This window comes from Fimbriimonas sp. LA-C6 (genome assembly GCF_055398105.1).
Genome location: NZ_AP038796.1, coordinates 2,349,714 through 2,407,384, shown reverse-complemented (window position 1 = coordinate 2,407,384; position 57,671 = coordinate 2,349,714). Strand labels below are relative to the sequence as shown.

Genomic DNA, 57,671 nt, shown 5'->3' with positions numbered 1-57,671 from the left:
GCAATGAAAGTGAGGAAGTCTTTGAGACCTTCTGCCGTGATGGTGTTGGCAGCCTTTTTGGCGTCGGAAACCTTAAGAAACTGAGGCCCAGCAACCGCTGACCCCATGAGCGAAAGAGCCGCAAGCGATGTGAGGGCGATCCTTTTCATGTTGATTGGCACACGTTACCACTCCTCCGGCTTTGTGGCTAGGAGTTTGAGGTCATATTGAGTCTTACTCTTTCCGAGCGACCGAAACAGGGAAGAGTTCTGGTCTAATTTGATCGGCAGCTTTTACGAGAAGCTTGTTACTATGTACGTTGGAGACGGAGCTGTCCCTTTATGGGCATTCCACCGAAGCAATGCAGAGCAATATCACACTCGGTGTCATCATCGGAAACAGGGGATTCTTCCCCGACCACCTTTGCGGTGAAGGTAGAAAAACGATCCTTGAGGTTCTCAAAAGCCAAGGAATCGAAGCAGTTATTCTGGACGACGACACGACGAAGATCGGGGGAGCCATTGAGACCCTGATCGACGCTCGCAAGTGTGCGGACCTATTTAAGAAGCATGCCGATAAGATCGACGGCATCCTCATCACTTTGCCTAACTTCGGCGACGAGCGAGCAATTGCCAACGCGATTCGCTGGAGCGGACTCAACGTACCGGTTTTGGTTCACGCTTTCCCAGATGTAAGCGCCAAGATGGACATCGCATTCCGACGCGACAGTTTTTGCGGAAAGATGTCGGCTTGCAACAATCTACGACAGTACGGCATTCCGTTCTCCCTGACTTCGCTTCACACCATGGATCCGACCACGGATGCATTCAAGTCAGATCTCCAGAAGTTTGCAGCCACTTGCCGAGCTGTGCGAAGTTTGACTAATTTGCGAGTTGGTATGATCGGCGCTCGCCCTGCAGCGTTCAATACCGTTCGATTCAGCGAGAAGCTACTTGAGCAGAGCGGCATTTCGGTCGAGACTCTTGACCTTTCCGAGCTCACTGGCTGGGCGAACAAGATGAAGGACACCGATGCGGCTGTGAAAGAGAAGCTCGCATTAATCCAGGGATATACCGAAACGAAGGGCATCCCTGAAGAAAGCCTGTACCGCATGGTCAAGCTTGGTGTCGGTATCGACCAGTGGGTTGAGGACAAGCAGTTGAACGCGACCGCGATTCAGTGCTGGACCTCGCTTGAAGAGTTCTACGGCGTTGTGCCTTGTACGCTGATGAGCATGATGTCGAACAACCTGATGTCGAGCGCTTGCGAGACAGACATCATGGGTGTTCTCGGTATGCACGTGCTCGCAGCGGCCACTGGTACACCCTCCGCTCTACTCGACTGGAACAATAACTACGGCGACGATCCAGACAAGGGCGTTGTGTTCCACTGCTCCAACCTTCCCAAGGAATTCTTTGTGGAGCACCGAATGGACTTCCAAGAGATCATTGCCGGCTCGGTTGGAAAGGAAAACACTTACGGCACGATTGTCGGACGCATTAAGCCAGGTCCGTTCACCTACTGCCGACTCTCCACGGATGACTTCACCGGTGAGATCATGGGTTATGTGGGAGAGGGTGAGGTCTGCGACCAGAACCTTCGCACGTTCGGTGGATTTGGCGTTGTGAAGATCAACGAGTTCCAGAAGCTGCTGAAGTTCATCTGTGAGAACGGATTTGAGCACCACGTTGCCATGAACCTAAACGCTGCTGGCGATGCGGTGTATGAAGCCCTTACGAAGTACAAGGGTTGGGCTGTTTATCAGCACGAGTCGTAAGAGAACTTAATGAGGCGCGTAGCAATTCTCATCGAAACATCGCTGGGCTCTGGCCGAGACATGTTGGTGGGTATCGGAGACCATCTGCGGCAACAGGGGATCGAGTGGAACCTGTTTTCGCAGCCTGGCAATGCATGGAAAACGGTACCGAGCTGGTTTGAAAACTGGCACGGCGATGGGGTTATTGCGCGCATTTATACGCCGGAAGTTGCTCAGGCCATTGCGAGCAAGTCGGTCCCAGTTGTAGATGTACTCGGGGCCTTCAAGGGGCAACTTCCGTTTCCAATAGTCCATGTGGACAATCAGGCCATCGGTAAGATGGCGGCGAAGCATTTGCAGGAGTTGAGCTTCCGACACTTCGGTTTCTGTGGTCCAACCAACGAAAACTGGTCGTCGGAGCGCGCCGCTGCTTTCCAGCGCGAAGTCGAAGCGGCTGGCGGAACATTTTCTGCGTTTGGGATTACCACACGCATGTTGGAAGACACGGCATGGGAGACCATTGTGGACTCCGCCGCAGAGTGGATCAGTCGGATTCCGAAGCCACTTGCGATCTTCCTGGCATATGATGGCGTGGCGCTGCCGGTTCGTGAGGCCTGCCGAAAGTTGGGTCTTAAGGTAGGGGAAGAGGTGGCCTTACTGGGAGTCGATAACGATCGACCGCTGTGTAAGATCATGCATCCAGAGCTGTCCAGCATTGATGCGGCCCACTTTGAAGTCGGTTGGCGTGCTGCGGAAACGCTTCACTATTTGATGGAGAACCGGATGACGGTGATTCCACCTCGGCTGGTGCCTCCCAAGCGGGTTGTGGTGCGTGCTTCGACTAACTTTGTCGCTTCTCAAGACCCAGTCGTTGCGAAGGCGGTTGCGTTTATTCGCAACCGAGCACATCACGGAATCAACGTCGACGATGTTTTGAAGCAAGTGAACGTGTCTCGTAGCGTACTGCAGCGACGCGTGAAGACTGTACTCGGCAAGACTGTTCATGACGAGATCATTGACTCGCGTCTACGCCTTGCGATGGCTCTTATTCAAGACACCTCTTTGCCGCTCGAAACGATCGCCATTCGCAGTGGATTCAAGTATTTGCAGAGCATGAACAAGGCGTTTCAAGCTCGTTTTTCAAAGCCACCGAGTTACTTCAGAACAGAGAACTCGGGCGTAAAGGATGTTTATCGGTATGCAACCAAGTAGTTATTCGATCGGTCTCGATTTCGGAACGAACTCCGTTCGAGCTCTCATTGTAGATGTCACAAACGGCAACGAAATCGCCGAGAAGGTAGTCGATTATCCATCTGGAACCAGCGGCGTTGTGCTGGATGAGAACGACCCGCATCTGGCCAGACAGAAGCCGTCTGACTACATTTCAAGCATGAGGGCGGCGGTTAAAGGAGCATTGGAGATTGCTGCTAAGACAGACGGTTTCACGGTGGACCTGGTTGTTGCGATGGGCGTGGACACCACGGGTAGCACTCCAATCCCTGTGGATGCAGAAGGTGTCGCACTTGAGCTTAAGTCTGAGTTCGCAAACAACGTCCATGCCTACGCTTGGCTGTGGAAGGACCACACAAGCAGTGCGGAAGCGATCGAAATAACTGAAAAGGCTCAGAATGCTCGACCAGACTACGTTGCGAAGTATGGCGGCGTTTACTCGTCTGAATGGTATTGGGCGAAGCTCCTACGTTGTAGCCGCGTGGCTCCAGACGTGTTTGCTGCAGCGTACACATGGGTTGAGCTCGCTGACTGGGTTCCTGCGGTCCTAACGGGCACCACTCACCCTTCCGTGTTGAAGCGTGGTATCTGTGCTTCGGGTCATAAGGCTTTCTTCTCGAAATCATGGGGTGGATACCCTGATGCAGAGTTCCTAGGGCTCATCTCACCAGACATGCCTCGCATTGGCGAGTCTTTGCCGAAGGAGCTGTACACAGTCGGTCAGGCTGCTGGACATCTCTCAGAGGAGTGGGCAAGCGATCTCGGACTCAAAGCTGGCATTCCCGTTTCGATTGGTGCTTTTGACTGCCACTTGGGTGCAGTTGGATCAGGCATCACTCCTGGCGTGCTGGTGAAGACCATGGGTACCTCTACCTGTGACATCGCCATCCAGCCGCTCTCCAAGCCTCTCGCCGATATCCCAGGAGTTTGTGGCACTGTTCCAGAATCGGTGTTGCCTGGATTCTATGGAATCGAGGCGGGGCAAAGCGCTGTTGGCGACCTGTTCAACTGGTTTGTCAACGTGATCCAGCCGGGTGGCGATAAGGGCACGCATGAGCAGCTCACAAGCGATGCAGCTAAGTTGAAGCCAGGTCAGAGTGGATTGGTCGCTCTTGATTGGCACAACGGCAATCGGACGATCTTGGTCGATCAACAGCTCACGGGCTTAATGGTGGGTATGACCCTTCAGACCCGACCTGCTGAGATCTACCGTGCACTTGTTGAAGCGACCGCATTTGGAGCGCGAATCATTGTGGAGCAGATGGCTCGCAATGGGGTTCAGATTGACCGTGTCGTGATCTGCGGTGGCATCTCTGCCAAGAATGCGATGGCGATGCAGATCTATGCGGATGTTTTGAACCGTACGTTGGAAGTGTCGCGTAGCACGCAGGCTTGTGCTTTGGGTTCCGCGATTGCAGGCTCCGTGGCGGCTGGAAAGCATCCAGGATTTGCTGAGGCGATGGAAGCCATGGCAGGTGTTCAAGAGCACAAGTTCGTACCGATCAAGGAGAATGCTGTCGTTTACGAGAGACTGTTCAAGATCTACGAGAGCCTTCATGATTCGTTCGGAATCGTGGACAATGCTGCCAATCTTTACCCAGTGATGAAAGATCTGCTTGCCATCCGCAAATCTGTGTGTGTTCAGGACTGATATGGAGTTTCAGGAGCTTTGTAGCGAAGTTTGTGAGGCCAACAAGCAGATTGTAGCGGCAGGATTGGTGGTGCTCACATGGGGCAACGCCAGCGCTGTGGATCGCGAGAAGGGTGTCATGGCGATCAAGCCCAGTGGTGTGTCCTATGACAGCCTGACGCCAGCAGATATTGTCGTCCTCAGCTTGGAGAGCGGCAAGGTCGTACAAGGTTCATTGAAGCCGTCGTCCGACACGCCTACTCACTTGCATCTGTATCGAGAGTTTGAGGCGATTGGTGGAGTCGTCCACACTCACTCCAGCTACGCGACCGCATGGGCGCAGGCGAAGCAGCCGATTCCGTGCTTTGGGACCACTCATGGTGATCATTTCTACGGGATGATTCCAGTGGCTCGCGAGTTAACACACGAAGAGATCGATAGTGCTTATGAGCACTTCTCGGGGGTTGCGATCACCGACCAATTCAAGGCTCTTGGGTTAGATCCTGTCGAGATGTCGGCGGCTCTTTTGCCGGGACATGCCCCCTTTGTGTGGGGCAAATCGGTGGCATATGCATTGGAGAATGCCATTGCTCTGGAAGAGGTCGCCAAGACGGCCATATTGACTCAACAGATTCTTCCCAGTGCAGCTCCTTTGTCTCAGAAGGTGTTGGATAAGCACTTCCTGCGCAAGCATGGGGCTTCTGCCTATTACGGTCAGAGCTAATCACAACGTTGTAGAATGACCTCGTGATCTATTGGAGCACAGGCTTGATTGGTGGTATTGCGGGTATGGGTTTGGCTTCCATCAGCGGTCTTTGGATCGTAACAAGGAAGCTGCGCCGGCATCAAGTTCCGTGGTGGTCGATTATAGGTGCCTGCTTGCTCTTTGCTGTTTCTTTGGTGGTCACGCTTTGTAGTCCCTCGCAAGAGATCGTCACCAAAGTCAGCTCAAGTGGCATGGACAGCGACTAAAAAAGGCCCGAGGAGTTACTCCTCGGGCCTTTAACGTGTTGTTTACCTACCGCCACCGCGTCGGCCTTTGTTGAGGCCGCCATCGCCGCCTCGGCTGTTGTTGTCGCCACCCTTCGATCTGCCCGAATCGGAATTCGAGCGTGATGGAGGTGAATTTCGCGATGGGCTAGGAGGTGTGTTCTCATGCTGTCGGTAGCCACCCCTTGGCTGTCCATCGTTTCCTGACCGAACCGGTCGATCCGATGTACCTCGAGGTCGATCCGTTCGATCTGGGCCAGTGGTGTTGCCTCTACTACGGTCCGTCCTCTCCGTCCGTGGCGGGTTACCGTTTGATCGGTCTCCGTTTGTACGGTTGTTGGGATTGAACCGGTCGTAGCGATCACTTGAAGGTGCTCGGGTGGTATGCGTTGGCGGATTCACCGCGTGGGGCATCGGCGAACTTGCTCGCGACACTGCGGGTGGCAAGGTGGGTCGGAAGACCGACCGCTGGATCACGGACTCAGGGGCTCTCTTGTTGAGAAGCGTGTGAGTTGGTGAGAACGATGCCTGCGTTGGAGCGACATGAGCAGGTCCGGCGATTGGGGACGCTGATCCAGTTGGGGCAGCATAGCTCCTTCCCTTGTGGAAAGCAGCAACATCGGCTGATCCCATCCGCTGGAACGAGGTTCCAGTTCCGAAATTCTGTGCGGAGGTCTGCACTCCGTAGCGAGCGTTTCGGCTGATGAAGTTGTTGTTGACCACCACAGTCTTATTGATGGTCGTATTGTAAACGTTGTTGATGTGCGTGATATCCGTCACACGGTTCACCACACGGTTGTCCCAGCGACGTGGAGTGCAGTAACCGCCATAGGATGGGTAGTAGCAACCTGTGCTTCCAATGGAGAAGGAGAGTGCCCAGTTACCTGAGCGGAAACCAACCGCAAAACTTGAGTAGCGGACTTCGTGTGGTGAGAGCGGGCACCAGCCTACTCGACCGTCGTAGTTGCTGAACTGTACAACGGCAGGCGACCAACACTGTTGGACTGGCCCTGGGCACCATGCCCAGCCGTAGGATTGGTGGACCCACGTTCCGTAGTGGTAAGGTGCCCAGCCCCAAGCTTCATCGGAGCACCATGTCCAGCCAAAAGGCTGAACCCAAACCCAACGACCATGGTGATAAGGGCGCCAATCAGACTCAATGACGCGTGGGCACCAGACATGGCCGTAAGTGGGGTCGCTTCGCCACGTGCCGTAGGAGTCTAGATCACCAGCAACGAGCGCAATGTTGGATGGAAGATAGCTGCTTGGGTGGGCCAGTGCGTAGTCGCGATCGTCGTTATACTTATCCCAACTGTCTCGTCCGGGAATCCTCTCGATGTTATATTGGGAAGACTCATTCGCGAGGTCAAGGTAGTCGGAGTTGTAGAGCGTAACCTTGTCGTTTGCACCTTCGACTTGAGCCTCGCCTTGCTGAACGGCGACTTCCATGCCTTGGGCAGCACCGACCCTAATCTTGGCGGGTCCGTATGCCTTCACCGCCGCAATCGGTGTATCGACTTGATACATGGATAGCTTCGTTTTAAGTCGGAGGCTGGCTAAACCGGAGTTCAGTTTGATCTCGGTGAATTCACCTTTGTCATCGCTATAGAGTGTCTGGAGAGTTGCGATCGCTCCGGCTCCGAGTCGGAGGTAGCTACCGTCGTCAAATTGAATTTCGGCCCTGCTGCCAGTGTTGACCCAAATCTCTGATCCTTGCCGGATCGGAAGGTTAGTAGTTGCAGTCGACCAAGACTCATCTCTACTTGGTCGCCAAGTGACGCTTCCCTGAATCATTGAGAAACGTGCCATGCGAACCGGGCCTGAGTTGGATATAGTCGGGTTTGAATCTTCACCGATATGATAGCTACCCTGAGTCGGACTGGCAGGATCTTCGGTGACCTGGTAGCCAGATTGTGCTGCCGCCTGGCAAGCGATGGCCAGAGCGATGAGCGCAATGCCACCTCTAAAGGCGGATTTTGAGGTGTCTCTCGTTGTCTTCATTGTAAAGGTGCTGACGTGTTAAGATCAGCGCGGGTTCGCCAAGTTGGGCCAGAACCGGCTTTTGAACCTATAATCGTCCCTGAATAGACCTAGCGAGCTGCTGCATAAGAGGCCTATGCTCCTCTAACGAGAACTGTTTTGCGGGGTCGGAACGAAGGTCACTTGGGATGTTAAATGGGGGCAGGGTAGCGTAGCTTGGGTCCTCCCAAGTGTAGCGAGGCCAAATATGCGCATGAAGGAACGGATCGAGATTGCCGTAGATGCTGTAGTTGATTCTCTTGCATCCGGTAACTTCTTTCACTGAGTCTCCAAGGATGCTCATGTCGATGAGGAAACGTGATCGGCTCTCAAGATCCAGGTCTGTCAAGTGGTCCACTTGTGGATAGGCCAATAGCAGGCAGTAGCCGGGGAAGAACTGGGAGTCGCCCATCACGGCAAAGCCCGAGGGCATTTTGAGAATGAGGGCCGGATTATCGCCAGCATCTAGTTGGGCTAGGCGTTCGGAGGGCGTCATCGGTATGTCCCCGACAGGTCTGATACAGGCATCTCTCTCACTTTTTTCATATGGGTTGAGTTCGCGACGAGTTCTTTAAGTTTGGTTTCATACACCTCACCGCTCATGGGAAGCTGTACTGCGGCACCCGTCAGTCCGGAGTAGATCATGGCATTGGCAAGCTCCACGGAGTGGATTCCTTCGGGTCCTGGAGCGAGAAGAGGTGCCCCATCAAGGATTGCTGCGATAAAGTTCTCAATGATCTCTGAGTGTTGGCCACCAAATCCGTGTGTGGGAATCTCGCAGTTCCAGACCGGCATGCTGGGAAATGCCATTGGCGTGGTGTCGGAAAACTCTTGGACAGACTCCGTGGTGCGCTCAAAAAGGATTTTGCCGTTCTCGTAGACCAACCTCCCTCGATCGCCCGCGACTTCCAGACGGTTGGTGCCGGGTGCCTCACCCGTGGTCGTGATGAAAACACCTGTTGCTCCATTGGGATGTTCCAGATAGGCCGTGACTGCGTCTTCTACCTCGATATCGTGATACTTCCCGAAACCGCAGAACGCTTGCACTTTGGTTGGCATCCCGAACAACCATTGATAGAGATCGAGATTGTGAGGGCATTGATTGAGTAGGACGCCTCCACCTTCACCGCCCCAAGTGGCACGCCATCCGCCACTCGCATAGTAGGTGGCGCTTCGGAACCAGTTTGTGATGATCCAGTTGATACGTCTGACTTCACCTAACTCCCCTGTTTGGATCATTTGGCGAATTACCTGGTAGTGGGAGTCAGTTCTTTGGTTGAACATTGCTCCAAAGACCTGCCCTCGTTGGGCAGCGATTAGGCGTTCGCAATCCGCTTTATGCACCGAAATGGGTTTCTCGACCAAGACATGGAGCCCTGCATGGAGCGCCTCTATTCCGATGGTGGTGTGGCTGTAGTGGGGTGTGGCGATAAGAACTGCGTCGACAAGCCCTGAATGGATGAGATCTGAACTATCCGTAAAGTGTTCATAGCCCGGAAAGTCGGCAAGTCTTTCGGAGTTGGTATCACAGACTGCAGTAACTTCGGCCCGAGCTATTTTGGGGAAGTGGTCTCGAACATGTACGGACCCCATGTTTCCCAATCCAATCACGCCAAACCGCACTTGATCCATGCCTTGATCTTAGCCTCAACAAGGGGTGAGTGGTAAACGTGTCCCCATTTATCACCACAGGAAAACTGTCGTTGGACCCGATGATAACGTGTAGGATATTTGAAGATGCATTTAATATGCATCTTCTAGGTGAATTGGATCATGCTAACTCAAGAACAGCTGTCTATAATCAAAGCTACCGTGCCCGTGCTCCAGGAGCATGGTGAGGCAATCACACGGGTGTTTTATCAAACCATGTTTGCCTCACACCCGGAACTACTGGATGTATTTAATGAGAACAACCAGCGTACTGGCGAACAGCCCAAATCTCTAGCCGGTGCAGTGTTGGCCTACGCGTCCAATATCGATAATCTCGGTGCTCTTGGAGAGGCGGTGGGACGCATCGGGCACAAGCATGCAAGCCTAGAGATAAAGGCGGAGCACTATCCGATTGTTGGTGAGTACCTGTTGAAGGCAATAAAAAGCGTTCTTGGGGAGGCAGCTTCTCCCGAGATCATTGACGCATGGGGCGCAGCATATGGCCAACTTGCAGACATTCTGATCGGATTCGAAGGACAGTTATACAAAGACGCGAGTTGGGTCGGATTCAAGCCGTTTCTTGTGCAGGAAAAAGTTCCGGAGAGCGATTCAGTTACTTCGTTCTATCTTGTTCCGAAGGACGGCGCACCGTTGCCAATATTCGAGCCGGGGCAGTATACATCTGTGCAGATCAAGCTACCGAATGCGGAGCATTTGCAATTGCGACAGTACAGCCTTTCTGATGCACCTGGAAAACCAAGTTTTCGTCTAACCATCAAGCGACAGACAGGTGTGGTTAACGGTTTGGTTTCAACCCACATGCACGACGATGTCCAAGAGGGGGATGAGATACTTCTGCATGCACCAATGGGAACCTTCACCTTGGACGCGAGTTCCGATTCTCCTGTTGTCTTCATCAGCGGAGGCGTAGGAATCACACCCTTGATGAGCATGTTGGAGCACTTGGTAGGTACTCAAAGCAAACGAGAAATCCTATTCATTCATGCCTGTCCGAATCGAGCTTCACACGTCTTCCGAGATCGAATCGCTTCCTTGTGTAAGCAGAATCCCAATGTACGACGCTGCGTCTTTTACGAGGATGTTTCGGGAGCTATAGAAGGAGTTGACTACGACTTTGAGGGGCTCATTTCCTTGAAGAAACTTGGAGAGTTGGTTCCGGCTAAGGAATCGGACTACTACATCTGTGGTCCTGTACCTTTTATGAGCATGATCGACGGCAACTTAGAATCTCTCGGTGTGCCACCTAGACTCAGACACTATGAAGTGTTCGGCCCTACCGTATCGCTTGAGTCACAGACCGTCACTGCATAGCAACAATCCACCTGATAGTGTGCCTGAACCTCCAACTCGGATCTCAGGCACACTTTAACTCGCCGCAGCGTAGCGTAGGGCATCACTATATCACTAGCCATCAAGCTGCAAGGACCTGCGCGAAGCAAGTACCTAACGAACATTTTTCAGTTTCTTTCAATCTAACTCATACAAAAATCGATAACAAGGTCCTAGCAAGCTGCAGTTTTGACTAGCAACTTCCGCGAATACCTAGATGTAAAGCCTATTTGAAACCGATGTATCTCTGAAGACAGAAGATATATCCAGCCCATGTATTCGTGTTTGGATGACGCTCTGTAGTGAGATTGGAAAAGTACGCATGAAGTTTTCAAACTTAAAAACCGCACACAAGCTAGCCTTAGGCTTTGGCAGCATTGTCGTCTTGCAACTACTCGTTTTCGTGTTTGGATTTGGGGCGCTTGCCAAGACATCAACAATGTCTGAATCGCTTGTATCCCACAGAATGCCCCAGTTGGAATCCGCGCTTTCGATCCCAGAGTGTATTCGGACGATTCAGCGCGACCTTCGAGATTCCGTACTACGCAGGGACCCTGCTGGAATTGAGAAGTGGAGCAAGAGCTATGCGGATGCGGATAAGAAACTCGATGCAGAGATCGCAAAGTATCGAGCAGCAGCGAAGTCGGCAACTTCTAAAGCCACCGTGGCAAAGATGGATGAAGGCTCAAAAGGCTGGAAGCCCGTACGAGACAAGATCATTACGCTTGCGCTTGCAAAGCAGTATGACGAAGCTCAAGAACTCATTTACAGCAAGGCAAACACTACATCGCGTGGCGTACTCGAATCTGCTGCGAGCGATGCACGGAAGTATCAGGAAGAACATTCAGCATCTGAAGGCAAGGAGATTGTTGCATCCTCAAAATCTGCCGAGACCTTAATGCTTGCTCTTACTGCAGTAGCGGTTTTCTCGGCAGTCCTCACCGGAACATTTCTGACAAGATTCTTCGTTAAGAATATCAACGTCCTGGGAGATGCAGCCAAGAAGCTGGCAACAGGAGATGTTGAGCAGGAGATTCCACTGCGCTCGACTGATGAACTTGGCCAGCTCGCTCACGAATTTAGAAAGCTCATTCGATACCAAACAGAAATGAGTGTCGCTGCCACAGCCATCTCCAAGGGAGATTTGACCACGTGTGTGGTGCCTCAGTCCGAAAAGGACCGCTTAGGGTGCGCATTTGAAAGTATGGTGAACAACCTGCGGGGCCTCATCGCAGGCATCCAGGAGAACGCCAGCGTTGTCACCTCATCGGTTCGGACACTGGAAAACGCAAGTCTGAAGGTTGAGGAGGGGACCTCTCGCATCAGCTCAATGATGGGAGACGTTTTAAGCGCCAGCGAGCAAACTGCGGAGAGCGCGATGTACGTTGCTAAAGGAACTACAGAGCAGTCGGCGTCCCTCGCAATCGGAACTGAGATGGTCAATCAGCTCGGGGAGTCAGTTCACCGCGTTGCTGAGGAAGCCAGTGCTACCGCTGATGCGACTAAACAAGCAACTCAGATCGCATCTGCAGGCCGGGACGCTGTAGACCGAACGATCGCAGGCATGAGTGCGATCCGAACAAAGGTGTCCGATGGCGCCGAAGTCATTCACTCGCTGGGCGACCTTTCGAACAAGATCGGTGTGATCGTACAGACCATCGATGAGATTGCTGCTCAGACAAACCTCCTCGCCTTGAACGCTGCCATTGAGGCGGCTCGGGCAGGAGAGGCGGGCCGTGGCTTTGCCGTTGTAGCGGATGAAGTTCGAAAGCTTGCCGAGCGATCCGGCTCGGCAACCCAGGAGATCGGCGGGCTTATTTCAGAAATCCAGGCTCACACACAGAAAGCCGTCTCTGCCATGGAATCAGGAACCCATGAGGTGGAGAGCGGCGCATTGCTTGCTCAGGAAGCCGGAAATGCTCTTCTGGAAATCCAGAAGGTGGTTGCGTCGGTGGCTAAGGACATGGACAGCATGGGAGCGGCCGCCCATGACATGAGTCGTGCAGCAGACCAAGTCTCCAAGAGCATTGCAGATGTCGCTGCGGTTGTTGAAGAAAGTAGTGCTTCTGCCCAGCAAATGAGTGCGAGCACCGAGGAAGTGTCCGCGGCCGTTCAAAATGTAGCCAACACGACGCGTGAACAGTCGATGGTTGCACAAGAGTTGGTAGCAACTACTGAGGAACTCTCTAAGACGGCGGAGGACTTGGCAGATGCCGTGTCGAAGTTCCAGCTACCAGAGCAGGTTTCAAACTCGCGACAGCTACTAAGAGCAGCCTAGGGACCCCTCATGATATGTGCCTCCTGACTATTGTCCGGAGGCACTGTTTATTGGTTCACTTCTGGACCAAATCCCATAAATGGATCTATTTAGCGTCGCAGCGCGCCCGGTGAGATCCACCATGAACATTATTCCATATACAATAGATACCTATCTATATACGGTAAATGGGCAAACATCACTCGAATTATCACTTTGTCAAAAGTAGATATCGCCCTCTCGCACCGATGTCACACAGATACGTTTCAACAATTTGGACTCATTCTTCTTCATAGATATTGGAAAACCAAGTGTGCTTTGATATGATCCAGCATCACTTGAATATCGCACCTCAAACGTGAACTTTCACTTAATTTGAAGCTTTGTTCGAATGAACTATTTGTTAGATCCAAATGTTTCATTTGGGTCAAACAACTAGAGTTAGTTAACAAGTGCAGGCGGAACGAATTTGCAGAAGCAAGGAACTAGATAGTTGATTGAAACGTATCAGACACAGTCAGGTTCTACCTGTAGAGTATTGACACTCAATACTCTACATAGGCTTTTGCAACGCCTACATAAGCGCCTCACTCTCATAGTAGTGGCGAAACACGTACCGTTGTTGTTGAATTCTCTAGCCTCGTCAGAAGCTTGCTCAGGAGATTAATATGCGTACCTTATCACGTGCATTTACACTAATTGAACTACTTGTTGTCATCGCAATTATCGCGATCCTCGCAGCTATCCTATTCCCTGTGTTTGCGCAGGCAAAGCAGGCTGCAAAAGGTGCTGCTAGCATCAGCAATACCAAGCAGATTCTGCTTGCCTCACAAATGTATTCAGGCGACGCCGATGATACTGCCATCGTTGACGGCACCTGGAACGGCGGAAACGGGATGGTCAGCTACGGAGCTGGCGGTGAACTCGCCCCATGGACTTGGCTTGCGCTTCCTTATATTAAAAGCGCTGCTATCTTCAACGACCCGTTGAGTTCCCCTCACCCAACATTCCTAAACAGCCAAACGATCACCTATTGCTACTTCTCGGAGTACGGCTACAACTACTCCTACCTCAGCCCATGGGATGGAACTACGCGACACCCTGTCTCTTTGACAAGCATTGCCAAGGCGTCGCAAACAGTCATGTTTACGGCTAAGTTCAACTTCGTCAATGAGGGTGGCTTTGGTTGGTACGGATTCGGATCCTATATCCCAGTTCTGTACAATGTCGAGCCTCCTTCATGCGACGATGCTCCAGGCTACTGCTACTTCAACTGGGGTGACAGTGGCGACGCAAGAAACGGAATGAGGGGAATGAGAGAGGAAGGAGCCTTCACGGGTGGAACAGCTCTCCGAAAGTCTGGACTTGCAGTTGTCGGCTGGACAGACGGTCACGCATCCATGATGAACCCTGGCGCTCTTGCGGCGGGCACCAACTGGACGCCAACCATTAAAGCTTCCGACCTTCAACTTAACGACAAGAGCAAATATCTATGGTCTCCAACATATCAATAAGCAAATCACTATTCATCAGCACACTGGTGCTCCTCGCTGCATTCCTTGGCGGTTGTTCCAAAGAGGATAAGCCAGAAGAAACAAAGGGATCTACACCTCTTCCAGGCACGAGTGGAAAGAAGGGAGCTCCAGGGCTTTCTGCCGCTCCGACACCAGGTGGCCTCGTCTCTCCGGCTGATGCGGAGGCGCGGGCTGGCTCTTCACTGAAGGGCAAATAAGTCAAATTGGGAGCATGAGTTGAACTGCACATGCTCCCAAATTGCGTTTACTATCTTACTTCGAGCTTATTCACAAGCTTGAGTTTTGATTTGTTCTGAGCGAGAACAGCGACCGCCATCTCTTCGGCATCTGCCTTCATCTTATTTGTTTTGACATGGCCCGACAGGACGAGTTCAGTCTCAGTCGCATCGACGTTCAGCTCGTTTTCGTCCTGGTTAAGAACCGGGTGAGCCACAAACGCTGCTTTGATGCGCGTGCTCAAATACGTGGCGTTGGCTTTTTCTTGCGCTGATGACACCAAGGCTTTTCCTGCATCCTGAACTTTCTTAGCAGCCTCGTCAGCGATGGCATCCTTCGCTTCTTGGGTTTTCTTAGCGGCTTCTTTGCTAAGGGTATCTCCGGCTTCTGCCGCCTTCTTTGAGGCAGCTTCACTTAGCTTAGCGCCGTCTTCCTTCGCTCCGTCAATCGTGCTTTGGCACCCTATGACCGCAAATATGGCCATGCCGCTCAGTAGAAATTGCTTTATTCTCATTACAGTTTCGAGGGAATCTATCGTAGGGTACTTCGATTTCCGAAAAAGGTTGCATGGGTTAAGTCGAAAGCCCTCTGCATCTCTAGTCCGCGTAAAACTATTTAATCACTATGAAAATGGGGTGAAGTTTAGGGTCGGCGAACCTATCTTCATTTTGTCTTCATGAAGGAATTCAATCATTGAGTCATGAAAATCTTACTCGTGGAGGATGAGCGCCCATTGGCGCTTGCTGTCATTAGAATCCTGACTCAGTCTGGTTGGGACGCAACTTGGAGTTCGGACGGCGAAAAGGGTTATGAAGCCGCTAGGAACGAGAGCTATGATCTCATCATCCTGGACGTCTTGCTTCCACACAAGAGCGGTTGGGATATCTTGAAGGGGCTACGCGCGGCGAAGATAAACGTTCCCATCCTGATGCTCACCGCCATGGATGAGCTGGACGACAAAGTTAAGGGACTGGACCTCGGGGCCGATGACTACTTGGCCAAGCCTTTTGAAGCACCCGAACTGGTTGCCCGCGTGAATGCCCTTTTGAGACGCGACAAGGCGCACAAAGGAAATCTCATTCAGATCGCTGATCTAGTGATTGACCGTAAGTCTCGGCAAGTAACACGGGCTGGGCAGCCGATCAACCTGACCCGGCGGGAATATGATCTGCTAGAAGCACTTGCTCTCAACGAAGGCAGAACTTTGAGTCGTGACACGATCCAGGAGCGCGTTTGGAATGACGACGAATGCTATTCCAACACCGTGGACGTCTTTATCGGCACGCTCCGGAAGAAGCTAGATGCGCCGTTCAACAGCAAGCTCATTCACACGGAAGTCGGATTCGGTTACGTGCTGAGAGTGAGTGCCTGAAAAATATGAAGATGTTTGGCCCGCGTACCATTCGCGCGAAGCTCACCCTCACGACCATGGTGGTGATGGCGGCGCTGCTTGGTGCGTTGGCCCTGATTGTTGATGTTGGGGCGCAACGTACCATCAACAACTCGATCAACGAGGATCTTCGGCAACGCGGCGAAGACTTTAGAAGCAACATCGTTCGACGCATGGAGCATCGACCAGATGCGGGCATGGGCCCCATGGGGCCACCGCCCAATGCTATGCGCTTTCAGATGCCTAAGCAGAGTGAGAACAATTCCGGTATACGGCCAAGGTTCATCTCCCTGGAAAACCAGGAACACTTCGGACCCAAGGAGTCCCCTTACGACAGTATTGGATTTCAGGCAGCGAAGAACGGCAACAAGACCTTCACAAGTGTGATCAAAGACAACGAGCCGGTGAGAATCTACAGTGCGCCGGTCATCCGTGAGGGTCGTGTGATAGGGGTAGTCCAAGTGTGCTATCCAGTAGCCGAGAGCATTCGCTCGCTCGGCAGCTTAAGGCGTTTGCTCTTGACCTTTGTCATCCCGTTAGGAGTTCTCCTATCCGGAGTCGCAAGTCTTTTCCTGGTTGAGCGGCTGATGCGTCCCCTCAGACTGATCACTCAGAATGCTGAGGCTATTGAGGCGAGCAAACTCTCAGATCGATTGCCAATCGTTGGGCAGGACGAGTTTGCACTCTTAGGAGTAACCCTTAACAACATGCTGAGTCGCGTCGAGACCGCTTTTCGTATTGAGCAAGAAACTGCGCGTCAGCTTGAGGAGACTGTGAAGCAACAGCGGCGTTTTACAGCAGATGCATCCCATGAGCTGAAAACACCACTTGCGGTCATCAAAGCGAATACCGGATTAATGCTGCATCTTTCAGGAAGCGCAGAGGAGAATCGCGAGTCGGTACAGGCCATTGACCATGCTGCTGATCGGATGAACCGATTGGTTCGAGATCTTCTCGTATTGGCTCGTACAGACGGCGGCCAGATGGCCAATCACTTTGAGCCTAACGACATTCGAGACGTCGTATCCGAAGCCCTTCAGCAAATTGCAGGTTCGTCTGAACGCGTGAGCTTAAGTTTGCCTGAGAAGCCCGTCATGTTGAATTGTTCTAAAGATGAGCTGGTACGGGTCTTCATCAATTTGGTGGACAACGCCATGAAGCACTCTGGGTCAACCGAGCCAGTAGAAGTACGCATCTCAGAAAACGGTCCAAGCATCGAAGTCTCTGTTGCTGACAAGGGTGCTGGAATCGAAGAAAAGCATCTGCCACACCTCTTCGAAAGGTTCTACAGAACCGATGGTAGTAGAACGTCTTCCACAGGTGGAACGGGATTGGGTCTGGCCATATGTAAAGGCATTGTGGAAGCCCATGGCGGTCGCATTGATGTGACGAGTGAGCCAAACGTTGCGACTGTATTCACAGTCAGCCTGCCGTTGCATCAGGTTCAAACCAAAGCCTAATGCAACTTCATCTCATCTTCATTTGATCTTCATGACACCCCTTTGGCGCATGCCAACAATTTCTTTGAGCATTCAAGGAGGTGCCTCAATTGACTATATCAAGTGCAACTAGTAGTTACAGCTACAGCCCAACGATCTCGTCCAGCACGAGTAGCTCCACACAAGCTACGAACGATCAGGATATGCAGATGCAGCCGCCAGAAGGTGCGCGTACACGCGGACCCCATGGGAAGCCCCCTAGCCAGGAGGATATGAAGGCAGCGATCGACAAGCTGAAGACGACTAATCCTGAACTAGCCGATAAGATGCAAAAGATCGGTGACAAGATGGAGGAGCTCAAGAAGAGTGGCGTGTCCCCTAAGGACGCCATGAAGCAGATCGAGAGCGAATTTGGCAAACCTACGGACAGCGAGATGAAGCAGGTGTCGGCAGCGCTCAAGAGCGTTTCGTCATCCAGCACTTCAAGCGAGTCTTCCTCTGTAGACGTCAGCAAGTTTCTGAGTAACCAGACTGAGAACAACGACATCTTGAAGATGCTGGATTCACGGCAGAAGGAGCTTCAAGCGGCCTAGAAACTACTCTCCTGTTCCACCTCAAACGCAAAGAAGCCCGGATTCATTTTGAACCCGGGCTTCTTTGTTCTGTACTCAGTTGTTTTCTTCAGAGTCGTTCGCTTTAAACGGCTTTCCAGCAAGCTCTTTCAGCTTTGCCTTCTGCTCATCGGTGAGGATCTTTCCAATCTCCTCGTTGAGTGCCTTCGTGTTCTTTTTCATCGTCGCCATGAGTTCGTCACGATCAATTTCTCCGTTTCGCATTTTCTCAAAGGCGCTGCGGTTGGCTTTCCCCTGGAGTTCTTGGAGTGACTTCAGCTTAGTTTTCTGCGCGTCGGTCAGTGCAAGGTCCTTTTGGATCTCGGGGTTCATGACCACTGAGTTTCCGTTCAGTTGGATGGAGATACCTTTGAGCCGTGTGATTTGCTCTGGAGTAAGGATCTTTTTAAGAGCCTCGCTCATCTTCTTGCGCATTGCATCCATCTGTTTTCGGAAGCCATCTGGGTTACCACCTCCGGGGCCGCCCTGTCCTCCTGGTCCACCACCGGGAGGGCCTCCTGGCTCACCGCCTGGAGGAGGACCACCCTGACCACCATCGGGCGGCGGTCCGCCCTGACCACCTCCGCCAGGACCGCCCTCTCCTCTTTGTGGCCTAAGGCTCTCGAAGAGATCGGCGATCTTCGTCTTCTGGTCGTCCGTCAATGCCAGGTCTTCTTGGACATCCGCTCTGCGGAGAAGCATCTCGGGACTTGCATTCCCCCCTGGTCCACGACCAAAGCCAGGGCCGCCCTGGCCACCAGGTCCACCACCTGGAGGCCCTCCTTGGCCGAGTGAGAATGCTGCCAGTATTGCGCAGCCAGCGACGATCAGAATCTTCTTGCTATTCATTTTCATAATCCTTGGGCGCTAAGCCTTGTTTGCTGATTTAGGTTGTCAAACCCAAATGAAGATCGAGTGAAAGAGTGTTATTCGGCCTCACCGACATACATTCGGTAGATCACGGCGGTGCTGCCCGCGTATCGCGTTTCGTAGATCTTGCCGCGGAGATCTGCCCGTTTCGCAGAACCGTCCGTAGCGGTATAGGTCACTGAACCGCGCTGCCCAGATTCGTAATAACAGCTCTTGCCACCTTGGTAAGAACCGCTCAGTTGCCGTCTTGCCCACGGACCTGCGTACACGCTCTTGGACAGGGTGTCGCTGTAAGGATTGGGCGTCACCGATGCCACGCATGCTGGGCTTGAAGCGCTACCTGTGGGAGCGGAGAGGCTTGTAAGGAAGCCCATGTCGAAGGCACCCGCATCGGAGACCATGATCATGTCTGAGATGTGTTCAATTCCAGATTGAGTGATGGACGGCACCGTGTAGACGGTCACATTCGCCGCGTCGGAAGAGGACGCTGCTCCAAATGGGCCATCGATATATGCTCCGGCTCCGTTGTTTGAGAGAGGCGTTTGAAACGCGAAGTTGCCACTCGTATCCCGGTACGCCAGGGCTGCAGCACGTGGAACCACACCAAAGTAGTTGGCTTGTTTGAATTGCTTGATAGGGCCTGCTCCGCTGACGGAAGCTTCTAGCGGGGACGTGTAGATATCTCGATTCTTGGTATACGGATAGATCGTCTCTTGCCAGGGAATAATGCCGGCTGGGTTTGTGGACAACGAGTATCCGTTACTATCTGGGTACACGCTGAGCTGCGATGCAAGTGACTCTTCGCGCACTGCCAGCGGGAACGCATCGTCGCTGTCGTTGCAGTACTGGATCGCAGCCAGCGAGATCTGCTTGAGGTTACTCAAATTTGCGGCTGCTTTAGCCGCTTCTTTAGCCTGTGCGAACACTGGAAAGAGAATCGCCGCTAGGATCGCAATGATCGCGATGACGACGAGAAGCTCAATGAGCGTGAATGCTTTCTTCATAGTTCCGTTCCTGGACCTCTTGGGTCTCTGCTATTGCCTAACAGTTCTATTCAGGAGCAGTTGAGTGAATAACTTATGAAGAAAGTAAAATCAAATATTTTTAAGCACGGTTAAACCTAGATCGCAAGTAGTATTTAGTAAGAATACGGTAGTGACCTACATAGACTAGAGTAAGTCGATGAGTCGCGCCAGCTCAAAATCAAGTGGGGAGAGTCCACCTACGTCGTGCGTGTTTACCGAGACACTCACCTTACCGTAGGTGAGCAAGAGGTCCGGGTGGTGATCGAGTTTGTCCGCAACGAAGGCCACTGCGGAAGTAAACACCACACCATCTTTGTATGAGGGGAAGGCGAATGTCTTCTGCAGCTTGTTCGCTTCGACCTTCCACCCATCCAACTTCGCGAGTTCTGATTCGATCTCATTGAGATCAAGACGTCTGTTTGTTTGAGCGGACATACCGCTAGTCTACGATGAATCACACAAAGTAGGTTAAGTGTATGATGAAATTCGTTTAATGTTGAATGAATTCAGATGAGGGCATGTTAAGCGGGGGTACCCTTTATAGCCTGCGAGCAAGTCTGAAAGGTTGCTCAAGCGAGTCCGAAAAGATGAGCAATTCCAGCGCAAAGCCAAGCAAATCGATTCTCATGGAAGCCAAAGAAGTCTTTCGAAACCCGAGTATCGACACGTTGATTCAACTCTGTGTCGAAACCGACAACTGCAAAAAAATCGCGAACGGTGCCGTCGTTGCCTATACAGGCAAGTACACAGGAAGAACGCCCAAGGACAAACACACAGTGCGCGACGCCAACTCAGAAGCGAACGTGTGGTGGGACAACAACCACGAAATGACACCTGAAGCGTTCGAGAAAATTCGCGAGAAAATCGAAGCGTATATGAAGGAGCGGAAGCTCTACGTCATTGACACGTTTGGCGGGGCCGACCCGAACCACCGAATTGCAGCACGCTTCATCGTTGAACGGCCCTATCACGCTCTCTTCATTAAGCAGCTCCTCATTCGCCCTACCGAGGAAGAGCTCGCTAGCTATGAACCCGATTGGACGATTGTGGATGCTGGGCTCTTGAGCATGGATCCTGCTGTCGATCCGGTCAGTGGAGATGCGGTGATCGCACTCAACATGACCACCCAGGAAGTTCTTATCGCTGGCACTCAGTACGCGGGCGAGATGAAGAAGTCGGTGTTCACCATCATGAACTACTTGCTTCCGCTGAAGGGTGTGCTGAGCATGCACTGCTCCGCGAATATTGGTGATGACGGACACACAGCTCTTTTCTTCGGTTTGAGCGGAACAGGCAAGACGACACTTTCGGCCGACCATGACCGCCACCTTATCGGCGACGACGAGCACGGCTGGACAGACCAAGGCGTATTCAACATTGAGGGCGGCTGCTACGCGAAGTGCATTAAGCTAAGCCCCGAAGGTGAGCCAGAGATCTACGCGGCGATTAGAGACGGCGCCGTGCTTGAAAACGTGGTGCTCAAGGACGACGGCACGCCAGACTACGACGATGCAAGTCTTACTGAAAATACGCGTGCAGCGTATCCGATTGAGTACATCGCCAACGCGGTGCACCCAAGTGTGGGCGGGCACCCCAGCGACATCGTTTTCCTAACTTGCGACGCTCTCGGCGTGCTCCCGCCAATTTCGAGGCTCACTCCCGAGCAGGCAATGTACCACTTCCTGAACGGATACACCGCAAAGGTCGCTGGAACTGAAGCAGGTGTTACCGAGCCAACCGTAGTGTTCTCCACCTGCTTCGGCGCACCATTCCTTCCGCTACCACCAAAGGTATATGCAGAGCTTCTTCGAAAGAAGATCAATCAGCACGGAAGCAAAGTGTGGCTCGTCAATACAGGCTGGACCGGTGGCCCCGCAGGCACGGGGCATCGTATGGCGCTTAAGCACACACGAGCGATGCTCCGTGCTGCATTCTCAGGAAAGCTTGACCAGGTCCAGTTCGATACTGAAGAAGTATTTGGACTCCACGTACCAACCGAGTGCCCAGATGTTCCGTCGGAGATTTTAAATCCGCGTGGAACATGGGCGGACCCAGCCGCCTACGATGCAAAAGCGCACGAGCTGAAGGCGATGTTCGATAAGAACGCCAAGCAATACGCCTAGCGGTTGCTGGTTTTTAAAACGAAGGCGGGTGAACTTAATGTTCACCCGCTATACTTTTGGGCTAATGCGATACTACGTGCTTGGTGACGGTGGCCAAAAGTATGGACCAGTCGACGAAATCACACTTCAGCAATGGGTTGACGAGAACCGGATTACTCCTTCTACGATGCTCCAGTCAGAAATGAGCTCGGCCACGATTGCCGCAAGCGCGCTTCCATCCCTTAGATTTGCCAACGCTACAGTGGCTCCTCCGATGCAGTCGAACTACCCTCGACAGCCATTCGCACCGACATCTCACCAGACAGGATATGTGGCTCAGGGCAACGTGGACAACGGCACTAAGGATCTCATCCTGGCGTTCGTGATGGTGGTTATCGCCTTTGCAAGCACGTTCGTAGGGCTTCTTGGACTCTTGTTTGGCGGAATCGGAATACGTGCTGGACTGCGTGCAACCGAGAAGGGACAGCCTATTGGATACGTACCAGTGGTGCTTTGTGTCTTAGTTATCTGCTTTGGCCTTTATCTACGATTTGCCACTCATGTCCCTGTCGATCCAACAACTCGCTGAGGCGAAGGGCTGACCATCACTTGAAGTAGGGCTATCCTTAAGTTGAGACCAAGATGCGCTACTACGTGCTGGCTGATGATGGAAACCGGTATGGACCGGCTGATGTGCCGACTCTGAATCAATGGATTCTTGAGGGCCGGCTCTTGCCGAGCCACTTCGTCGTAGCGGAGTTGTCGCAGGATAAAATTCTTGCGACAGCGATTCCTGGGCTGATGTTTCCGGTACGCGCCCCGTCTGGTCCTGGTTATCAGCAAATGCCTTACGGGGGGCCTCAGCAACCTTATCAGGCATACCATCCTCAATCTCACCTCCCTGCTGTGCAACCAGGTTTGAAAGAGTTGAATGCCGCGTGGGTGCTTGGAGCGCTGAGCATTCTGTTTGGACTCGGATGCGGACTAGGGTTTCTCCTTGGCATCATTGGCCTACTCTTCGCGAGTCAGGCAAACGCCGCAGGAAACCGTCAAGCTAAGACAGCTATGTTGCTGTGCCTGATCGGTATTTGTCTACCGCTTCTTCCATTTGTGCGGGGCTTCCTCCCGTTCTAAAGGCTTTAGCCGGTCTTTTTGAACACCAGTTTGATAGAGCCGATCGGCGTTTCCTGTTCTACCAGCCCGGTGCCGTCGCCCCTGAGTTCGATGGATAGAGGGATGCCTTTACCTTCTGGCTTCAACTGAAGTTTGTTTTGTTCCAGTGTCCAGGTTCCCTTCTGAGCAGCAGTAACGATCAACTGATATGTGTGATCTGCCCGCACCTTCAAAACTGCTGAACTCAGAAATTTTTGAGCAGCCTCTGGGAGCTCACCCAACTTCTCGTTTGCCTTGTTCGTAGCGCCTGGTTCTACGGACCAAACACCGACAACTTGATCTTCCACACTCGTTGCGCAGCCAGAAACAAGAATTCCCGCAAATAGAGTGAAAAGGCTCAGGCGAATAACGTTCACGATATCATTCAACTCCCCGGTTTGATGTCGGGTTCCTCAGATAGTCCAATGTCCTTGTTACATTCTGGCAAGTAAAGGGGCAATATAGAGGTTGTATGCGTACGATGAGATTGGCCTATTTGGCTCTGGTTTGCTGCTCTAGTGTTGTCGCCCAAGCACAAGGTGATCCCGAAACAATCAATAGGATCATCAACGAGGGCAAACACCACAACCAGGTGATGAAGCGATTGGATCACCTCACTCATGAAATTGGACCTCGCGTCACAAGTTCGCCTCAGCTGGCTAAGGCTCAACAATGGGCCATGAGCGAGTTTAGGAAGTACGGCTGCACGAATGTTCACTTAGAAAAGTGGGGCGATGCGCCGGTCGGTTTTGAGCGAGGTCCTCGTCAAATCGGTCGTATGGTGGAGCCATTCGAGTCCCCCATCGGATTTACAACGATGAACTGGACCAACGGCACCAACGGGTTAGTGCGCGGTGAGGCAATCGCTTGCCCGACAACACTGGCCGAAGTCGAAAAAATGCAGTCGAAGTTGAAGGGCGCCTGGGTGATTATGCCAAGCGGCGCGACCATGCGCGGACCGGGGCTAGTCCAAGAAGACGATCTGAAAAGGGCCATCGACCGGGCTGGAATTGCTGGACGGATTTTTGGCTTTAGGGACGAGCGTCTCTACTCCCACGGGAACTGGCGAGACAAGACTTACGAGAAGCACTCGAAAGACGTGTCCGTATGCGTTCGCAAGTCGGACTTCGATCGCATCAGTAGGAATCTCTCTTTTGGACGCAAGACGGTCTTGGAATTCGATATCGAGAATCGTTGGATCAAAGGCCCTGTGCCCCTGTACAATGTCGTCGCCGACATCAAGGGTTCTGAGAAACCCGATGAAATGGTGATCGTCTGTGGGCACTTGGATTCTTGGAACTCGCCCGGTTCGCAAGGGGCATGTGATAACGGCACGGGTTCAGTAGTCACCATCGAAGCCGCACGGATTTTGGCAGCAGCCAAGGCAAAACCGAAACGCACGATACGGTTTATTCTTTGGTCCGGCGAAGAGCAGGGGTTGCTTGGCTCCCAAGGCTATGTCAAGCAGCACACTGAGGACTACAAAGGCATCAGCGCCGTTCTGAACGATGACGGCGGAACCAACTATCAGGGCGGTTACGAAGGCATTGCCTCGCAGAAAGCCATGATGGAAGCTGCGTTCGCCCCGACTGTCAAGGCATTTCCCGATATGCCTCAGGTGTTCCGAACCACCTCGCGCATGCCAGCCGGCGGTTCCAGCGACCACGCTCCCTTCAACATGGTGGGTGTGCCTGGCTTCTTCACCATTGAGACAGGTCGCGCTGACTACGGGTTTGTTTGGCACACTCAAAACGATCGCTACGAGTATGCGATCCCTGAGTATCTTGTGCAGTCCAGCACGAACCATGCTGTTGTTTCGTACAACCTGGCATGTGCAGACACTTTGCTTCCTCGTGAAGTTAAAGGGGAAGTGAAGGCCGCCTCAGTTCAGTCGAAGCCTGTTGGAGCTGATCGTGTTTACCAGAACCCTGAAGACGCGGACTCCCATGATCATGACGACGATTACGTTCTGTTCCGGTTGGATGCAGCCAAGCGAGCACTTAGCTTCCTGCTCAGCGCAGGACTGTAATATCCGAAAACACTCCCTCAACGTCTCCTTAGAGGACGTTGAGGGAGAACAAGAACTAGATCGCTAGCTTCTTCTTTCGGTGTATCCACATCAGTAATCCCGTGACCCAAAGGCATGTAGGGATTAGACCAGCGATCGTGTAAAGGATTCGCGAGAGAGATCCGCCGTATTGCCCCAAGTGCAACTCCGTCCAGACCGCTCTTGCGAGGTGTCCTGGCGATTCCTCGCTCTTGAGGGTGTTCTCTATCAACTTTCCGTTAGTCGGATCGATGACAACTGCGCCAGAACGTAGTAGTCCGAGTCCCGGACGCTCGAACGTCACGGTCAATGGAGTACCTGCTTTTTTAGGCAAGCTCACAAACAGAATGTTGCCATCGCCCACATACTGTTTGGACCGCTCGTACAGTTCATCTAGCGCGAGAGGTTTACCAACCGTCGCTTTCACTGGCTGCTCCTCTTTAGCGTGGGCAATCTTATTGATGGAGTTCTCAATACTCGACTTTGTGATGGAATTGAGACTCATCAAGAACCCTGTAAATGCCAACAGCAACATCGGTGTCAAAGCATAAAACCCAAACACGTTGTGAAGATCGCGAGCTAATCGATGTGGAGGACTTTTCAACTTTGCTCTGATTCGATTGCGAAACTGCCCAACCGTTTTGGGCCACCACAGCCACAAGCCAGATAGAACCGCACCCAATGCAAAGAACGTGAGGGCACAAGTAGCAATGAGTCCAAGAGGCCCACGCAACAGGTTCGCATGCGCAGCTTGGATCCAGCCCATTGCTGTTTGAGGGCGATAGACCTCGGCCAAGAGCTTTCCATTTCGCGGATCGACCACCGCAAATTTCGGATCGAAGGCATTTGACTTATTCGGGACGATCCAGATGTAATACGGATAGATCGAAGAAGGAGCAATGAACCTTGTCAGCTGTCCCCGGGGAATCTCTGGGTGGAGCGCCTGGACGGTTGCCAGGCTGACCGAAGGCGGCACCATTGCCTCCGTCGATTGAGCTCCAACGCCCACTCTCATTTCCAGTTCTTTGGGAATCAGCACCGGATTCCAAGCTAGAACCGCACCCGTCAACCCGACAAACGCGAACCAAACTCCAAAGATGAGACCCGACCACAGGTGTACGAAATAGACCAGCTTTCGAAAACGCACTCTCAACAGTTCGCTCTCTCAGTTCCCAGGTTTGGTCAAGAGGAAATAGGAGTCCTCGGCACAATCGCCATTTGCTGTCTTGGCTGCACAGTTGTCGTAGGGGTATTTCGGATCGATCAGATCTCCGACCTGGTTTTTCGTTTCGTTGGCTACGTTCTTTACGAAGCTCACCTTGAGCGATTTAGCGTGTCCGTCGAGCCAAGAAACATTGCTGCTACCTCCATGTCGACCGTGAATGGATGTGTATCGAGTCACCCCTAAAGAGGGAGATACGGCGTATACAACACGATTCAAAGTGGCGTCTCTATACCGCGCGGTATCTGTCACGAAGATCGTGTCCGCAACTCGCTCCACCGAGGACCCACTCACACCGAGCCAGTTCACATTGTCCGAGGTTATGGCCAAGTTGAAATTGATGCCGTAAGCAAATAGACCGAATGGAGCTGGAATGCCCGCGGCGACTGGGCAGTCCGAGATTCCAAAATTCTTCGTGTATGGGTAGAGCGGTCCGCCACTCGGGATCGAAGTGGTCCCTCCATTTTTTGTCTCAAGCAGACCCACCCAGTACTGATATTGATAGTTCGAAGCGCTTGTGTAGGACACCCTCAGTGCTGGTGGAACAATGTAGTCGTCATTGTCAGACTGGTACATCGTGTTGGCAATTCCGAGCTGCTTCACATTGCTGAGGCACTGCGATTTCTTTGCTGCAGCCTTTGCCTGTGCAAATACGGGGAATAGAATCGCTCCGAGAATAGCGATGATCGCAATGACGACGAGAAGTTCAATGAGCGTGAAAGCAGACCGTCTTTTCATGGGTGAAACGATACTGGACAGTTTCGTCTAGATTAATCAATCTTAAGCTTTTAGTCTCATCAAAAATCCACACAAATAAGTCAAGTTTGACAAGCAGACAAATAATTTATGCTTTGCTGATGTTCCTAGGCGCTCGGGTTCCTTTAACTTAATCCGAGCTGCTTCTAGTACAATCTCCTCACCTGCAACGGAGCCGGTCTCGAAGCCTCGTTGTGCCTGGTGAAACATCGTGCAACCAACCCGAGAAGAGTATCTATATTTCTCCCTTCCTGAGAAGTTGCTTTTTTACGTGCTCGTCTTTGCCAGCCTTGGCTACATGTTCTGGCAGATCGCGCAGCGTGTGAAGCTGTGGCAGCAGGGGCGCCCTATCAGTTGGGAAACGCTCCGCGGAGGGAAACAGTACTGGCTACCAACTGCATCGGGTGTCAAGAAGTGGCTGCATAACATTCTAGTGTTTGTGATCGGCCAGAAGAAGGTTCGATCCAGCCGTAAAACCAGCGGCGCACCGATGCACCTTGCGATCTTTTATGGTTTCCTGACTCTCTTCATTGCCACAACCCTTCTCGGCATCAATACCTACTCACCCATCAAGTTTCACAAGGGCACCTACTACCTTGTCTATGAGATGACTGCCGATATCATGGGGGCAGTGTTCTTGGTTGGCTTGCTGTGGGCGATGGTTCGCCGCTACTCGATGACCAAGCGAGAGTTGGGCAAAGCGACGATTGCTGAAGAGACTCACACCGCAGAAGGGGCAGCACTTGCTCAGCGGCAAACTGACCTCGGGCGGCGTAAGCCGATCACGACCTGGGCGTCGGACTATTGGGCTCTCGGCTTACTCTTTCTGCTTGGTGTAACGGGATACGAGTTGGAAGCTGCTCGAATGTCGGTCAATCCGCACGACTTCGACTGGTCGGCCCCAGTTGGTCATTGGATTTCGCAACTTCAGGGTGATTGGAGCGGCCTCGGCAACAAAGAGCTTCTATACAAATCGATCTGGTGGTTCCACGCATTCTGGGTGTTCGTGTTCTTTGCGGTCCTACCCAAGATGCGGATCCGACACATTATCCTTGCGATCTTCACTATCGCTGGCAAGCCCGAACAACCCATGGGCGAGCTGAAGATGATCACCATGGAGGAGGTCGAGCAGACAGAACAGATTGGCGCTAAGCTCACCAAAGACTTCTCCAGATGGCACTTACTTTCGGTGGATGCCTGCATGGAGTGCGGTCGCTGCACAGAAGTCTGCCCGGCTTGGAACGTAGGCAAGGTCCTCAACCCTAAACAAGTGGTCCAGGACGTGCGCTCGGCTATGGAGAGTGGAGAAGAGCTTGCTCCTAGAATCAGTGAGGAAGCACTTTGGGGCTGCACCACTTGCAATGCATGTGTGGAAGCTTGTCCAGTTCACATACGGCACGTGGATATCATTGTAGATGTACGTCGCAACCTCGTCAGCGAGGGCAAACTGTCTGGTTCGGCAGCGACGATGCTACGTCAGACAGCTTCTACTTCCAACGCATGGGGAGCTTCTGCTTCAAATCGCGAAGACTGGATGAAAGACATGGACATCCCTCTCTGTCGAGATGGAGTCGAGTTCGATATCTTGTTCTGGGTGGGCTGCGCTGGTGCCACCGACCCTGGCGCGATGAAGACGACCAAAGCAGTTGCGGAACTATTGAAAAAGGCGGGCGTCAAATTTGCATGTCTCGGCAAGGAAGAGGCCTGTACCGGCGACCCTGCTCGAAGAGTGGGCGAAGAGTTCCTGTTCCAGGAAAAGGCTGGCCACAATGTGAGCGTTTTCCAGAAGTACGGCGTGAAGAAAGTGGTCACGGCATGCCCCCACTGCATGAACACTTTCAAGAACGAGTACCAACAATTTGATGCCGAGTTGGAGGTGTACCACCACTCACAACTTCTGCAGCAGTTAGTTTCGAAGGGCGCTTTGCTGGCAGCAAAGCCCAACAAGGGTTCGACAGTCTTCCATGATCCTTGTTACCTAGGACGCGTAAATGACGAGTCCGAGGCTCCTCGCGAAATCCTCGGAGGTGATCTCGTTGAGCCCGAGAACAGAGGCAAAAAGACGCTTTGCTGCGGCGCTGGAGGCGGACGTATGTGGATGGAAGAAGCAGCGACTCAGCGCCCCAGCAATAGACGCGCAGAAGAATTGGTCGCGACAGGGGCAGACACTGTGGCTGTTGGATGCCCGTTCTGCCGCATTATGCTCGGCGACAGTTTGAAGCAAGTCAAACCCAATGATGAGATTCGATTATTGGACCTCGCTGAGATGTTGCAGGAAGCGAACTCAAAGTGACGTCGAAATCGTCTAGGATGGCAGAGTGATTGTTGGGCTAGGCATGGATCTGGTGGAGATACCGCGGATTGCGAAGGCGATGGAGCGGAAGGGTTTCGTTGATCGGATTCTTACCCCGAGAGAACGTGAGTTCTGTCTTACGGTTCAGCAAGTTGCTGGGCGTTGGGCGGCCAAAGAGGCGATAGCTAAAGCTGTCGGTCTGCACTTAACCTGGCAGCAAGTGGAGATTCTTCCCGATGAACTGGGGGTTCCAACAGCTCGCATCGACTCTGAGAGATACGATCCAGGCCGATTGAGAATTCACGTGACGATTACGCATGAGCGAAACATGGCTGCCGCGGTCGCTATCTTGGAAAGGAAAGTCTTTCAGGCACCCGCAGTTTAGTTACCCGCAAGAGCCTTCTCGGTAAAAGCACCTCGGTTGACTCCATTTTCGCGTACGATCCAGTCGACAATATCTTCTTTCTTGAAGGTCACTGTTTCGCCAATGTGGTGCTCTCGCATCGCTATTGGCTCTTGGTCTAACTTGCCACTGAACTCTTTTCCGCTGATGACGGGGCTCTTCACCCACAGGTACTCCGGCCCTTCTTTGGTGGTGAACCTCACCTTTAATGCAAATCGCTTGCCTGGAGAGGCTGCTTGAAGATCTTTCAGAACGGGTTCCAATGAATCTTGGGCCTCTTTGATTGCCGCTTGGAGCCTCGGATTTTCCCCATTCACGCGAATCACTTCTTTAGGTTTTGCCGATGCCAGGAAGGAAATCCCAACCCACGCGAGCATGAGGGCGATAAACGCCAACAGAAGGCGAGGAATCCACTTCTTCATACCTTTAATCTTAGACGACTATTGGCAACAACACCCAGTGGGGCAACCCATAATTCTTGGGACTTGCTTTCTAGAAACATGCACAGTAGCTCATGTCTTTGCTGCGCAATTTCATCTCGTAGACTCCCGAACCGAACGATTGTCCAAGCAGGTGGCAGTGTGGCCAGTTCGCGCAACCAAGACTCGAACTGGGGTTCGGTGAAAGTAGTGACATCTACGGAGTACAGTCCGTTCATGTCAGTAATGGAACCGTTTTCCCTTTTGCGAGCGACGGGAAACATCTTGCTGACAATTGTTCCGTAGTCCCCGCCTGCACACATGGATTCATCTCCAGGATACGCGAAAGAGTCAGCCGGTTCATCGAACTGGTCGATTAAGAACTCCTGCGTCATGTGCAAGTCTTGTTCGACCATTTTGAGTGTCCAGTTGAGAAGGTTGCCTTCGTCGGTGACTCCAAAGAGAGAGCCATTACCGATTTCATGTCCACGGGATGGCATCGTCTTCCATTCCGCAATATTCCGAAGGACGGCAGGCGCATTAACGTAAAACGTCCCTTGCAATTGATACCTTTCCAGCGCGAAGACTGCTACCGAAAGATGGTCAGGCAGCGCTCCATCGTAGGTCAAGCTCACAGCAGGCCTCAGAGAGCTGTCGGTACCTCGCGAGGAATCTAATACTCGCAGGTCGGATACTGGATCATTCGCCATATTCTGCCCAAGACGAGGGTGTTTCCCAAACCCGAATACGTTCTAGCTTAACCGAGTCTGGAGAAATTGCGTACGGACCTTCCGAAAACCCACTCAGAAACACATTTTTTACGTGGTCATAAATGTCTTTCGCAATCACTTCTGTACTAGGTTCGGTGTTCTGAAACACGATAAGTGCTTCTTCAGGATAGATCTCCTGCAAATACTTTAGCGAAGGATCTTCAGAATTGATTGCCATCGAGTGATCGTATCGATCTATATAACTCTTAAGTGCTAATTTTAGAGCTTTGAAATCGACAAGCATCCCATGGCTGTCGAGTTGATCCCCGGACACAACTACCTCAATCGTTCGGGTATGTCCGTGTGGAAAGCGACATCGTTCTGGATGCTTGCTGAGCATATGTCCACTCTCAACGGTAAACGTCTTACATACTCGGAATTTGGGCACTTCACCAAGTGTACTGAGTTCAATGCTTGAGAAGCCCTATGGAGTTATGCAGGTTTCTAAACTAGGCGTAACGCCTCGGTCATTTGAGCGTCGGTCTTTGTGAAGACCGCAGTGCCTTGATGTGGTCGCCCCAAAGGTCCCTTTTTCTTGGTTTCATCTACTATGATGAAACCAAGTTGTTTTATTGTCTCTGTTAACACTCACATACCCATTCGATTGTTAAATCCGCCATCCCAATTTTCTCTGGTCTTTTCAGCGTTGACCACCTCTTTCGTTTACTGTGCTCCTGCAACAGTGGGCCAGTCGTCAACTGCTAAGCAAAAGTGAAAAAGAAAGCGGCCCCCTGAAATTCGTCCCAGTACATCGCTAGGATTGGAACGGTTTCGCACGCAACGCCAAAACCCACTAGAGAAACGGCGTCTTTCCCCTCTAAAGCCTAGATCTCTGTGGGAAGCGACCGCTCTGTCCATGCGGTCCACCCGCCGGCCATGCTGCGCACTTGATTGAAACCCATCTCCTGAAGAACCCTTGCAGCGAGCGCGCTTCGGTGCCCGCCGCCGCAGTAGCAGAGGATTTGCTGGGTGCGATCTTGCATCCGCTCGTCGCGTTTGTAGTGCTCAAGATCCGCTTTGACTTCTAGGAAACCGCGAGGGATATTGATCGCACCGGGAATGTGCCCTGCCTCGTACTCCTCGGGCTCTCTAACATCCAGCACTACCCATTGCCCCGTCTCGCGCATCTCGTTAGTTTGCTCAGGAGTCACCTCTTGTACATGCTCCAAGGCTGCATCCACGAAATCCTTCAAGCTCTTCATGTTCTAAGTGTATTCGCTATACCTTTGCAGTGGTAAACCGCATCTTCAGCAAGCTACGGATCTGGATCAAGGTGAAGCCCACCAAGATCGAACCCATCACCCACGCGGCTGCCGTCGCATATCCAAATTTGAGGAACATGAACGCGTTCTGCCAGACCTCGAGACCAATGGTGCGGGTGGCATTCAGTGGCCCTCCTTGAGTCAATACAAAAACGTTTTCCATTGCTTTGAATCCACCAATAAAGACACCCAACAGATTGATGAGGATCAGCGGCTTTAATCCTGGAAGCGTAATGGAACGGATCTTCTGGATCCAGGATGCGCCATCGATATCGGCAGCTTCATAGCGTTCATCCGGAATGTTCTTAAGGGCTGCTAGGTACAAAATGGATCCAGGCCCGGCGCCTGCCCAGATGGCTGGCAGCACTACGGCAAACATCGCCAGAGAAGGGTTCCCCAACCAGTCGTTCGCTGTGGGCAAAGGTGAGTGACCGACCCAACCAAGAATTGGGTTTACAACATGAATGAGTATCGGTGCCACCAACGTGTTCAGCAATCCGGTTTCACTCTTCTCATAGAACTGCCTCCACAGAAATGCAATGACAATCGATGAGGTCATAGCCGGAAGATAGAAGAGCGTTCGAAAGAGGACCTTAAAGCGAGGAATCTCATTGAGCGCCAGCGCTAAGAAAATCGGTAGGAAGAATCCGATCACCAACGATAGGCCTACATACAGGAAGCTATTCCATAGGGACTTATAGAAAAGAGGCTGGGTGAAAACGCTGATGAAGTTGTCCAACCCAACCCAACGGGTTCCTCCAATGATGCGGTAATCCTGAAAAGCGATGGTGAGCCCCTTTCCTAAGGGGTAGTACGACCAAACACCTATGCTGAGGGCTGCGGGGCAAAGGCAGATTGCCAGAAAGGTCCAAACCTTGCGTCTCGACATTCCGGCCGGAAGTCTCTCAACCGCCATCTCCGATGCGGGTCGCCTCTTCCACCAAGTAAACAACCCGATGGAACCGAACAATGATATGGAAAGCAGAATTCCTAATGCCCAGGCTCGTTGCTTAGCAAGCAAGGCGGGCGGTGTGTAGCCCAACAGCTTGTCATCCATCTGTTTTTGCGTCTGCTGCAATATTTCGATCGCAGGGATCTGAGGATAGAGACGCGCTCGGTCTAGCCCTTCATCCATGACAGAGTAGATCTGTTGGCAGTTCTTACCGTAGGGCTCTGGATGTCCTGTTTTGAAGACGGCTTCATTGGCCCTGACATACTCAGGATCAACTTGAGAAAGTAAATCCTCATAGCCAAACTTCTTCAACCATATCGGGTTCACCAGGTTGCCTAGCCCTAGCTCAACGCATTTTTGAGTGTTGATCCTTGCCGCACCGTCGCCAGCAAAAAACTTGATGAATCTCCAACAGGCTTCCAGTTTTCGAGGATCCTTTACTCGTGAGCTGATCGCCCACATCCCCGCATTCACCTCGTTCCGTGTCCCCTTCGGTCCTGCTGGGAGCGCGGCCACACCAATGAGCGAGGGGGCCACATCGTTGCTGTAGCTCATCACCACATCATTGGTGTAATCCAGCCACATGGCTGTTCTTCCCGTGCGCACATCGTCTGTGATGTCCTTAGAACTGCCTACAGCTGGTCCGATTCGCTTGCCGTCCTGTGTCCAGGTGTCTAGAGTAAGACTCCGATAGAAGTCAACCGCTTGGGCCGCTTCTGGTGTTGCCACAATTGATCGCCAATTCCCGTTCTCAGCTTTCTGCACCATCTCGCCACCGGCCTGGTACAGAAAGTTCTGCCACTGATAGCTCGTGATGGACCCAAATACAAAGCCGTAACGACCCGGTTTGGTAAGCCTCTGGGCTGCAGACTTAAACTCTGCCCAGGTTCTGGGAGGCCTTGTTGGGTCGAGTCCTGCTTCGATGAAGTAATCACGTCGGTAGTAGAGACTAACGGCTACCTGGAAGAATGGTATTGCGTAAACGTTCCCATCAAAACTCTTCAAGACTTCCAGTACCGTCGGGTTCACGCGAGCCATTACGCCCACGTCTTTTGCGATCAGGTCATCGAGCGGACGACAAAAGCCCTGTTCAAGAAAGGTGTAGTATTGACGGAAGTTAACGTAAAACAGATCTGGAGCCGTATCCCCTGCCATCGACATGAGAAATGCATTGTCGGCATAGTCTCCAGCCAGACTAAGCCCACCCCCGTTGACTACTCGGATGTCTGGGTTTTGTCGATGAAACTCTTCGAACACTGCCCGGCGAACTTGTGCGGTGGTCGTAGTGGCTTCTTTGGGTGGAATTCCGTACGCATTGCCCGCCATCATGCGGATCTGAACAGGCTCCTGACATAGAGCGAGGCCGGGGAGCAATCCGAGGAGCAGGAGGAGTTTTCTCACAGAGTTATAAGGCAGTGTTGCCCTGACAATTTTACGTTAAATCCACCGCTCACCTGGAATCACACGCAAAAAAAGGCCAGATGACGAAACATCATCTGACCTTTTGGGGTTAACGTCTTCTTCGTCGGGAAGCAATTCCCACTAACCCAATACCCAGTGCAGCCATTGAAACGGGCTCTGGAACAGCCTGGGTGTCTAAGTCGAAGCTTGTCTTAGAAAGTCCCGCAGCGATGCTCTGATCCCCGAGGTAAGTGCCGCCGAATACTCCCGTACCCGATAAACCATTGAGAGCGGAGCCGACAACGTTGAATGAAATAATGTCACCAGCAAATGAGCGGTTGAGAGTCGTGCTGTTTCCCCGAAACAGTCCGCCGGTTCCTACCGAGAATGCCAGCGAATAGTTCACTCCCAAGTAAGTTCCTGTGATCGTTCCCGAGCCGACTAGCACTTGAGACGGAATCACGGCTTGTCCAGGGTTTGCTTCGACAAGGATGTAATTTACGCTGGATACAGTGAGATTGAGGTCATGTCCTGCGCGATATGTTGGTGTGGACTCAGACGTAATGATAGTCCCACCTACTTCACTGTAACTACCTTCAGTTTGAAAGGCAAAGGTTACGGCATGGGCTGAAATGGCTGTCAAAAACACGGAGCCAACGGCTCCGACGCGAATACATTTGAACATTTTGTCCTCCTCGAACAATTAGTCGTATAAAGGCTAACCCCCTGTATACGTAGCTTTGACGCCTACTCCTGAAATCGGTTCGTTGTCATGTACCAGGGTGACGTGCAAAATAAAAACCGGCCCCACCTTAAGGTGAGACCGGCTTTGTACAACCCTAGCTTATGAGATTATTTTCGCTTTCGTCTGGAAGCAATGCCCGCAAGCCCAAGACCTAAAGCTGCCATAGACGCAGGCTCTGGAACTGGTTCTGCATCAAGGTCGAAGCTCGTCTTAGAAAGACCTGAGAAGATTGTTTGCTCGCCAAGGAATGTCCCACCGAACACTCCGTTTCCAGTGTAGCCATCGAGAGCCGAACCAGAAATTGTGAAGGTGACGATGTCTCCAGCGAATGATCGTTTCAGAGTTGAGTTATTAGAGTGAAAAACGCCGCCAGTTCCAACTGAGAACGAGAGCGTGTAGTTAATACCTAAGTACTTACCTGTGATGGTGCCAGAACCAACAAATATCTGGGAGGCCGAACCAACGAGACCCGGAGTTGCTTCCAAAAGGCTGTAGTTGACGCTCGTCACCGTTAGGCCTGCATCGTGACCTGCACGATAAGTTGGAGCGCTTTCACTAGCAGTGATGGTGTTGGCGGTCTCGGAATACTCACCTTCCGTTTGGAAAGCGAATGTTACTGCGTGGGCTGAGAAGGCAGCCATAATAGCGGTGCTAACGGCACCAGCGCGATAAAAAACGTTCAATTAATACTCCTCGAATAAAAACTAGCCGCGTTGCTAACCCTCATTCTGTTACGTAATCATACAAAGATCGAAACATTAAGACAATCGTTTCATGCTATGAAATTTCTAAACGGCAAGAGAATTGTTAATTACTCGTAATTTTGCCAGAGGCGAAATTACAAAAAAGACCAGCCACCGCATAGCAGTGGCTGGTCAGATTCTCAAATGACTCTTACTTGCGCTTGCGTCGAGCAGCGATGCCTGCGAGACCGAGGCCGAGAGCAGCCATGGATGCAGGCTCTGGAACTGGTTCAGCATCGAGATCGAAGCTGGTCTTTGAAAGACCTTCGAAGATGTCCTTGCTACCAAGCAACGTGCCGCCGAAGATTCCTTCGCCTGTATAGCCGTCAAGAGCAGATCCGGTGATGGTGAATGTTAGGATGTCACCAGCGAAAGATCGCTTGTTGGTGAGGCCGTCCTTTCGGAAAACTCCGCCAGTTCCAACTTGGAAGTCGAGCTGGTATGCATTACCCTGGTAGAGACCTTTAATGGTTCCTGAACCGCCCCAGATCTGGGAAAGAGCAGCACCTGGTGCCAGCTCAACGATGTTGTAGTCAACGCTGGTAACGGTGAGGTTAGCGTCATGACCGCTTCGGTAAGTGGAGCCACCCTCAGCAGTGGTGAGCGAGCCACCAACAGTTTCGGTGTAGTTACCCTCAGTCTGAAAAGCGAAGGTCACGGCCTGTGCCGAGAGGGCCGAAGTTGCGATTGCGCTGATAACGCCAATTTTCAAGAATTTATTCATATGTCTCCTCAAACATGGGCCTATCGGACTCATAGGCACTTCATGCACTCCCATATTCTTCACTATCAGGAGACTAAAGATCACACTTTCGACAGTATTCCAGGACAATTACCTGGGAAATTAAAGTGGATACATGGATGAACGATATCTCTTTGGATGACGACTTAATTAGGTAGTTTATGCGGGTCTATTCCGTGATAGACCCGCATACTATGGATGTTACTTCCGCTTGCGTCGTGCAGCGATACCTGCAAGTCCGAGACCAAGAGCTGCCATGGATGCAGGCTCTGGAACGGCCTGAGCCTCTAGATCGAAGCTGGTCTTAGAGATACCGCTGAAGATATCCTTTCCACCCAGAAGAGTTCCTCCGAAAGTGCCGCTTCCTGTATAGCCATTTAGAGCAGAGCCAGCAATGGAGAAGCTCACGATGTCACCTGCAAACGAACGGAGCTTTGTTGATTTACTCGCTCTAAATACGCCGCCGCTACCGATGGTGAAGTTGAGCGTGTAGTCCACGTTGTTGTATTTCCCTTTGATTGCGCCACCGCCAAGAACAATCTGGCTGGGAGGGAATCCGACAGACCCAGGAGTAACTTCGCTAAAGGAGTAGTTAACCGAAGTGACGGTCAAGAGGGGGGTGTGGCCGGACCGGTAAGTTGGGCTGAGTTCATTGGATGTCAAACCGCCACTGTTGCTCTCTGTGTAGGTTCCAGCAGTTTGAAAAGCGAAAGTGACTGCCTGTGCAGAGAGAGTGGCAAAAGCGATTGCGCTGACTGCGCCGATTTTAATTAAATTCTTCATGATCTTTCTCGTTTGGTGACTTGTTCTCGTCAGATCTTATCCACGCAAATGTCGTGCCGTAATGGCTTAACCCCATGCAACCTCGCAACACTATGAGGAGAGTCCCTATCCCTTGAAGGGATAGGGAGATGGAGGCTTTACTTACGCTTTCGTCGAGCAGCGATGCCTGCGAGACCAAGGCCAAGAGCTGCCATGGAGGCTGGCTCTGGAACTGGTGCAGCGTCAAGATCAAAGCTGGTCTTGGAGATACCGCTCATGATGTCCTTCGAACCGAGAAGAGTTCCGCCGATGGAACCCGATCCCGTGTACCCGTCAAGCGCCGAGCCACTGATCGAAAAGTCGATGATGTTGGAAGCGTAAGATCGCTTCAGTGTCTTTTTGGAGGAGCGGAATACAGCGCCGTCCATCATTTCAAAGTTGAGAACGTATCCGATTCCAAGGTACTTACCTGTGATGGTGCCCGTTCCAACCGTGATGGTGCTGCCAGGAAATGCGACGGCGCCTGGGTTAGACTCTACGAAATTGTAGGAGACTGATTCAACAGTCAAACCGGCCGAATGACCGGATCGATAGTCTGCACCTGCTTCATTGCTTGTCAGGGACCCAACTCCGGTTTCTGTGTATTCGCCTTCTGTTTGGAAAGCGAATGTGACTGCGTGAGCCGACATCGCCGCTAGGAGTGCTGCGGAGATTCCGCTGATTTTGATTAGATTTTTCATGTTCTTCTCTCAAGTGTTGAGCAACTAATTGAGCTGCTTGCGGTTGAAATAGAACAAGGGTTGTGCCATTGAAGGCGATGATCCATAACCAAGCATCCTTGCCAAACAAAAAGACCCCCGAAGCGATGCTTCGAGGGTCTCTTTGTTTAATTCGCGTCGGAGAGAATTACTTGCGCTTTCGTCGAGCTGCGATACCTGCAAGTCCGAGACCAAGAGCAGCCATGGAAGCTGGCTCTGGAACTGCCTCTGCGTCGAGGTCAAAGCTGGTCTTGGAGATACCGGACAGGATGCCCTGATCGCCGAGGAATGTGCCGCCGAAGGTACCAGTTCCGCTGTAGCCGTTGAGAGCTGATCCAGCGATGCTGAAGTTAACGATGTCTCCAGCGAAGGATCGCTTGAGAGTTGCGTTGTTTGCTCGGAAGATTGCTCCGCCGCCGATGGTGAACGTCAGAGTATAGTCTTGACCGTTGTACTTTCCAGCAATGTGGCCAGTTCCGCTAAGAACTTCGCTTCCTGGGAAACCAGTTACTCCAGCAGCAACTTCTGTCAGAGTGTAGTCAACCGATGTTACGGTGAGCAGTGAGTCGTGACCTGTTCGGTAGGTTGCGCCAGCCTCGTTGGAAACGAGAGTGTTGGATGACTCGCCGTATCGACCTTCAGTCTGAAACGCGAAGGTGACAGCTTGGGCGGAAATGGCAGCAGTGATGACGGCGCTGATAGCACCAAGTCGAATTAGAGTTTTCATAGTCGCTTTCTCTCAACAAATGTGTCATGGGGTCAAACTCGACCCTATAGAACAATATTGCAGAACAGAATTCTGAAACACTGCTCTGACAACACTGAGGATTATAGCGCTTCTACAGTTTAATTGCGACCTAGATTGTGGTATGGCGTGGTTTCAACAAGCTTTTTTAACAAAAAGTTGCCATTTCGAACGCAAAAACACGTTTCAATGAATCGATCTTCGTTAACAAAAAACGACCAGCAGTCATTGCTGGTCGTTTCTATTGTGGAACTAATCCAGATTATTTGCGCTTTCGTCGAGCAGCAATACCGGCAAGGCCGAGACCGAGAGCAGCCATGGAAGCTGGCTCTGGAACAGCGTTGAGGTCGAAGCTGGTCTTCGAAATGCCTGAAAGGATGTTCTTATCGCCGAGGAACGTACCGCCGAAGGTTCCGCTTCCGGTGTAGCCGTTAAGAGCCGAACCGCTGATCGTGAACGTTACGATGTCGCCTGCGAATGATCGCTTCAGAGTGGTGTTGTTTGCTCGGAATACACCGCCGCTTCCAATAGTGAAGTTGAGCGTGTATGCGTTTCCGAGGTAAGTACCAGTGATGACACCGCTACCAACGGTGATCTGGCTTGGAGGGAATCCTGTTGAACCAACAGTGGTCTCCAAGAAGTTGTAGGAAACAGTGCTTACCAAGAGGCCAGCATCGTGACCGGTTCGGTAAGTTGGTGCAGCTTCGTTGCTCGTGAGAGCTCCGCCTGCTGTTTCTGTGTAAGTTCCAGCTGTCTGGAATGCGAATGTGACTGCCTGAGCGGAAATAGCCGCCATTACGATAGCGCTAATGGCGCCGACGCGAATTAAATTTTTCATACCTTTTTCTCCTCAACACATCTAGCAACACCCACGTTGGCTTGCACACACTGCGTTGCACGTTTCTAGTGTACGGTAACGGGACACACAGATCATCTTCGTTGCTGTTTTCTAACGGGAAAAATTGGCAACTTTGCGAGAATCTAGTAAAAATACGTGCGGCTTTCTGAAAAGATGCCTCCCTTTTATGGGTATTCGTACGAAACCATCCCGTTCCTGTTAAACAAGCACCGTTTTAACAGTCTGTAAATGGGCCTTGAAGTTGATGACAAACAGGCATACAAATGTATGCTAAAATGCTTCCACGACCGTGAGAAAAATCGGCAACAATTCAGAAAAATCCGCCGTTAGCCAAGCTATTGGCAGCGAGCGCGAGCGTGCTCTTGAACAAGCTCTCGTCCAGGTAGAGAAGGCCTTCGGTAAGGGCGCCATCATGAGGATGGGCGACAGCAATCGGGCAGCCGTCGAAGCCATTTCAACTGGCTCGCTTAGCCTCGATGTTGCTCTCGGCATTGGAGGGCTTCCCAAGGGACGAATTACAGAGATATACGGACCAGAGTCCGGTGGTAAGTCGACTTTGGCTTTGCATTGTGTCGCTGAAGCTCAGAAAGCCGGCGGTTTAGCATTGTACGTTGATGCTGAGCATGCAATGGATACTGAGTACGCCCGCACACTGGGCGTAGATGTTGACAAGCTCTATATTTCTCAACCGAGTAACGGTGAGGAAGCTCTTGAGATCGTCGATGCGATGGTTCGCTCTGGCGCAATCGACATTGTTGTGGTTGACTCCGTCGCTGCCCTCGTTCCAAAGGCCGAAATTGAAGGTGAAATGGGCGACAGTTTTGTCGGCATCCAGGCCCGAATGATGAGCCAGGCGCTCCGAAAGCTTGGTGGCTCGCTCAACAAGTCTCACACCGCAGCAATCTTTATCAACCAACTTCGAGAGAAGATTGGAGTGATGTACGGGAACCCAGAGACCACCCCCGGTGGTAGAGCACTCAAGTTCTGGGCCAGCGTACGACTGGAAGTCCGAAAAGGCGATGCTATTAAGAACGGTACCGACCAGATTGGAGCACGCACCAAGGTCAAAGTCGTAAAGAATAAGGTTGCGCCACCCTTTAAGACAGCCGAGTTCGACATGATTTTCGGCAAGGGTATCTCCCGAGCAGGTGATCTGCTTGATATCGCAACCCTCAAGTCAATCGTGACCAAGTCCGGAACCTACTTCAATTACGGAGAGATCCGGCTGGGACAGGGACGAGACAACGCACGAACTTACTTAGAAGACCACCTCGATGTCTTCACTGAGATCGACACAAAGGTTCGCGAGATGTTCAAGGCTGAAAAGCTTGCGACTCTTGACGGCTTTGTGGACGTTGAAGACGAGGAAGAACCACCCGAAGAGTAAATCTCCGAGTTAGCGTGATGCTAAACACCAACAATACGGCGCTCTCCAAGGCTCTTAAGCTGATGAAGAGCGCCGATCGCTTTGAATCTGAGCTTCGGCTGCTCCTTTCTGAGTTCGAACCTTCGGACGTCGAGGAGGCCATTTCCTGGCTACACAAGCATGGTTTGCTCAGTGACATCCGCACTTTAGAAAGTACGCTGAATCGGAAGTCTGGCAAGCGAGCCATCGGAATTGAATTGCTTCGTCAGGAATTGCTTTCAAAAGGCGTTTCCCCTGATCTTCTTGATGAAACGCTCAGTGTCGTAGACGAAAAGGAAAGAGCGCTGGAGTCTTTGACCAAGAAGTATCCACCCGACCCTAAGAATCGCGCGAAGGCTGGAAGGTTTCTTTTTAGCAGGGGTTTTAGCGAGGACTCGATTGAAGCCGCACTGGAAGCCTATTTTTCTCTTCAGAATGATTAATACATGTCGGACTACATCGGCCCCATCTTAGCAGGCATCGGAACCGCCGCCGGAATCTCGGCGATGGCCTATCTCGCTATGATCAGGCCTGCCAGGGAAAAAGTAGACCGGATGCTCCTGGACCTTGAAGCAAGGGAAAGAAATGTGGTTGAAGAAGCACAAGCAAAGCGAAACGCACTCCTGATTGAGGCCAAGGAAGAGATTCTCAAACAGCGCGAACGTATGGAGTCCGAGCTACGGGAAAAGTCTGCGGCCCTTACAAAACATGAGGATCGGTTGGGTGCAAAGGATGAGCAGCTTGAGAACAGACGGACTCAGCTTGAAGAGAGAGAGTATTCGTTAATCCAACAGGCCAAGGAAGTGTCGGAACAACGAGACTCCATCGCAAAACGGCTGCAAGCAATTGAGGAGGAACTCCAACAAGTTGCGGCTTTGGACAGAGATGCCGCGCGAGAGCTCTTTCTCCAGCGGATAGAAGGCGACTTCCGAGAAGCAGGAGCTCAAAAAGCCAAAGAGATTGAAGCCATTACCGTATCTGAAGCAGAAAAAAAGGCGAAGAAGGCTGTTCTAGATGTCATCCAGCGCCATGTGGTGGATTACGTCACAGAGGCAACTCTCGCTGTTGTAGAGCTACCCAGCGAGGATATGAAAGGTCGAATCATCGGTCGCGAGGGACGAAACATCCGAGCTTTTGAGCAAGTAACCGGCGTCGACCTGATCATTGATGAGACTCCCGAAGCTGTAGTCATTTCGTGTTTTGATCCCGTAAGACGCGAGACTGCTCGAATTGCTTTGATGAATTTGATGGTGGATGGCCGCATTCACCCGGGCAGGATTGAAGAGCTCTACGAAAAGGCCCAGGTCGAGGTGGCTCGCATGGTACGCGAAGCAGGCGAGAAGGCGGCGGAGCGCGCAAACATCGTCGGGCTCTCACCCAAGGCCATTGAGATGATGGGCAAGTTGCGTTTTCGAACGTCTTATGCCCAGAACGTCTTAGACCACTCCGTCGAAGTTTCTCACCTTGCTGGCAGCCTTGCTCACGAACTTGGGCTGAATGCTGAAATCGCAAAACGAGCTGGATTTCTTCACGATATTGGAAAAGGACTAGGCCCTGAATGGGAAGGTCCTCACGCTCTCACCGGGATGGAGTTCCTCAGAAATTTAGGAGAAAAAGAGACCATTCTGCACGCAGTGGGAGCACACCACTACGAGATCGAGCCGACAACTCCGGAGGCAATCCTTGTCATTATTGCCGACACCATCAGCGCTGCCCGCCCAGGCGCACGCCGCGAGAATCTAGAGAACTATTTGAAACGTTTGACCGCGCTCGAAGCCTTGGCCAACAGCTTCCGAGGCGTCGAGCGTAGCTACGCTGTTCAAGCCGGTCGTGAGATTCGATTAATTATCAACCCCACGGAAGTTGACGACTTGGGTGCAATGACTCTTGCGAAGGACGTCGCACGTCAAATTGAGAAAGAGATGGAATACCCTGGCCAGATTAAGGTGACAGTGATACGAGAGACCCGAGTTCATGATGTTGCCAAGTAAGTTCCTCCCCGTTCAACAAGATTATTCTTGATGCAATGTGGTTGACTATCGGGGTTTCTTGGTAAGGGCCAATCAACAAATCGTAAATGAGTAGTTACACCATTCTGTTTCTCGGCGACGTGGTAGGTGAGCCCGGCCGTATTGCCGTTCAGCAAGGCTTGCAAAGCTTGCAGGACACGCACCAGCCGCTCTTCACAATTGTGAATGGTGAGAACAGTGCAGGAGGAGTTGGAATCACTCCCAAGATCGCCGACCAGCTTTTCGAGTGGGGCGCGGATGCAATCACACTGGGTAACCACGCTTACAACAAGAGAGATATCTTCCCTTATCTAGAGGAAGGTCGCCCCATTGTCCGACCAGCCAACTTCCCTAAGGGATCACCTGGCAAAGGCTATGTACTGGTCAAGAAGGATGGGTTAGAGCTTGCTGTGGTAAATATGTGTGGACGGGTGACGATGGATCCTTACTACGATGATCCTTTCGGTGGCATCGACACAATTTTCTCGCAACTGTCCACTCCACATCGATTTGTCGACTTTCATGCAGAGGCTACGAGCGAGAAGATTGCAATGGGATATCACTGCGAGGGAAGAGCAACGGCTGTAGTAGGAACCCACACTCACGTTGCCACGGCAGATGAACGTGTCTTGGATGGCGGTACCGCCTACATAACGGACGTAGGAATGTGTGGCCCCGTAAACAGCGTATTAGGCATGGATCGTGAGATCATCTTGGAGCGATTTAGAACGGCTCTGCCGCAACGATTTCAAGTTGCGAACGAAGTCGGTGTAATCTCTGGGGTGGTTATAAACGTCGAAAGAGAAACGGGTCGCGCAATAGACATTGAGAGGATCCGATTTGGAGAGATGGCGTGACGAGCGCCCAGAGGACATAGATGAAAAAATTATGGATTGCAACAGTGGCATCTGCCGCGAGCGTCTCGGGGTTCGCGCATCAGGGTGCCGAGGTGATCTACTCACCTGGAAAGACCATCACTGATCAGGGCATCTCCGTGAAGGCTTGGGGAAGCGGCACGATCTCGCAGACCGACGAAGTCTATTACGAGGGCGCCTACTCCATCAGAGTCTCCACTAAGAACTACTTCCAAGGCGGATTCCTTAACTTCTCAAAGCCCGTGGACCTGAATAAAGAGTTTGAAGATAAAAACAATCTGCTTCGCCTGAAATTCAAAGTTAATGACGGAGCAGCCCTCGGGTTCAGCGGCAAGGGCGCTGCACCCGGCGGTAAGGGTGGTTTCCCAGGTGGCCCCGGCGGATTTCCTGGCGGGCCTGGCGGTAAAGAAGGTGGGAAAGGTTCTGGAGCTGGGTTCCCTGGTGGACCGGGCAAGGGCAGTGGCGCAGGGTTCCCTGGAGGTCCAGGAAAAGGTAGCGGCGCTGGGTTCCCTGGTGGACCTGGTAGGGGTGGGTCCCAAGGCGGACCTGGAGGCTTCCCTGGTGGACCAGGGGGCTTCCCCGGAGGACCTGGCGGCGGCTTCCCCGGCGCTGGCGGAAAGGGTGGTGACTTCGGTTCATCAACCACATCCGTGCCAACGCTGAAGGTGATGCGGTTGATCGTAACCACAACCGATGGTAAGAAAAGTGAAGTTTACTTACCCGCGAACACGAGTGCAGGTAGTGACAACGGGTGGAGTAGTTTGGCTCTTCCGCTTCAGGCAATCACTGGCTTTGACAGAACTAACAAAGTGATCAAGCAGATCGCTTTCTCTGGAGATGCCACAGCTACATTCTATGTAGGCGATCTCCGAGTCATCAACGATAGCACGCCTATCCGCGGTGACATCAGTGGTCCCAAGACGCTCAACCTCGCCCTCGGCGATTCGGTGACTCTATCGGCAACCGCAACGGGCGGTTCAAGCATTCTCAAGTACTCTTGGGACTTTGACAGTACCGACGGAATTCAAGAAGATGCTACCGGTCGAGTGATTACGAGAAAGTTCCGCAAAGCCGGCAAGTACATCATCACATTGACGGTGACGGATCTTTACGGACTGAAGGCACCCTACACAACAACCATCCAAGCTACCGTAAACCCTTAACGGTACACACGAAGTCGGCCATGTTTGGCCGACTTCGTCCCTATGGCTGTCAATCGTACTGTTGCGATTTGTGCCATATTTTTGGTACCAAATGGTCCAGCAGACTGAACAAATCTGCATTTGAAACCGACCAACATATTGTCAAATGCAAGTTCAAATGACGCTAGCCAGGTAGTTTTTCCTGGCCATGACGAGCGATATTGATAAAGTTTTTAGTTTGGTCGATGCAAATATCTCATCAAAACTGCTCACTTGAGCGCATGAACGTAGATATTTCGGTTTAACTGAGCTAAGATACTATGTAACCTTCCTCACGACCCTTTTAGGGAGCCTGAGGCGGAGATTAGTGACCATGCGAATAGCGTTGTGCTGTAAAGAAGGCCTCTTTTGTGAGGCACTAGCCAGCCTTTTAGATCACCACGGTAGTTTTCAAGTCGTAGCAAACGAAACGAATGCACGAGCTTTGATCACATCCGCCAAGGATCAGAGGGCACACATTCTCGTCGTTGATTCCTTCCAGCTAGATAAGAACGATCTACAGTTCCTCTTGGGCGCACGCGCATTCGGAGATTTCGCAGTTGTTCTTATCTGTGGCGAAGATGACCAGAGCGAATTCAGCGACGTTCCTGTTGATCGACTTATTACGCGATCCAGCAGTTCAGAGCACCTGTTCGAAGCTCTTGGTGAACTCGGTGGAAAGGTTCGACTCTCCGTTCGCCCATACGTGCGAGAATCTCGCCGAGGATATGGTCGAGGCGCAAATGAACTGAGCCGACGCGAATATGAGTGCGCACAGCTCGTGGCGAAGGGAATGAGCAACCGAAAGATTGCCAACATCACTGGCCTTCGAGAGCAGAGCGTCAAGAACCTCGTTAGCGTCGTGATGAGAAAGCTCGGATGCGAGAACCGCGTTCAGGTAGCCCTCAAGCTCACGCAAGGTGGCTATGCTCACCCAGGCGGAGCACCAGAAGAAGAAGAGTAAAGATCCTATCGCGAACTACTCGCGGTAACTAACCTCAAAGGTTGTCCCTTGGTTTCTCATCACAGAGGAACCAAGGGTTTTTTATTTGCGACTATACTCCTAGCTGTGAAACAGCGAGTGATCACCGCCCTCATCCTAGCGCCGATCGTGTTGGTGGCACTTCTGATCTCCTCGCCTTACCCACTCATCGGTCTGGGCTTCCTCGTGAGTATCTTAGGTTCTCAAGAGGCTGCCAAGCTCATGCGTGCAAGCTCACCTGGCACCTATGCATCAACGGCCTGTGTGGTTTACATAGCCGTGATCGCCGTTTATCTGACGAAGTCGACCATGTCACCTCTTCCTATTGCATTAGGACTCGTGGTCGTGTGGCTTTGCAGTGTCATAGGGGCAAACTCAGTTGCGAGAAATGGCAAGACCTCGCCGCTCGGAATCCTATCTGTCGGATGGGTGATCAGTCCTCTTCTCGCGCTCATACTCATTCATCAAAACGATGTCGGTAACACCACTTGGACTGCTAATGCAACGCTTCTCGCACTTGTCCCGATCTGGGCGGGCGACACCGCAGCAATATTTGCAGGGAAGGCGTTTGGGAAACATCCCCTCGCACCCAAGATCTCTCCTAAAAAGACCATCGAAGGTGGACTAGCGAATCTAATCGCATGCATCGCCATGTCGTCTACCCTAGCGCACTTTCTCCACTATTCACTCACCATAGGGATCGTGATTGGCTGTATCACTGGAATCCTAGGGCAGGCGGGGGACTTGTTTGAAAGCAACCTTAAGCGACATGCCGATCTCAAGGACAGTGGAACCTTGCTGCCCGGTCACGGGGGAATTTTAGACCGCATCGACAGCATCCTTTTCACTGCACCCTTTGTAGCTCTCGTTTTGTTGGCTTTACACTAAGCTGGTAACCTTGGGTTGATGCTGGCAGTCGAGACCCAAGACCTTCGGAAGACCTACTTCACCAACAAGAAACAGCCGGGTGTCTGGGGTGGCCTTAAGTCTCTGGTCAGCTCGGAGAAGACCGCAGTAGAAGCCGTGAAGGGCGTGAATCTCCAGATCAAGCAGGGAGAGCTTGTTGGATTTCTGGGTCCAAACGGTGCCGGAAAAACCACAACCCTCAAGATGTTGAGTGGAATCTTGCAGCCTACTTCCGGTGAGGTACACGTGCTCGGCCATATTCCGAGCAAACGGGAGAACGAGCTACTCAAAAAGATCTCTCTGGTGATGGGCAACAAACAGCAACTCTGGTGGGACTTGCCAGCTTGGGATAGCTTCATGGTCTTGAAAGAGCTCTACGAGGTCCCAGACGATATCTATAAACGTCGTGTCGACCAATTGATTGAAGCCCTCCAACTCTCGGACAAGATCAACACCCAAGTGAGAAGACTTTCTCTTGGGGAACGGATGAAGTGCGAGTTGGTAGCCGCCCTCATCTACGCCCCGCAAGTCATCTTTCTAGACGAACCTACACTTGGCCTAGATGTGGTGAGTCAGAAGCGCATTCGAGACTTTCTGAAGGAACTACATAGAGAACAGGGTTCGACCATCCTTCTCACAAGCCACTACATGCAAGACGTACAAGAACTCTGTGATCGAGTCGTCGTGATTGACCATGGCTCGGTGGTGTTTGAAGGAACACTAGAAGATTTATCTAGTCAATTCAGCGACACACGGCGGGTACGACTCACTCTCTCGTCACCAGTTGACTCGACCGCACTCGTGGCACATGGGAAAGTCATCGAGAGCACCGATGAGCAGCTTGTGATCGAAGTCCCACGTGCAAATACTGCCGCAGTCACTTCAGCGCTCCTACAGTCGTTGCCCGTCATTGATGTTGCGATAGAGGAAGTTGACATCGAAGAGGTCATCCGAGACCTCTTCAGCAAAACTCAGTAATGTTTCACGTGAAACAAAACCGGCGGCTACATTGAGCCACCGCCCCCTCTTTGACCTAGCCAACACCACTTAACGCGTCGCTTCGCTTTGACAATCCGAACCCCCTCCAATCACGACGTCAACCGTTACACATTCGGGTGAGGCAAGTGATCACCTGAGAAACTGATTGCGATCATTCATTAAGACGCATCACCAGTCCATTCGCTTAGGAGCTTGAAAATGATGTAGATCGATCTACCACACTCTAGGCACCAGTTTACGCTCGCAGATGGGTCCGGATACAGGGAGAAAGCGAAACATCGCTGCACTCTCCCATGAGACAGACATCCTTAACGCTCGCATCGATAATGTTTCACGTGAAACAAATCAGGCCGAGTAAAATAGAGACCAGACCCTCCAAGACATGGAAGGGTCAGGAGACATCTAATGGACCTGAACAACATGCCGACGCGCTATGACGCGTCTGAGGCCGAGTCAAAGTGGTATTCCGCGTGGGAAAGCGCCGGGCTGTTCCAGCCAAGTAGCGACCCAACCAAGCCGGTCTACACAATCACCATTCCTCCGCCCAACATCACCGGCAGCCTCCACATGGGCCACGCCCTGTGTTATCCCCTTCAAGACCTTCTAGGCCGATTCCACCGACTCCAGGGCAAGAGCGTTCTCATTCTCCCAGGCCAAGATCACGCCGGCATCGCCACACAAAGCGTTGTCGACAAGCAGCTTCGCAAAGAAGGATCCAGCGCTGCGCACATCGGACGACAGAAGTTCGTCGAGCGTGTTTGGGAATGGAGGAAGGAGTCTGGAGACACCATCCTTAACCAGTTCCGAGCGCTTGGCTGTGCCTTCGACTGGAGCAGATCACGCTTCACGCTCGATGAGCAGTACGCCGACGCGGTTCTCAAAGTCTTCATCGACTGGTTCGAGCGAGGCCTGATCTTCCGCGGTAAGCGGGTTGTCAACTGGGACCCCAAGCTCAAAACCAGCGTCTCTGATATCGAAACCGAGCGCCAAATGATCAAGGGCAAGCTGTACCATGTGCGCTACCCCTTCGCGGATGGGAGCGGCCACGTTATCATCGCCACCACTCGTCCAGAGACGATGTTGGCCGACGTTGCCGTTGCAGTTCACCCGAGTGACAAGCGATATGAGGGGCTCGTTGGCAAGAACCTGGTCCTCCCACTGGTAGGGCGAGAGATTCCGCTCCTAGCCGACCTCTACCCAGACCCAGAGTTTGGTACGGGCGCGGTCAAAATCACCCCGTCGCACGATGCGAACGACTACCAAGTCGGCGTCCGGCACAACCTGCCGATGCCTGTCGTGTTAGATCTCACCGCCCATATTAAGGTGGAAGACGTACTGCCGTTCGCCGACACAGAGGGCGTTAAGCGGCTGCAGAAATACGAGGGCATGGATCGAAACGAGGCTCGAAAACAGATCGTTGCCGACCTCGAAGAGCTCGGATTCCTAGAGAAGATTGACGACCACGACATCGCTATCGTGATCAGCGACCGCAGCAAGGACGTCATCGAACCCCTCCTCAGTGAGCAGTGGTTCTGCGACCAGCCCAAGCTCGCCGAGAAGGTCATCACGGAAGTAAAGAACGGTGAGGTCAAATTCCACCCGGCTCGCTACGAGCGCATCTTCCTGGAGTGGATGGAGAACATCCGCGAGTGGTGCATCAGTCGCCAGCTCTGGTGGGGCCACCGAATCCCCATCTACTACACTGAAGATGGCACAGCCTATGCAGCGCTTAGCTGGGATGAAGCACAGCAGAAGGCGGGCGATAACAAGATCGTTAAACAAGACGATGACGTGCTCGACACCTGGTTCTCCAGCGGTCTCTGGCCGTTCGCAACCCTCGGCTGGCCCGAGCAGACAGAAGATCTCAAGCGCTTCTATCCAACGAGCGTTCTCGTAACCGACCGAAATATCATCAACCTATGGGTCGCTCGAATGCTCATGATGGGCTACGACCTCATGGGCTCCAAGCCCTTCGACGACGTCATGATCTACGCCACAGTCATGCGCGAGGATGGCCGCCGAATGAGCAAGAGCCTAGGCACAGGTATCGATCCGATGGATGTGATCAACACCATCGGTGCCGACGCGCTGCGCTACACGCTGCTAAGCCAAACCGGTGAGAACCAAGAGCTCCGATACAGCGAACGGAAGACAGAAGACGCCCGCAACTACTGCAACAAGATCTGGAACGCCACCCGATTCGTGCTCATGAATGTGGAGCAGGTCCCACAAGAGCCAAAGCAGCTAGAAAAGGTCGACCAGTGGCTCCTCAGTCGCCTGTACGCCACAGAGAAGCTCGTCCGCGAAGGATATAGCAATTACGACATCCAGGGCGTGTGCCAGGCTCTATATAAGTTCTTCTGGGGCGAAGTGTGCGACTGGTACATTGAAGTCTGCAAATCGCGCCTCAGTGACACAGAGCAGAAGCAGACGCCCCAGTGGGTACTCCTGACGGCCTTCGATGCCTTCCTGAAGATGATGCATCCCATCATGCCGCACATCACGGAAGAGCTGTACAGCCACCTGCCGCTGCCCAATAAGGCACCGTTCATCATGTCTGCCGAGTGGCCCAAACTGCCGGAATCGTTCCATCAGCCCGAAGCCGAAACAGATATTGAGCGTGTCTTTGAGGCGACACGTGCTCTGCGAGCACTACGGGCTTCCGTGGACCTAACCCCCAAGAGCAACGTGCCCGTGGCCTACTATGAGGGTTCACTACGCGGTGGAGAGGGTGTTGTAGCTTCTCAGGCCTGGATCGAAGAGCTCAAGGAAGGCAAACCCGAAGGCGAAAAGGTGATCTCGGCCGCAATCATGGGTCTCGTCCTGCACCTCCCCATCTCAGGCTTGGTTGATGTAGAGAAGATGCTTGCGAGTCTCGATAAGGAAGAGGCCAAGATCAACGACGAGTCCGCTAAGATCGCCACGCGCTTGAGCAATCCACAGTTCGTGGAGCGCGCCAAGCCAGAGGTTATCGAGCGCGACCGAGAGACACTAGAAGAACTCAAGGCGAAACTGGAGAAACTCCAAGAGCGCCGCACCCTCTTCTCGTAACTTGCATTTACTCCTCCCCCAGAGTCTCTAAGAACTGGGGGAGATAAGTCATCGGCGGAAGGGCCAGCAAATGCAGTTCCACACAAACCGAGCGACAGCCCCCAGGATCTCGAACAACAACCATTCCAAGATCCATAGCAGTACTTCTCCCACCAGCCAACAAAGGATATCAAGCATCGCTCTCCTTTGAGTTTGATTGACTGGCCTGATACTCCATGAAGGAAGCGATTACTTCCAAGATAAAGGCTAAGATCTCCATTCGGCTCCTTGTCTCAGCAACATTTGAACAAAACCGGCTGTCACCCGGGTCTTAGGAAGTTCCGACCTAACAGAATAGACCCTCCGCCCGGTACCCTCTTAGACACCATGACCGTTCGCGAACTGCGCGAGAAGTATCTTGCATTCTTTGAGTCGAAGGGACACGTTCGTTTCCCCTCGGGCTCGCTTATCCCCTACGACGTAACGGGTCGGCTCGACGAGTCGCTCCTGTTCAACGGGGCCGGAATGATCCAATTCAAGCCCTACTTCCGAGGCGCGGCGCAGCCAGAGAACAAGCGACTCACCACTGCCCAGAAATGCGTCCGTACGGGCGACATCGATGAAGTGGGCGACAGCAGCCACCTCACCTTCTTCGAGATGATGGGCAACTTCTCCTTTGGCGACTACTTCAAAGTAGAAGCCATCCGATTCTCATGGGAGTTCCTCACTAGCCCCCAATGGCTCGGCCTCGATCCCAAGCGACTGGCCTTCACGATCTTTGAGGATGACGATGACGCGTACAACACTTGGGCAGAGCTGCTTTCCGCTGCCGGTGTCGACCCTAAAACACGCGTATTCCGCCTGGGCGAAGAGACCAACTACTGGCCAGCTGGAGCCTTCAGCAAGGGCCCTCCCGGCCCCTGCGGCCCCAACTCAGAGATGTTCTACTGGGTATCGAACGATGTCCCTCCTCCCAGTGCGCCCTACGATAGAGAAGACTTCCTGCGAGATGACGACCTCAAGAATTGGCTAGAGATCTGGAACGACGTCTTCATCCAATACGAATGGCAAGGCTCCTTCGCCGATCCTGCCAAAGGTAGCTCCGGTGGATACATCAAAGAAGGCATGCCCAATCTGCCGTTTCTGAGCATTGACACGGGCATGGGCCTCGAACGCACAGCAGCCGTCTTGGGCGGCTACAAATCGGTATACGACACGGACGCGTTCTCGGCAATCTTTGCCAAGATCGATGAGATTTCCCAGGACATGGGCGCCGCTTCTGGTGCAAAAGGTGAGGGTGCGGAAGAGCACGTCTTGGTAGCACGCCGCATCATTGCCGACCATATCCGAACCGCATGCTTCTGCATCGCAGATGGCATCCTGCCAGCGAATAATGGTCGTGGCTACGTTCTACGCCGATTGATTCGTCGCGCTGTCCTGAAGGGGCAACGCGTGCTCGGTTTCGACGATCTGTTCATGTACAAGGTGTACGAAGGCATCGTCGAGAACATGGGCGACTTCTATACGGAACTGGTCGAACGACGAGAGATCATTGTCGAGACGCTAAAGAATGAAGAGGCTCTGTTTAGACGAACACTGCGACAAGGCGTTGATGTTCTCACTGGCTATCTGACAGGAGATGCAACTGACACAAAGCTTGTCGTTGATGGAGAAGCTAGGAACACCCTCGTGGGTAGCAAGGTGTTCTTCCTCTACGATAGTCTTGGATTCCCCCTAGAGGTCACCAAGGAACTCTGCGCAGAAATGGACTGGGGAGTGGATGAAGACGGCTACGAAGCCGCCATGAAAGAGGCCCAAGACCGCTCACGCGGTGCCCAAAACCGTGAAGAGGTCTACGGCGGAGTAACCGCGGCTGAAGAAGTTGCAGTGGACGATGCGCCTTCAACCACCACCTTCCTCGGCTACTCGGAAGCTCGATCCTCAGCGAAGATCGTTCGAGTCAGAACAGCAGGACCGCACAAGTTGAAAGTCGCACTGGACCACACGCCCTTTTACGGCGAATCCGGTGGTCAAGTCGGTGACCGTGGCTTCCTAGAGGTGGATGGTCAAAGCTTAGTAGTCAGCAATACTACGAAGAGCTCTGGGACGTTCTGGCACGACGTCGAGTCCGACGCAACTCCAATGGCACTGCTAGGCAAAGAGGTGTTTGCCGTCGTGGAAAGCCCACGTCGCGCGCGAATTATCCGCAACCACACAGCCACACACCTTCTTCATGCGGCACTCAGAAGCGTGCTCGGAACTCATGTCACTCAGGCTGGCTCCTACGTCGGACCTGATAACCTCCGTTTCGACTTCACACACGGCAAGGCCATGACGCCCGAGGAGATCGCTCAGGTGGAGCTGATCGTGAACATGGAAGCCCTCAAGAACATCCCAGTCACCACTTACGCCGATCTCCCCATCGCAGAGGCCAAAGCGAAGGGTGCCATGGCCCTGTTCGGCGAGAAGTACGGAGACACTGTTCGCATGGTCGAAATCGGTGAATTCAGCCGTGAACTGTGTGGAGGTATCCATGTGCGAAGTACGGCAGAGATCGGCATGTTTAAGATCGTCAGCGAGAACAGCGCCGCCAGCGGCGTGCGCCGAATCGAAGCGATCACAGGCGAAGCGACCTACCAGTTGGTGCTGGAAGAGACTAGCAAGATCAAGGAAGCCGCACAGCTTCTGAAGACGACACCCAGAGAGCTGCTGCCATCTCTTGAAAAGACCCTAGAATCGCTCAAAGAAGAGCGCAAAAAGCGAGAGAAGGCCGAAATGGCTGCGATCTCGGGCAAGGGTTCTGGAGAGGCTACAGAAACGGTAGAGATCAAAGGCGTACAGCTATGGGTCAAGAACCTTGGCAGCACAGACCAGAAGGTAGCAGCCCAGGTAGTCGATAACGCTGCCGCAGAAAAGCCCAACCAGGTCACCTTAGGTGCCGTGAATAACGAAGGCAAGATCAGCTTCATGTGCAAAGTTGGCCCAGAGGCACAGGCCAAGGGTGCCCATGCAGGAAACCTGATCCGTGAGGTCGCCAAGATCGCGGGTGGCGGCGGTGGTGGTCAGGCAGCATTTGCCACAGCGGGCGGCAAGATCCCAGAGAAGATCGATGAAGCGCTTGCATCGGCAGCAGCAACCTTAGAATCGATGATCAAGGACTAACGCTCACTTACCTCCATCCCGACTCAGGGGTGGAGGTTCGCATAATTCGGCTGTCTCCGCTATGCTAGAGCATAGATGAACCTCCGCAGACTTCTCATCTCCTTGGCACCGCTATTCGTGACGAGTGCGAATGCTACGGAACCGCTGTCGTCCACCGAGAACCCGACGGCTTCGGTGTCAGCCCCGATTCCTCTGTGGAAGGACATCGCTCCTGGTGAGAAGGGCAACATCGGCCCAGAACACGACACGGCGCAGAAGGGAAGCGATCTCATCCTCCTAACGAATGTCAGTACGCCAACCATCACGGTCTACAAACCCAAAAAGGATCGAGATACAGGAGCATGTGTGGTGGTATGCCCAGGTGGCGGCTATTCGATCCTCTCCATGACAGGCGAGGGGACCGAGATCTGTGAGTGGCTCAACTCGATCGGAGTGACTGCGGTGCTCCTGAAATACCGCGTACCGGCCAGAGAGGGCCTTCCACGCCACGCAGCCGCGTTTCAGGATGGGCAAAGAGCTATTCGTATGGTCCGGTCTCGTGCGACAGAGTTTGGAGTAGATCCAGAGAGAATCGGCATGCTGGGATTCTCCGCAGGTGGGCACCTCACGGCTATGGTCTCGACCAACCCAGACAAGCAGAGCTACGAACCCTTAGATAGTGCCGACAAGGTCTCATCGAGGCCAGATTTTTCGATCCTCATCTACCCTGCTTACTTCACTCCAGATAACAACAGGTCTCAGTTAGTGCCTGAGCTACCCGTCTCCAAAACCACTCCACCAGCGTTCCTACTGATGACCGTCGACGACCCTATCCGGGTCGAAAATGTCTTGGCGTACAGCCTGGCCTTAAAAAAGGAAGGCGTACCCTTCGAGACTCATGTTTTCCCAACAGGAGGGCATGGTTATGGGCTACGACCGAGTAAGAACGAAGTATGCCACTGGCCCCAGCTGGCGGAGAAGTGGCTTTCTTCCCAAGGTTGGCTCAAACCGCGCCTTCACTAGGTCCATCGGAACCGGAACAGTCAAGAAACAGTCTGCTAGTAATAGGAACGAAAGCTATTTCTTTGGAGATCTCATGAACGAACGTCAAGCGAAAAGCAAAATCAACAGTGCACTGGAAAATGGGCTTGCGGCAGTCCGGCTAGTACGCTCCAACGAGAGCCAGTACAGCGAGTCGTACAGTAGGAATCTCAAGCTATCTGCGGCCGCAACAGCTATCGCAGGTGTATTTGGACTCATCGCCATCATCACAGTCCGCCGCGCTGTCCATGACTACGAGAAGCATCGCCAGTGGAAGCGTCTCGACGAGCAACTCGACGAGGCACTAGCCGAATCGCTGGATGCCAGCGATCCTGTATCTCTTTACTAGAGACAAATAGAATCAGCCCGCCACCAACTAGTGCGACGGGCTGATTTGTTTATTAGGAGATTAGTTGCAGGGGTTGGAGTTCCAAGGAGCGGTGTTTGGATACCACTTCTCGCCAAACGCGTACTTCGAAGGATTGAGCACTTGCTCAAGCTTCTGATACTTTGCGTGGCCATCTGCGAATGAATAGTTTGCACCGTTGGTGTGTCGATCGTAGGCAATTCGAAGAACGTCAACCTGCTTGAAGTCTGACTTTCCTGGATTCTTGATGCTTCGCACCAATCCTGCGTCAGTGTAGCTATAGGTGCCCGCAGCTGGCGACTTGCCTGCGTACGGAACCAATGTCCAATTTGGACAAGGCTGTGAAGGCAAGAAACCACTGGTTCCCTTGTGAGAATCGCCCGTATCCTTGGTGTCGCGCTTTTCGGTTGCCAAAATGGTGTCGGCAGGATTCGCGAAGTTGGTGAGCGACACAGGAAGCCAGTCGTGAGCAGGGATGGCGTTGTAGTTCGGGATGTAGGAATATCCTTCTACAGGCATCCAGTCGCAAACCATTGGCATCTGACCAAGAACTGCATTGCTTGCGCATGGAACCTTTGGCTTGACCGGTGTAGAGTCCGATGGGCACTTGAACATGCCCCAGTTCTTGATGTAAGGCTGCATCAAGAAAGACCAGTGGACCTGGTAAGGGTGTGTGGCATCGCTCTCCCAGCTCGTCTGGCAAAGTGTATCATCCGCATCGCCAGCATACAAGAACAGGGCTGTTGCCATCTGCTTGTCATTGCTGAGACAAGCAGTCTTCTTGGCTGCTTCCTTTGCCTGAGCAAATACTGGAAACAGGATAGCGGCGAGGATTGCAATGATCGCGATGACGACCAGGAGTTCGATAAGGGTGAAAGCGCGGCGTAACATAATAGTTCCGTCCTTAACAATGCGCACTCTTTGTTAAGGACGTGTTATGTCTCGAAAGATAGTTGAACAACACCAGTAATTAACCGTCAAAATAATTCGCTTTTCTGCACTAACTTAAAGCCCTTTAAGTTTCACACCATCCATCATACTTATCAAATGCGTCGGACTTTGGGTCTCTGGCCACTGGTTGCCACCATCTTCTTCTGCGTCAGCGGAGGACCATTTGGGCTAGAACCTGTAATGAAAACCGGCGCTGGGATGGGGCTGCTTCTCATTCTCATCACCCCGTTGTTATGGGCCATTCCAAGCGCCCTCATGACCGCAGAACTCACCAGCGCTCTGCCAGAAGAAGGCGGTTACTACATATGGACCAAGAAGGCCATGAATCCTTTCGTTGGCTTTCTGTGCGCTTGGTGGACTTGGGTGTACTCATGGCTAGACGTCGCCATCTACCCAACCCTCTTTGCCGCCTACGTTCACACCATGCTTGGGTTGATGGGAGTGCACCCCATCATCACAAATCACCCATGGGTGAAATGGGCAGTTGGACTCGTCGTCATCATTCCGTTCACATGGATCAATGTGCGGGGCACCAAACTGGTAGGGAAGTCATCGATGTTGTTCGTCGGCATCCTGCTCATCCCATTCATCCTGATGATTGGAATGGGGCTTCACTTCCTTTGGACAACCCCTTCCCAACCCTTTTTGGCTACAGGAAAGAATGCAAAAGAGGCGTTTTCTTCGGGACTGTTTGTGGTTCTGTG

Annotated in this window: 55 protein-coding genes (2 of these 55 cut by a window edge); 31 read left to right on the top strand and 24 right to left on the bottom strand. The window is 52.4% G+C overall.

Features of this window, described 5'->3' with window-relative positions:
- Positions 1-149, bottom strand: partial view of a M28 family peptidase gene (locus tag ACZ51B_RS11195; protein WP_464293411.1) — the start only. 1,357 nt of this gene lie to the left of the window's left edge; the window shows 149 of its 1,506 coding nt (coding positions 1-149); it begins with the start codon at positions 147-149; the stop codon falls past the left edge of the window.
- A gap of 191 nt (positions 150-340) precedes the next feature.
- Between ACZ51B_RS11195 and ACZ51B_RS11190 the strand changes: the two genes are divergently transcribed.
- Genes ACZ51B_RS11190 through ACZ51B_RS11170 form a run of 5 tightly spaced genes read left to right on the top strand, consistent with a single transcriptional unit; the run spans position 341 to position 5,567 of the window.
- Positions 341-1,756 carry an L-fucose/L-arabinose isomerase family protein gene (locus ACZ51B_RS11190; protein ID WP_464293410.1) on the top strand — a complete coding sequence of 472 codons (1,416 nt, stop codon included), beginning with the start codon at positions 341-343 and terminating at the stop codon, positions 1,754-1,756.
- Positions 1,757-1,765: 9 nt separating this feature from the next.
- Positions 1,766-2,947, top strand: a complete 1,182-nt coding sequence (locus ACZ51B_RS11185) for a XylR family transcriptional regulator (protein ID WP_464293409.1) — start codon at positions 1,766-1,768, stop codon at positions 2,945-2,947.
- Complete coding sequence (locus ACZ51B_RS11180; protein WP_464293408.1) at positions 2,934-4,616, top strand: ribulokinase; 1,683 nt, start codon at positions 2,934-2,936, stop codon at positions 4,614-4,616. Before ACZ51B_RS11185 ends, ACZ51B_RS11180 begins: the two co-directional genes overlap by 14 nt.
- Position 4,617: 1 nt before the next feature.
- Positions 4,618-5,319 (top strand): L-ribulose-5-phosphate 4-epimerase AraD, encoded by a 702-nt coding sequence (araD, locus tag ACZ51B_RS11175; protein WP_464293407.1) that lies wholly within the window; start codon positions 4,618-4,620, stop codon positions 5,317-5,319.
- A gap of 23 nt (positions 5,320-5,342) precedes the next feature.
- On the top strand, positions 5,343-5,567 hold the full coding sequence (locus ACZ51B_RS11170) for a hypothetical protein (RefSeq protein WP_464293406.1): 225 nt from the start codon (positions 5,343-5,345) through the stop codon (positions 5,565-5,567).
- Positions 5,568-5,609: 42 nt separating this feature from the next.
- On the opposite strand, the gene ACZ51B_RS11165 is transcribed toward ACZ51B_RS11170, so the two are convergent.
- The 3 genes from ACZ51B_RS11165 to ACZ51B_RS11155 form a co-directional block, all read right to left on the bottom strand.
- Entirely contained in the window at positions 5,610-7,586 is a 1,977-nt protein-coding gene (locus ACZ51B_RS11165; protein ID WP_464293405.1) for a DUF6600 domain-containing protein, read from the bottom strand.
- 67 nt (positions 7,587-7,653) lie between these two features.
- Complete coding sequence (locus ACZ51B_RS11160; RefSeq protein WP_464293404.1) at positions 7,654-8,100, bottom strand: HIT family protein; 447 nt, start codon at positions 8,098-8,100, stop codon at positions 7,654-7,656.
- The gene (locus tag ACZ51B_RS11155) at positions 8,097-9,236 is read right to left on the bottom strand and encodes a Gfo/Idh/MocA family protein (RefSeq protein ID WP_464293403.1); all 1,140 of its coding nucleotides are present in this window, start codon (positions 9,234-9,236) and stop codon (positions 8,097-8,099) included. Before ACZ51B_RS11155 ends, ACZ51B_RS11160 begins: the two co-directional genes overlap by 4 nt.
- Positions 9,237-9,377: 141 nt before the next feature.
- On the opposite strand from ACZ51B_RS11155, the gene hmpA reads away from it, so the two are divergent.
- From hmpA to ACZ51B_RS11135, 4 genes are all read left to right on the top strand, one after another.
- Complete coding sequence (hmpA, locus tag ACZ51B_RS11150) at positions 9,378-10,586, top strand: NO-inducible flavohemoprotein (RefSeq protein WP_464293402.1); 1,209 nt, start codon at positions 9,378-9,380, stop codon at positions 10,584-10,586.
- 340 nt (positions 10,587-10,926) lie between these two features.
- A complete protein-coding gene (locus ACZ51B_RS11145) occupies positions 10,927-12,882 on the top strand; it encodes a HAMP domain-containing methyl-accepting chemotaxis protein (protein ID WP_464293401.1) in 1,956 nt (651 codons plus the stop codon).
- A 647-nt stretch (positions 12,883-13,529) separates the two neighbouring features.
- The gene (locus ACZ51B_RS11140; RefSeq protein WP_464293400.1) at positions 13,530-14,375 is read left to right on the top strand and encodes a prepilin-type N-terminal cleavage/methylation domain-containing protein; all 846 of its coding nucleotides are present in this window, start codon (positions 13,530-13,532) and stop codon (positions 14,373-14,375) included.
- Positions 14,354-14,593, top strand: a complete 240-nt coding sequence (locus tag ACZ51B_RS11135) for a hypothetical protein (protein ID WP_464297208.1) — start codon at positions 14,354-14,356, stop codon at positions 14,591-14,593. Before ACZ51B_RS11140 ends, ACZ51B_RS11135 begins: the two co-directional genes overlap by 22 nt.
- Positions 14,594-14,643: 50 nt before the next feature.
- On the opposite strand, the gene ACZ51B_RS11130 is transcribed toward ACZ51B_RS11135, so the two are convergent.
- The gene (locus tag ACZ51B_RS11130) at positions 14,644-15,126 is read right to left on the bottom strand and encodes a hypothetical protein (protein WP_464293399.1); all 483 of its coding nucleotides are present in this window, start codon (positions 15,124-15,126) and stop codon (positions 14,644-14,646) included.
- 186 nt (positions 15,127-15,312) lie between these two features.
- Between ACZ51B_RS11130 and ACZ51B_RS11125 the strand changes: the two genes are divergently transcribed.
- The 3 genes from ACZ51B_RS11125 to ACZ51B_RS11115 all read left to right on the top strand — a co-directional run bounded on the left by ACZ51B_RS11125 (position 15,313) and on the right by ACZ51B_RS11115 (position 18,034).
- Positions 15,313-15,984 (top strand): response regulator transcription factor, encoded by a 672-nt coding sequence (locus tag ACZ51B_RS11125; protein WP_464293398.1) that lies wholly within the window; start codon positions 15,313-15,315, stop codon positions 15,982-15,984.
- A gap of 11 nt (positions 15,985-15,995) precedes the next feature.
- Positions 15,996-17,462: a sensor histidine kinase gene (locus ACZ51B_RS11120; RefSeq protein WP_464293397.1), complete on the top strand. Its 1,467-nt coding sequence runs from the start codon at positions 15,996-15,998 to the stop codon at positions 17,460-17,462.
- 89 nt (positions 17,463-17,551) lie between these two features.
- A complete protein-coding gene (locus ACZ51B_RS11115; protein WP_464293396.1) occupies positions 17,552-18,034 on the top strand; it encodes a hypothetical protein in 483 nt (160 codons plus the stop codon).
- A 75-nt stretch (positions 18,035-18,109) separates the two neighbouring features.
- On the opposite strand, the gene ACZ51B_RS11110 is transcribed toward ACZ51B_RS11115, so the two are convergent.
- From ACZ51B_RS11110 to ACZ51B_RS11100, 3 genes are all read right to left on the bottom strand, one after another.
- Positions 18,110-18,907 (bottom strand): hypothetical protein, encoded by a 798-nt coding sequence (locus tag ACZ51B_RS11110; protein ID WP_464293395.1) that lies wholly within the window; start codon positions 18,905-18,907, stop codon positions 18,110-18,112.
- Positions 18,908-18,978: 71 nt separating this feature from the next.
- Positions 18,979-19,926, bottom strand: a complete 948-nt coding sequence (locus tag ACZ51B_RS11105; RefSeq protein WP_464293394.1) for a prepilin-type N-terminal cleavage/methylation domain-containing protein — start codon at positions 19,924-19,926, stop codon at positions 18,979-18,981.
- 165 nt (positions 19,927-20,091) lie between these two features.
- Positions 20,092-20,382 carry a 4a-hydroxytetrahydrobiopterin dehydratase gene (locus tag ACZ51B_RS11100; RefSeq protein ID WP_464293393.1) on the bottom strand — a complete coding sequence of 97 codons (291 nt, stop codon included), beginning with the start codon at positions 20,380-20,382 and terminating at the stop codon, positions 20,092-20,094.
- A 152-nt stretch (positions 20,383-20,534) separates the two neighbouring features.
- Between ACZ51B_RS11100 and pckA the strand changes: the two genes are divergently transcribed.
- Genes pckA through ACZ51B_RS11085 form a run of 3 tightly spaced genes read left to right on the top strand, consistent with a single transcriptional unit; the run spans position 20,535 to position 23,183 of the window.
- Positions 20,535-22,070 carry a phosphoenolpyruvate carboxykinase (ATP) gene (gene pckA / locus ACZ51B_RS11095; RefSeq protein WP_464293392.1) on the top strand — a complete coding sequence of 512 codons (1,536 nt, stop codon included), beginning with the start codon at positions 20,535-20,537 and terminating at the stop codon, positions 22,068-22,070.
- Between the two features lie 37 nt (positions 22,071-22,107).
- On the top strand, positions 22,108-22,638 hold the full coding sequence (locus tag ACZ51B_RS11090) for a hypothetical protein (RefSeq protein ID WP_464293391.1): 531 nt from the start codon (positions 22,108-22,110) through the stop codon (positions 22,636-22,638).
- A gap of 53 nt (positions 22,639-22,691) precedes the next feature.
- Positions 22,692-23,183 carry a hypothetical protein gene (locus ACZ51B_RS11085; protein WP_464293390.1) on the top strand — a complete coding sequence of 164 codons (492 nt, stop codon included), beginning with the start codon at positions 22,692-22,694 and terminating at the stop codon, positions 23,181-23,183.
- A 5-nt stretch (positions 23,184-23,188) separates the two neighbouring features.
- On the opposite strand, the gene ACZ51B_RS11080 is transcribed toward ACZ51B_RS11085, so the two are convergent.
- Positions 23,189-23,578, bottom strand: coding sequence for a hypothetical protein (locus tag ACZ51B_RS11080; RefSeq protein WP_464293389.1), 390 nt, complete (start codon positions 23,576-23,578; stop codon positions 23,189-23,191).
- A gap of 104 nt (positions 23,579-23,682) precedes the next feature.
- Between ACZ51B_RS11080 and ACZ51B_RS11075 the strand changes: the two genes are divergently transcribed.
- Positions 23,683-25,230: a M20/M25/M40 family metallo-hydrolase gene (locus ACZ51B_RS11075; RefSeq protein WP_464293388.1), complete on the top strand. Its 1,548-nt coding sequence runs from the start codon at positions 23,683-23,685 to the stop codon at positions 25,228-25,230.
- Positions 25,231-25,285: 55 nt separating this feature from the next.
- Here the strand turns inward: ACZ51B_RS11075 and ACZ51B_RS11070 are convergent, their stop codons facing one another.
- Together ACZ51B_RS11070 and ACZ51B_RS11065 are read right to left on the bottom strand one after the other, a co-directional pair.
- Positions 25,286-26,395 carry a PepSY-associated TM helix domain-containing protein gene (locus ACZ51B_RS11070; protein WP_464297181.1) on the bottom strand — a complete coding sequence of 370 codons (1,110 nt, stop codon included), beginning with the start codon at positions 26,393-26,395 and terminating at the stop codon, positions 25,286-25,288.
- Positions 26,396-26,413: 18 nt separating this feature from the next.
- On the bottom strand, positions 26,414-27,208 hold the full coding sequence (locus ACZ51B_RS11065) for a prepilin-type N-terminal cleavage/methylation domain-containing protein (RefSeq protein WP_464293387.1): 795 nt from the start codon (positions 27,206-27,208) through the stop codon (positions 26,414-26,416).
- A 229-nt stretch (positions 27,209-27,437) separates the two neighbouring features.
- Here ACZ51B_RS11065 and ACZ51B_RS11060 point away from each other — a divergent pair, with 229 nt between their 5' ends.
- A complete protein-coding gene (locus ACZ51B_RS11060) occupies positions 27,438-29,519 on the top strand; it encodes a (Fe-S)-binding protein (RefSeq protein WP_464293386.1) in 2,082 nt (693 codons plus the stop codon).
- A gap of 25 nt (positions 29,520-29,544) precedes the next feature.
- A complete protein-coding gene (gene acpS / locus ACZ51B_RS11055; protein ID WP_464293385.1) occupies positions 29,545-29,904 on the top strand; it encodes a holo-ACP synthase in 360 nt (119 codons plus the stop codon).
- On the opposite strand, the gene ACZ51B_RS11050 is transcribed toward acpS, so the two are convergent.
- From ACZ51B_RS11050 to ACZ51B_RS10995, 12 genes are all read right to left on the bottom strand, one after another.
- The gene (locus ACZ51B_RS11050) at positions 29,901-30,344 is read right to left on the bottom strand and encodes a DUF2314 domain-containing protein (RefSeq protein ID WP_464293384.1); all 444 of its coding nucleotides are present in this window, start codon (positions 30,342-30,344) and stop codon (positions 29,901-29,903) included. The genes acpS and ACZ51B_RS11050 overlap by 4 nt on opposite strands.
- Positions 30,341-30,976 carry a polysaccharide deacetylase family protein gene (locus tag ACZ51B_RS11045; RefSeq protein WP_464293383.1) on the bottom strand — a complete coding sequence of 212 codons (636 nt, stop codon included), beginning with the start codon at positions 30,974-30,976 and terminating at the stop codon, positions 30,341-30,343. The genes ACZ51B_RS11050 and ACZ51B_RS11045 overlap by 4 nt, the downstream gene beginning before the upstream one ends.
- 64 nt (positions 30,977-31,040) lie before the next feature.
- Positions 31,041-31,499 (bottom strand): 6-pyruvoyl trahydropterin synthase family protein, encoded by a 459-nt coding sequence (locus tag ACZ51B_RS11040; protein WP_464293382.1) that lies wholly within the window; start codon positions 31,497-31,499, stop codon positions 31,041-31,043.
- A 436-nt stretch (positions 31,500-31,935) separates the two neighbouring features.
- Complete coding sequence (locus tag ACZ51B_RS11035) at positions 31,936-32,313, bottom strand: rhodanese-like domain-containing protein (protein ID WP_464293381.1); 378 nt, start codon at positions 32,311-32,313, stop codon at positions 31,936-31,938.
- A gap of 16 nt (positions 32,314-32,329) precedes the next feature.
- Positions 32,330-34,726 (bottom strand): extracellular solute-binding protein, encoded by a 2,397-nt coding sequence (locus ACZ51B_RS11030; protein WP_464293380.1) that lies wholly within the window; start codon positions 34,724-34,726, stop codon positions 32,330-32,332.
- 109 nt (positions 34,727-34,835) lie between these two features.
- A complete protein-coding gene (locus ACZ51B_RS11025; RefSeq protein WP_464293379.1) occupies positions 34,836-35,411 on the bottom strand; it encodes a PEP-CTERM sorting domain-containing protein in 576 nt (191 codons plus the stop codon).
- 167 nt (positions 35,412-35,578) lie between these two features.
- Positions 35,579-36,154 (bottom strand): PEP-CTERM sorting domain-containing protein, encoded by a 576-nt coding sequence (locus tag ACZ51B_RS11020; RefSeq protein ID WP_464293378.1) that lies wholly within the window; start codon positions 36,152-36,154, stop codon positions 35,579-35,581.
- Positions 36,155-36,365: 211 nt separating this feature from the next.
- Positions 36,366-36,926 carry a PEP-CTERM sorting domain-containing protein gene (locus tag ACZ51B_RS11015; protein ID WP_464293377.1) on the bottom strand — a complete coding sequence of 187 codons (561 nt, stop codon included), beginning with the start codon at positions 36,924-36,926 and terminating at the stop codon, positions 36,366-36,368.
- Between the two features lie 231 nt (positions 36,927-37,157).
- Entirely contained in the window at positions 37,158-37,739 is a 582-nt protein-coding gene (locus tag ACZ51B_RS11010; protein ID WP_464293376.1) for a PEP-CTERM sorting domain-containing protein, read from the bottom strand.
- Between the two features lie 137 nt (positions 37,740-37,876).
- Entirely contained in the window at positions 37,877-38,458 is a 582-nt protein-coding gene (locus ACZ51B_RS11005; protein ID WP_464293375.1) for a PEP-CTERM sorting domain-containing protein, read from the bottom strand.
- Between the two features lie 166 nt (positions 38,459-38,624).
- Positions 38,625-39,203, bottom strand: a complete 579-nt coding sequence (locus ACZ51B_RS11000; protein ID WP_464293374.1) for a PEP-CTERM sorting domain-containing protein — start codon at positions 39,201-39,203, stop codon at positions 38,625-38,627.
- Between the two features lie 280 nt (positions 39,204-39,483).
- Positions 39,484-40,059, bottom strand: a complete 576-nt coding sequence (locus tag ACZ51B_RS10995) for a PEP-CTERM sorting domain-containing protein (protein WP_464293373.1) — start codon at positions 40,057-40,059, stop codon at positions 39,484-39,486.
- Positions 40,060-40,369: 310 nt separating this feature from the next.
- Here ACZ51B_RS10995 and recA point away from each other — a divergent pair, with 310 nt between their 5' ends.
- The 12 genes from recA to ACZ51B_RS10935 all read left to right on the top strand — a co-directional run bounded on the left by recA (position 40,370) and on the right by ACZ51B_RS10935 (position 55,998).
- A complete protein-coding gene (gene recA, locus ACZ51B_RS10990; protein ID WP_464293372.1) occupies positions 40,370-41,467 on the top strand; it encodes a recombinase RecA in 1,098 nt (365 codons plus the stop codon).
- A 17-nt stretch (positions 41,468-41,484) separates the two neighbouring features.
- The gene (locus ACZ51B_RS10985) at positions 41,485-41,928 is read left to right on the top strand and encodes a regulatory protein RecX (RefSeq protein ID WP_464293371.1); all 444 of its coding nucleotides are present in this window, start codon (positions 41,485-41,487) and stop codon (positions 41,926-41,928) included.
- A 3-nt stretch (positions 41,929-41,931) separates the two neighbouring features.
- Positions 41,932-43,476 (top strand): ribonuclease Y, encoded by a 1,545-nt coding sequence (gene rny, locus ACZ51B_RS10980; protein ID WP_464293370.1) that lies wholly within the window; start codon positions 41,932-41,934, stop codon positions 43,474-43,476.
- A gap of 86 nt (positions 43,477-43,562) precedes the next feature.
- Complete coding sequence (locus tag ACZ51B_RS10975) at positions 43,563-44,351, top strand: TIGR00282 family metallophosphoesterase (RefSeq protein WP_464293369.1); 789 nt, start codon at positions 43,563-43,565, stop codon at positions 44,349-44,351.
- A 20-nt stretch (positions 44,352-44,371) separates the two neighbouring features.
- A complete protein-coding gene (locus ACZ51B_RS10970; RefSeq protein WP_464293368.1) occupies positions 44,372-45,532 on the top strand; it encodes a PKD domain-containing protein in 1,161 nt (386 codons plus the stop codon).
- A gap of 352 nt (positions 45,533-45,884) precedes the next feature.
- Positions 45,885-46,514, top strand: coding sequence for a response regulator transcription factor (locus ACZ51B_RS10965; protein ID WP_464293367.1), 630 nt, complete (start codon positions 45,885-45,887; stop codon positions 46,512-46,514).
- Positions 46,515-46,619: 105 nt separating this feature from the next.
- Positions 46,620-47,420, top strand: coding sequence for a phosphatidate cytidylyltransferase (locus tag ACZ51B_RS10960; protein WP_464293366.1), 801 nt, complete (start codon positions 46,620-46,622; stop codon positions 47,418-47,420).
- An 18-nt stretch (positions 47,421-47,438) separates the two neighbouring features.
- Positions 47,439-48,416, top strand: coding sequence for an ABC transporter ATP-binding protein (locus tag ACZ51B_RS10955; RefSeq protein WP_464293365.1), 978 nt, complete (start codon positions 47,439-47,441; stop codon positions 48,414-48,416).
- Between the two features lie 426 nt (positions 48,417-48,842).
- The gene (locus tag ACZ51B_RS10950) at positions 48,843-51,488 is read left to right on the top strand and encodes a valine--tRNA ligase (protein ID WP_464293364.1); all 2,646 of its coding nucleotides are present in this window, start codon (positions 48,843-48,845) and stop codon (positions 51,486-51,488) included.
- Positions 51,489-51,854: 366 nt separating this feature from the next.
- On the top strand, positions 51,855-54,629 hold the full coding sequence (gene alaS, locus ACZ51B_RS10945) for an alanine--tRNA ligase (protein WP_464293363.1): 2,775 nt from the start codon (positions 51,855-51,857) through the stop codon (positions 54,627-54,629).
- Between the two features lie 75 nt (positions 54,630-54,704).
- On the top strand, positions 54,705-55,631 hold the full coding sequence (locus tag ACZ51B_RS10940) for an alpha/beta hydrolase (RefSeq protein ID WP_464293362.1): 927 nt from the start codon (positions 54,705-54,707) through the stop codon (positions 55,629-55,631).
- A gap of 73 nt (positions 55,632-55,704) precedes the next feature.
- Positions 55,705-55,998, top strand: coding sequence for a hypothetical protein (locus ACZ51B_RS10935; protein ID WP_464293361.1), 294 nt, complete (start codon positions 55,705-55,707; stop codon positions 55,996-55,998).
- A 60-nt stretch (positions 55,999-56,058) separates the two neighbouring features.
- Here ACZ51B_RS10935 and ACZ51B_RS10930 read toward each other — a convergent pair whose 3' ends face one another.
- Entirely contained in the window at positions 56,059-56,907 is an 849-nt protein-coding gene (locus tag ACZ51B_RS10930) for a prepilin-type N-terminal cleavage/methylation domain-containing protein (protein ID WP_464293360.1), read from the bottom strand.
- Between the two features lie 156 nt (positions 56,908-57,063).
- On the opposite strand from ACZ51B_RS10930, the gene ACZ51B_RS10925 reads away from it, so the two are divergent.
- Positions 57,064-57,671 carry the beginning of an APC family permease gene (locus ACZ51B_RS10925; RefSeq protein ID WP_464293359.1) on the top strand. It continues 730 nt past the right edge of the window, so the window shows 608 of its 1,338 coding nt (coding positions 1-608); the start codon lies at positions 57,064-57,066; the stop codon falls past the right edge of the window.

Coding starts and splice junctions, on each gene's coding strand:
- ACZ51B_RS11050 (WP_464293384.1), bottom strand. CDS start 30,344: ATGAAGAAGTGGATTCCTCGCCTTCTGTTGGCGTTTATCGCCCTCATG.
- ACZ51B_RS11120 (WP_464293397.1), top strand. CDS start 15,996: ATGTTTGGCCCGCGTACCATTCGCGCGAAGCTCACCCTCACGACCATG.
- ACZ51B_RS10975 (WP_464293369.1), top strand. CDS start 43,563: ATGAGTAGTTACACCATTCTGTTTCTCGGCGACGTGGTAGGTGAGCCC.
- ACZ51B_RS11160 (WP_464293404.1), bottom strand. CDS start 8,100: ATGACGCCCTCCGAACGCCTAGCCCAACTAGATGCTGGCGATAATCCG.
- ACZ51B_RS11145 (WP_464293401.1), top strand. CDS start 10,927: ATGAAGTTTTCAAACTTAAAAACCGCACACAAGCTAGCCTTAGGCTTT.
- ACZ51B_RS11035 (WP_464293381.1), bottom strand. CDS start 32,313: ATGAAGAGCTTGAAGGATTTCGTGGATGCAGCCTTGGAGCATGTACAA.
- ACZ51B_RS11085 (WP_464293390.1), top strand. CDS start 22,692: ATGCGCTACTACGTGCTGGCTGATGATGGAAACCGGTATGGACCGGCT.
- ACZ51B_RS11090 (WP_464293391.1), top strand. CDS start 22,108: ATGTTCACCCGCTATACTTTTGGGCTAATGCGATACTACGTGCTTGGT.
- ACZ51B_RS11165 (WP_464293405.1), bottom strand. CDS start 7,586: ATGAAGACAACGAGAGACACCTCAAAATCCGCCTTTAGAGGTGGCATT.
- ACZ51B_RS11190 (WP_464293410.1), top strand. CDS start 341: ATGCAGAGCAATATCACACTCGGTGTCATCATCGGAAACAGGGGATTC.
- ACZ51B_RS10930 (WP_464293360.1), bottom strand. CDS start 56,907: ATGTTACGCCGCGCTTTCACCCTTATCGAACTCCTGGTCGTCATCGCG.
- pckA (WP_464293392.1), top strand. CDS start 20,535: ATGAGCAATTCCAGCGCAAAGCCAAGCAAATCGATTCTCATGGAAGCC.
- ACZ51B_RS11010 (WP_464293376.1), bottom strand. CDS start 37,739: ATGAAGAATTTAATTAAAATCGGCGCAGTCAGCGCAATCGCTTTTGCC.
- alaS (WP_464293363.1), top strand. CDS start 51,855: ATGACCGTTCGCGAACTGCGCGAGAAGTATCTTGCATTCTTTGAGTCG.
- ACZ51B_RS10995 (WP_464293373.1), bottom strand. CDS start 40,059: ATGAAAAATTTAATTCGCGTCGGCGCCATTAGCGCTATCGTAATGGCG.
- ACZ51B_RS11180 (WP_464293408.1), top strand. CDS start 2,934: ATGCAACCAAGTAGTTATTCGATCGGTCTCGATTTCGGAACGAACTCC.
- ACZ51B_RS11140 (WP_464293400.1), top strand. CDS start 13,530: ATGCGTACCTTATCACGTGCATTTACACTAATTGAACTACTTGTTGTC.
- araD (WP_464293407.1), top strand. CDS start 4,618: ATGGAGTTTCAGGAGCTTTGTAGCGAAGTTTGTGAGGCCAACAAGCAG.
- ACZ51B_RS10955 (WP_464293365.1), top strand. CDS start 47,439: ATGCTGGCAGTCGAGACCCAAGACCTTCGGAAGACCTACTTCACCAAC.
- ACZ51B_RS11005 (WP_464293375.1), bottom strand. CDS start 38,458: ATGAAAAATCTAATCAAAATCAGCGGAATCTCCGCAGCACTCCTAGCG.
- ACZ51B_RS10985 (WP_464293371.1), top strand. CDS start 41,485: ATGCTAAACACCAACAATACGGCGCTCTCCAAGGCTCTTAAGCTGATG.
- ACZ51B_RS11185 (WP_464293409.1), top strand. CDS start 1,766: ATGAGGCGCGTAGCAATTCTCATCGAAACATCGCTGGGCTCTGGCCGA.
- ACZ51B_RS11130 (WP_464293399.1), bottom strand. CDS start 15,126: ATGAGAATAAAGCAATTTCTACTGAGCGGCATGGCCATATTTGCGGTC.
- ACZ51B_RS10935 (WP_464293361.1), top strand. CDS start 55,705: ATGAACGAACGTCAAGCGAAAAGCAAAATCAACAGTGCACTGGAAAAT.
- hmpA (WP_464293402.1), top strand. CDS start 9,378: ATGCTAACTCAAGAACAGCTGTCTATAATCAAAGCTACCGTGCCCGTG.
- rny (WP_464293370.1), top strand. CDS start 41,932: ATGTCGGACTACATCGGCCCCATCTTAGCAGGCATCGGAACCGCCGCC.
- ACZ51B_RS11155 (WP_464293403.1), bottom strand. CDS start 9,236: ATGGATCAAGTGCGGTTTGGCGTGATTGGATTGGGAAACATGGGGTCC.
- ACZ51B_RS10950 (WP_464293364.1), top strand. CDS start 48,843: ATGGACCTGAACAACATGCCGACGCGCTATGACGCGTCTGAGGCCGAG.
- ACZ51B_RS11135 (WP_464297208.1), top strand. CDS start 14,354: ATGGTCTCCAACATATCAATAAGCAAATCACTATTCATCAGCACACTG.
- ACZ51B_RS11025 (WP_464293379.1), bottom strand. CDS start 35,411: ATGTTCAAATGTATTCGCGTCGGAGCCGTTGGCTCCGTGTTTTTGACA.
- ACZ51B_RS10965 (WP_464293367.1), top strand. CDS start 45,885: ATGCGAATAGCGTTGTGCTGTAAAGAAGGCCTCTTTTGTGAGGCACTA.
- ACZ51B_RS11125 (WP_464293398.1), top strand. CDS start 15,313: ATGAAAATCTTACTCGTGGAGGATGAGCGCCCATTGGCGCTTGCTGTC.
- ACZ51B_RS11065 (WP_464293387.1), bottom strand. CDS start 27,208: ATGAAAAGACGGTCTGCTTTCACGCTCATTGAACTTCTCGTCGTCATT.
- ACZ51B_RS10970 (WP_464293368.1), top strand. CDS start 44,372: ATGAAAAAATTATGGATTGCAACAGTGGCATCTGCCGCGAGCGTCTCG.
- ACZ51B_RS11110 (WP_464293395.1), bottom strand. CDS start 18,907: ATGAAAATGAATAGCAAGAAGATTCTGATCGTCGCTGGCTGCGCAATA.
- ACZ51B_RS11100 (WP_464293393.1), bottom strand. CDS start 20,382: ATGTCCGCTCAAACAAACAGACGTCTTGATCTCAATGAGATCGAATCA.
- ACZ51B_RS11105 (WP_464293394.1), bottom strand. CDS start 19,926: ATGAAGAAAGCATTCACGCTCATTGAGCTTCTCGTCGTCATCGCGATC.
- ACZ51B_RS11000 (WP_464293374.1), bottom strand. CDS start 39,203: ATGAAAACTCTAATTCGACTTGGTGCTATCAGCGCCGTCATCACTGCT.
- ACZ51B_RS11075 (WP_464293388.1), top strand. CDS start 23,683: ATGAGATTGGCCTATTTGGCTCTGGTTTGCTGCTCTAGTGTTGTCGCC.
- ACZ51B_RS10940 (WP_464293362.1), top strand. CDS start 54,705: ATGAACCTCCGCAGACTTCTCATCTCCTTGGCACCGCTATTCGTGACG.